This is a genomic window from Cytobacillus sp. S13-E01, assembly GCF_029193815.1.
Taxonomy (GTDB): Bacteria; Bacillota; Bacilli; order Bacillales; family Bacillaceae_L; genus Bacillus_BV.
The window spans coordinates 1-57,671 of sequence record NZ_JARFVC010000010.1 but is presented as its reverse complement, the minus strand read 5'-3'; the positions used below and the strand labels follow the sequence as shown (position 1 = coordinate 57,671).

General features: G+C 36.1%; 57 protein-coding genes, 1 pseudogene and 1 riboswitch. Of the genes and pseudogenes, 15 read left to right on the top strand and 43 right to left on the bottom strand.

Features of this window, described 5'->3' with window-relative positions:
* Positions 1-453 precede the first annotated feature (453 nt).
* From PY093_RS09195 to PY093_RS09180, 4 genes are all read right to left on the bottom strand, one after another.
* Complete coding sequence (locus tag PY093_RS09195) at positions 454-1,968, bottom strand: coproporphyrinogen III oxidase (protein WP_275645595.1); 1,515 nt, start codon at positions 1,966-1,968, stop codon at positions 454-456.
* A 186-nt stretch (positions 1,969-2,154) separates the two neighbouring features.
* A complete protein-coding gene (locus PY093_RS09190; RefSeq protein ID WP_275645634.1) occupies positions 2,155-3,027 on the bottom strand; it encodes a Cof-type HAD-IIB family hydrolase in 873 nt (290 codons plus the stop codon).
* 168 nt (positions 3,028-3,195) lie between these two features.
* Positions 3,196-3,555, bottom strand: a complete 360-nt coding sequence (locus PY093_RS09185; protein WP_275645594.1) for a YlbF/YmcA family competence regulator — start codon at positions 3,553-3,555, stop codon at positions 3,196-3,198.
* Between the two features lie 192 nt (positions 3,556-3,747).
* Positions 3,748-4,884, bottom strand: a complete 1,137-nt coding sequence (locus PY093_RS09180; protein WP_275645593.1) for a DUF445 domain-containing protein — start codon at positions 4,882-4,884, stop codon at positions 3,748-3,750.
* A 766-nt stretch (positions 4,885-5,650) separates the two neighbouring features.
* Between PY093_RS09180 and PY093_RS09175 the strand changes: the two genes are divergently transcribed.
* From PY093_RS09175 to PY093_RS09130, 9 genes are all read left to right on the top strand, one after another.
* Positions 5,651-7,027, top strand: coding sequence for a YheC/YheD family endospore coat-associated protein (locus tag PY093_RS09175; protein WP_275645592.1), 1,377 nt, complete (start codon positions 5,651-5,653; stop codon positions 7,025-7,027).
* A 6-nt stretch (positions 7,028-7,033) separates the two neighbouring features.
* The gene (locus PY093_RS09170) at positions 7,034-8,152 is read left to right on the top strand and encodes a YheC/YheD family endospore coat-associated protein (RefSeq protein WP_275645591.1); all 1,119 of its coding nucleotides are present in this window, start codon (positions 7,034-7,036) and stop codon (positions 8,150-8,152) included.
* A complete protein-coding gene (locus PY093_RS09165; protein ID WP_275645590.1) occupies positions 8,121-9,482 on the top strand; it encodes a YheC/YheD family endospore coat-associated protein in 1,362 nt (453 codons plus the stop codon). Before PY093_RS09170 ends, PY093_RS09165 begins: the two co-directional genes overlap by 32 nt.
* Positions 9,479-10,672 carry a YheC/YheD family endospore coat-associated protein gene (locus PY093_RS09160; protein ID WP_275645589.1) on the top strand — a complete coding sequence of 398 codons (1,194 nt, stop codon included), beginning with the start codon at positions 9,479-9,481 and terminating at the stop codon, positions 10,670-10,672. The genes PY093_RS09165 and PY093_RS09160 overlap by 4 nt, the downstream gene beginning before the upstream one ends.
* A 13-nt stretch (positions 10,673-10,685) precedes the next feature.
* Positions 10,686-10,895: a YheE family protein gene (locus tag PY093_RS09155; protein ID WP_275645633.1), complete on the top strand. Its 210-nt coding sequence runs from the start codon at positions 10,686-10,688 to the stop codon at positions 10,893-10,895.
* Between the two features lie 278 nt (positions 10,896-11,173).
* Complete coding sequence (locus PY093_RS09150) at positions 11,174-11,362, top strand: hypothetical protein (protein WP_275645588.1); 189 nt, start codon at positions 11,174-11,176, stop codon at positions 11,360-11,362.
* Between the two features lie 127 nt (positions 11,363-11,489).
* Positions 11,490-12,407, top strand: a complete 918-nt coding sequence (locus PY093_RS09145; protein WP_275645587.1) for a PucR family transcriptional regulator — start codon at positions 11,490-11,492, stop codon at positions 12,405-12,407.
* Positions 12,408-12,513: 106 nt separating this feature from the next.
* Positions 12,514-13,614 carry an ABC transporter ATP-binding protein gene (locus PY093_RS09140; RefSeq protein WP_275645586.1) on the top strand — a complete coding sequence of 367 codons (1,101 nt, stop codon included), beginning with the start codon at positions 12,514-12,516 and terminating at the stop codon, positions 13,612-13,614.
* A 722-nt stretch (positions 13,615-14,336) separates the two neighbouring features.
* The gene (locus PY093_RS09130) at positions 14,337-14,552 is read left to right on the top strand and encodes an alpha/beta-type small acid-soluble spore protein (protein WP_275645584.1); all 216 of its coding nucleotides are present in this window, start codon (positions 14,337-14,339) and stop codon (positions 14,550-14,552) included.
* Positions 14,553-14,653: 101 nt separating this feature from the next.
* Here the strand turns inward: PY093_RS09130 and fumC are convergent, their stop codons facing one another.
* Positions 14,654-16,042 carry a class II fumarate hydratase gene (gene fumC, locus PY093_RS09125; protein ID WP_275645583.1) on the bottom strand — a complete coding sequence of 463 codons (1,389 nt, stop codon included), beginning with the start codon at positions 16,040-16,042 and terminating at the stop codon, positions 14,654-14,656.
* Between the two features lie 117 nt (positions 16,043-16,159).
* On the opposite strand from fumC, the gene PY093_RS09120 reads away from it, so the two are divergent.
* Together PY093_RS09120 and PY093_RS09115 are read left to right on the top strand one after the other, a co-directional pair.
* On the top strand, positions 16,160-16,306 hold the full coding sequence (locus tag PY093_RS09120) for a hypothetical protein (protein WP_275645582.1): 147 nt from the start codon (positions 16,160-16,162) through the stop codon (positions 16,304-16,306).
* A gap of 119 nt (positions 16,307-16,425) precedes the next feature.
* Complete coding sequence (locus PY093_RS09115; RefSeq protein WP_275645581.1) at positions 16,426-16,812, top strand: hypothetical protein; 387 nt, start codon at positions 16,426-16,428, stop codon at positions 16,810-16,812.
* Between the two features lie 425 nt (positions 16,813-17,237).
* Here PY093_RS09115 and PY093_RS09110 read toward each other — a convergent pair whose 3' ends face one another.
* Positions 17,238-18,506, bottom strand: coding sequence for a hemolysin family protein (locus PY093_RS09110; RefSeq protein WP_275645580.1), 1,269 nt, complete (start codon positions 18,504-18,506; stop codon positions 17,238-17,240).
* A gap of 221 nt (positions 18,507-18,727) precedes the next feature.
* Between PY093_RS09110 and PY093_RS09105 the strand changes: the two genes are divergently transcribed.
* Positions 18,728-19,117 carry a globin domain-containing protein gene (locus PY093_RS09105; RefSeq protein WP_275645579.1) on the top strand — a complete coding sequence of 130 codons (390 nt, stop codon included), beginning with the start codon at positions 18,728-18,730 and terminating at the stop codon, positions 19,115-19,117.
* A 326-nt stretch (positions 19,118-19,443) separates the two neighbouring features.
* Here PY093_RS09105 and PY093_RS09100 read toward each other — a convergent pair whose 3' ends face one another.
* The 21 genes from PY093_RS09100 to PY093_RS08995 form a co-directional block, all read right to left on the bottom strand.
* Positions 19,444-21,465 carry an ABC transporter ATP-binding protein gene (locus PY093_RS09100; RefSeq protein WP_275645578.1) on the bottom strand — a complete coding sequence of 674 codons (2,022 nt, stop codon included), beginning with the start codon at positions 21,463-21,465 and terminating at the stop codon, positions 19,444-19,446.
* Positions 21,462-23,219 carry an ABC transporter ATP-binding protein gene (locus PY093_RS09095; protein WP_275645577.1) on the bottom strand — a complete coding sequence of 586 codons (1,758 nt, stop codon included), beginning with the start codon at positions 23,217-23,219 and terminating at the stop codon, positions 21,462-21,464. Before PY093_RS09095 ends, PY093_RS09100 begins: the two co-directional genes overlap by 4 nt.
* A gap of 796 nt (positions 23,220-24,015) precedes the next feature.
* Positions 24,016-24,651: a thiamine phosphate synthase gene (gene thiE / locus PY093_RS09090; protein ID WP_275645576.1), complete on the bottom strand. Its 636-nt coding sequence runs from the start codon at positions 24,649-24,651 to the stop codon at positions 24,016-24,018.
* Entirely contained in the window at positions 24,648-25,454 is an 807-nt protein-coding gene (gene thiD / locus PY093_RS09085; RefSeq protein WP_275645575.1) for a bifunctional hydroxymethylpyrimidine kinase/phosphomethylpyrimidine kinase, read from the bottom strand. The genes thiE and thiD overlap by 4 nt, the downstream gene beginning before the upstream one ends.
* Positions 25,455-25,487: 33 nt before the next feature.
* Positions 25,488-26,507 carry a thiazole biosynthesis adenylyltransferase ThiF gene (locus tag PY093_RS09080; protein WP_275645574.1) on the bottom strand — a complete coding sequence of 340 codons (1,020 nt, stop codon included), beginning with the start codon at positions 26,505-26,507 and terminating at the stop codon, positions 25,488-25,490.
* Positions 26,504-27,271 carry a thiazole synthase gene (locus PY093_RS09075; protein WP_275645573.1) on the bottom strand — a complete coding sequence of 256 codons (768 nt, stop codon included), beginning with the start codon at positions 27,269-27,271 and terminating at the stop codon, positions 26,504-26,506. The genes PY093_RS09080 and PY093_RS09075 overlap by 4 nt, the downstream gene beginning before the upstream one ends.
* 2 nt (positions 27,272-27,273) lie before the next feature.
* Complete coding sequence (gene thiS / locus PY093_RS09070; RefSeq protein ID WP_275645572.1) at positions 27,274-27,477, bottom strand: sulfur carrier protein ThiS; 204 nt, start codon at positions 27,475-27,477, stop codon at positions 27,274-27,276.
* A gap of 16 nt (positions 27,478-27,493) precedes the next feature.
* Positions 27,494-28,624, bottom strand: coding sequence for a glycine oxidase ThiO (gene thiO / locus PY093_RS09065; protein ID WP_275645571.1), 1,131 nt, complete (start codon positions 28,622-28,624; stop codon positions 27,494-27,496).
* Complete coding sequence (gene tenI / locus PY093_RS09060; protein ID WP_275645570.1) at positions 28,621-29,241, bottom strand: thiazole tautomerase TenI; 621 nt, start codon at positions 29,239-29,241, stop codon at positions 28,621-28,623. Before tenI ends, thiO begins: the two co-directional genes overlap by 4 nt.
* Before the next feature lie 116 nt (positions 29,242-29,357).
* Complete coding sequence (locus PY093_RS09055) at positions 29,358-30,158, bottom strand: energy-coupling factor transporter transmembrane component T family protein (protein ID WP_275645569.1); 801 nt, start codon at positions 30,156-30,158, stop codon at positions 29,358-29,360.
* Positions 30,159-30,195: 37 nt separating this feature from the next.
* Positions 30,196-31,632, bottom strand: a complete 1,437-nt coding sequence (locus tag PY093_RS09050; RefSeq protein ID WP_275645568.1) for an ABC transporter ATP-binding protein — start codon at positions 31,630-31,632, stop codon at positions 30,196-30,198.
* 15 nt (positions 31,633-31,647) lie between these two features.
* Complete coding sequence (locus PY093_RS09045; protein ID WP_275645567.1) at positions 31,648-32,229, bottom strand: ECF transporter S component; 582 nt, start codon at positions 32,227-32,229, stop codon at positions 31,648-31,650.
* A 67-nt stretch (positions 32,230-32,296) separates the two neighbouring features.
* Positions 32,297-33,016 carry a thiaminase II gene (tenA, locus tag PY093_RS09040; RefSeq protein WP_275645566.1) on the bottom strand — a complete coding sequence of 240 codons (720 nt, stop codon included), beginning with the start codon at positions 33,014-33,016 and terminating at the stop codon, positions 32,297-32,299.
* Between the two features lie 158 nt (positions 33,017-33,174).
* A riboswitch (TPP riboswitch) is annotated at positions 33,175-33,282 on the bottom strand.
* Positions 33,283-33,403: 121 nt separating this feature from the next.
* On the bottom strand, positions 33,404-33,718 hold the full coding sequence (locus PY093_RS09035; RefSeq protein WP_275645565.1) for a YbjQ family protein: 315 nt from the start codon (positions 33,716-33,718) through the stop codon (positions 33,404-33,406).
* Complete coding sequence (locus PY093_RS09030) at positions 33,699-33,902, bottom strand: hypothetical protein (protein WP_275645564.1); 204 nt, start codon at positions 33,900-33,902, stop codon at positions 33,699-33,701. Before PY093_RS09030 ends, PY093_RS09035 begins: the two co-directional genes overlap by 20 nt.
* A gap of 196 nt (positions 33,903-34,098) precedes the next feature.
* On the bottom strand, positions 34,099-34,434 hold the full coding sequence (locus PY093_RS09020; RefSeq protein WP_275645562.1) for a YxlC family protein: 336 nt from the start codon (positions 34,432-34,434) through the stop codon (positions 34,099-34,101).
* Entirely contained in the window at positions 34,424-34,948 is a 525-nt protein-coding gene (gene sigY / locus PY093_RS09015; RefSeq protein WP_275645561.1) for an RNA polymerase sigma factor SigY, read from the bottom strand. The genes PY093_RS09020 and sigY overlap by 11 nt, the downstream gene beginning before the upstream one ends.
* 227 nt (positions 34,949-35,175) lie before the next feature.
* A complete protein-coding gene (locus PY093_RS09010) occupies positions 35,176-36,183 on the bottom strand; it encodes a DoxX family membrane protein (RefSeq protein ID WP_275645560.1) in 1,008 nt (335 codons plus the stop codon).
* Positions 36,184-36,455: 272 nt separating this feature from the next.
* Positions 36,456-37,994: a flotillin family protein gene (locus PY093_RS09005; RefSeq protein WP_275645559.1), complete on the bottom strand. Its 1,539-nt coding sequence runs from the start codon at positions 37,992-37,994 to the stop codon at positions 36,456-36,458.
* A gap of 47 nt (positions 37,995-38,041) precedes the next feature.
* Positions 38,042-38,581: an NfeD family protein gene (locus PY093_RS09000; protein ID WP_275645558.1), complete on the bottom strand. Its 540-nt coding sequence runs from the start codon at positions 38,579-38,581 to the stop codon at positions 38,042-38,044.
* 4 nt (positions 38,582-38,585) lie between these two features.
* A complete protein-coding gene (locus PY093_RS08995) occupies positions 38,586-39,269 on the bottom strand; it encodes a PspA/IM30 family protein (protein WP_275645557.1) in 684 nt (227 codons plus the stop codon).
* Positions 39,270-39,601: 332 nt separating this feature from the next.
* Between PY093_RS08995 and hmpA the strand changes: the two genes are divergently transcribed.
* The gene (gene hmpA, locus PY093_RS08990) at positions 39,602-40,828 is read left to right on the top strand and encodes an NO-inducible flavohemoprotein (protein WP_275645556.1); all 1,227 of its coding nucleotides are present in this window, start codon (positions 39,602-39,604) and stop codon (positions 40,826-40,828) included.
* A 119-nt stretch (positions 40,829-40,947) separates the two neighbouring features.
* On the opposite strand, the gene PY093_RS08985 is transcribed toward hmpA, so the two are convergent.
* The 13 genes from PY093_RS08985 to PY093_RS08925 form a co-directional block, all read right to left on the bottom strand.
* Positions 40,948-42,969, bottom strand: a complete 2,022-nt coding sequence (locus tag PY093_RS08985; protein ID WP_275645555.1) for a transglycosylase domain-containing protein — start codon at positions 42,967-42,969, stop codon at positions 40,948-40,950.
* A 1,068-nt stretch (positions 42,970-44,037) separates the two neighbouring features.
* Positions 44,038-44,187, bottom strand: a complete 150-nt coding sequence (locus PY093_RS08980; protein WP_275645554.1) for a hypothetical protein — start codon at positions 44,185-44,187, stop codon at positions 44,038-44,040.
* A 35-nt stretch (positions 44,188-44,222) separates the two neighbouring features.
* Positions 44,223-44,429 (bottom strand): hypothetical protein, encoded by a 207-nt coding sequence (locus PY093_RS08975; RefSeq protein WP_275645553.1) that lies wholly within the window; start codon positions 44,427-44,429, stop codon positions 44,223-44,225.
* A gap of 462 nt (positions 44,430-44,891) precedes the next feature.
* A complete protein-coding gene (locus PY093_RS08970; protein WP_275645552.1) occupies positions 44,892-45,122 on the bottom strand; it encodes a YuzI family membrane protein in 231 nt (76 codons plus the stop codon).
* Between the two features lie 251 nt (positions 45,123-45,373).
* On the bottom strand, positions 45,374-45,739 hold the full coding sequence (gene crcB / locus PY093_RS08965; RefSeq protein ID WP_275645551.1) for a fluoride efflux transporter CrcB: 366 nt from the start codon (positions 45,737-45,739) through the stop codon (positions 45,374-45,376).
* Positions 45,736-46,134, bottom strand: a complete 399-nt coding sequence (gene crcB / locus PY093_RS08960; RefSeq protein WP_275645550.1) for a fluoride efflux transporter CrcB — start codon at positions 46,132-46,134, stop codon at positions 45,736-45,738. The genes crcB (PY093_RS08965) and crcB (PY093_RS08960) overlap by 4 nt, the downstream gene beginning before the upstream one ends.
* Before the next feature lies 1 nt (position 46,135).
* Positions 46,136-46,555: a universal stress protein gene (locus tag PY093_RS08955; RefSeq protein WP_275645549.1), complete on the bottom strand. Its 420-nt coding sequence runs from the start codon at positions 46,553-46,555 to the stop codon at positions 46,136-46,138.
* A gap of 333 nt (positions 46,556-46,888) precedes the next feature.
* A complete protein-coding gene (locus PY093_RS08950; protein ID WP_275645548.1) occupies positions 46,889-47,611 on the bottom strand; it encodes an amino acid ABC transporter ATP-binding protein in 723 nt (240 codons plus the stop codon).
* Positions 47,608-48,264, bottom strand: a complete 657-nt coding sequence (locus PY093_RS08945; RefSeq protein ID WP_275645547.1) for an amino acid ABC transporter permease — start codon at positions 48,262-48,264, stop codon at positions 47,608-47,610. The genes PY093_RS08950 and PY093_RS08945 overlap by 4 nt, the downstream gene beginning before the upstream one ends.
* 332 nt (positions 48,265-48,596) lie before the next feature.
* Entirely contained in the window at positions 48,597-49,406 is an 810-nt protein-coding gene (locus PY093_RS08940; RefSeq protein ID WP_275645546.1) for a basic amino acid ABC transporter substrate-binding protein, read from the bottom strand.
* 410 nt (positions 49,407-49,816) lie between these two features.
* The gene (locus PY093_RS08935; RefSeq protein WP_275645545.1) at positions 49,817-50,155 is read right to left on the bottom strand and encodes an ArsR/SmtB family transcription factor; all 339 of its coding nucleotides are present in this window, start codon (positions 50,153-50,155) and stop codon (positions 49,817-49,819) included.
* A 142-nt stretch (positions 50,156-50,297) separates the two neighbouring features.
* The gene (locus tag PY093_RS08930) at positions 50,298-50,909 is read right to left on the bottom strand and encodes an alpha/beta hydrolase (protein ID WP_275645544.1); all 612 of its coding nucleotides are present in this window, start codon (positions 50,907-50,909) and stop codon (positions 50,298-50,300) included.
* 89 nt (positions 50,910-50,998) lie between these two features.
* The gene (locus PY093_RS08925) at positions 50,999-51,445 is read right to left on the bottom strand and encodes a MarR family winged helix-turn-helix transcriptional regulator (protein ID WP_275645543.1); all 447 of its coding nucleotides are present in this window, start codon (positions 51,443-51,445) and stop codon (positions 50,999-51,001) included.
* A gap of 246 nt (positions 51,446-51,691) precedes the next feature.
* Here PY093_RS08925 and PY093_RS08920 point away from each other — a divergent pair, with 246 nt between their 5' ends.
* Positions 51,692-52,804, top strand: coding sequence for a D-alanyl-D-alanine carboxypeptidase family protein (locus tag PY093_RS08920; RefSeq protein ID WP_275645542.1), 1,113 nt, complete (start codon positions 51,692-51,694; stop codon positions 52,802-52,804).
* 358 nt (positions 52,805-53,162) lie between these two features.
* Positions 53,163-54,323 (top strand): annotated as a pseudogene (locus PY093_RS21410) (IS3 family transposase).
* 281 nt (positions 54,324-54,604) lie between these two features.
* Here PY093_RS21410 and arsC read toward each other — a convergent pair.
* The 3 genes from arsC to PY093_RS08895 are packed head-to-tail and all read right to left on the bottom strand — an operon-like array spanning position 54,605 to position 56,692.
* Positions 54,605-55,024 carry an arsenate reductase (thioredoxin) gene (gene arsC / locus PY093_RS08905; protein ID WP_275645539.1) on the bottom strand — a complete coding sequence of 140 codons (420 nt, stop codon included), beginning with the start codon at positions 55,022-55,024 and terminating at the stop codon, positions 54,605-54,607.
* An 18-nt stretch (positions 55,025-55,042) separates the two neighbouring features.
* Positions 55,043-56,341, bottom strand: coding sequence for an arsenic transporter (locus PY093_RS08900; protein WP_275645538.1), 1,299 nt, complete (start codon positions 56,339-56,341; stop codon positions 55,043-55,045).
* A 12-nt stretch (positions 56,342-56,353) separates the two neighbouring features.
* Positions 56,354-56,692 (bottom strand): ArsR/SmtB family transcription factor, encoded by a 339-nt coding sequence (locus PY093_RS08895; protein WP_275645537.1) that lies wholly within the window; start codon positions 56,690-56,692, stop codon positions 56,354-56,356.
* Between the last annotated feature and the right edge of the window lie 979 nt (positions 56,693-57,671).

The window sequence follows — 57,671 nt, the reverse complement described above, 5'->3', positions numbered from 1 at the left end:
AGAAAAGCGAAAGGCGCCCGCTTATCGGCGACAAGCATAAGACGAGCCGTCAGGAAGGTTGTTCTTTGACCTTCCTGACGGATTGGCTTATGACCTCGAGCCGATGGCGCCCGGAGCTAGACACTAAAACTTGGTACAAATTTTTATACTTTCTTATCTTTTAAGAAAAGCGAAAGGCGCCCGCTTATCGGCGCGTCGATTAAAACCCGCCACGTCCTGTGGCGAACATCGACATCAGCACATCCTGTGCAAGTCAAGCATAAGACGGTTCCTTTAAGAAGGTGGTTTTTCCTTCTTAAAGGAAATGGCTTATGACCTCAGGTCCGATGGCCCCTGGAGCTAGACGTAGATAGACAGAGACACGAGGTTATACACAACCTTACAATTTTATAAATTCCTAAACAATAAAAAAGCAGTGGCATTAGGAACATTACCTAACCACTGCTGATCTTTTTAATTATGAGTTTTAATTTTAAATAGCTCATCTAATATGTTGATTTTTTCTTCCGTATAATGTTTAAAACCCTCATTATAGGATTTTGGGTCTTTCGGGTTTGCAAAACGCGTTATTTTGCCTGTAAATGGATCGACAAATTTACTTGAAGCGCCACAACCTAGGCCAATTATTGATTGCTGTTCTTCCATGATCATGATGTTATAAATACTTTCTTGACTAGGAATAGCGTAACCTACATTTTCTAAGTTGCCTAATATGTTTTTCTGTCGGTACAAGTAATAGGGGGCATACCCATGATTTTGTGTCCATTTTGTCGCACTGTCCATCATTTCACCTATTTCTTCTCTACCGGCAACTTTATATTTCTCCTTATTCTTAGTCATCTCAGATGCTCTTTTAAAGGATAATGTATGAACAGTTATTGATTCTGGCATAAGCTTCTCTGTTTCATTAAGGGTATGATTAAACTCTTCAATCCCCTCACCTGGAAGACCAATGATGAGATCCATATTGATATTATTCATTCCCATTTTTCTTGCTAAATGATACTTTTCGATCGTTTCTTCAACCGTATGGTGACGACCAATAGCTTTAAGTGTTTCTTGAATGTATGATTGCGGATTAATACTAATCCGATCAATATTCCATTTGTTTAACACATCAAGTTTATTAGGAGTAATCGTATCAGGTCTTCCAGCTTCAACTGTAATCTCTCTTATTTTATCTACATCGGGAAAAGATTGATACATTTCTTCATAGAGCATGTCCATTTCTTCAGCTGTAATACTTGTAGGAGTTCCCCCACCATAGTAGACTGTTGTTATTTTCATATCATTTTCTTTTAACCAACGTCCAATTTCTTGTATTTCATAATAAAGACCGCCTAAAAATGAATCTACTGAGCCTTGTCTCCCATTAATCGCATAGGCTGGAAATGTACAATACGCACATTTTGTTGGACAAAATGGAATACCGATATAGATGCTTACTTCATTTTTTAGCTCATACAAGTCGGGAACTACTGCCAATTGACGGTCAACAATTTCTTGCATTAGCTTAATTTTTTCATCAGTGATTAAGTATTCGTCTTTTAACTGTTGATGGGCCACTTCTTTTTGAATACCTGAATGTAGTTTTTTATGAAGTAATTTTGTTGGACGAATCCCTGTTAAGACACCCCATTGCTGTGTAACTCCCGTAAGTTCTTGGAGTACCGTAACATAAACATAGGAAACTGAGTGCTTTATTAATTTAAAACGTTCTTTCTCATTAGAACAATGAGATACATCTTTTTCGTAGGATGCCTCAATTCGCGTTCTTGATGAGGTTTCTTCCAAAACTGCATTTGAAGAAATGGAATCTCCTTCATCATTAAGTGTAATATTTATTATTAAGTCTGGATTCTCTGTTGGTGAGAATTCAAGCTTACTTTCTTCGTAAAAAAGATCTGTAATTAAACTAAGTGGTCGATGAAAACGTTCATCGTTTATTCCGCGGAATAGTATTTGCAATATTATCACCTTTCATATGAGGTTTTAACGCCTCTCGGGTAGTGTCAAATTGAAGACAAGGCATATTTTAGTGTACATAATAATTTTTTTAATATCAACAACTATGAAGATGGTTAGATTTGGAGACATATCTTTTCACACAAAAAAATGACAAGTGACCATCATAATCACTTGTCGATACTACATTTATTTTTCAATCTTTATCGTACGCAAAAAATCAATTCGCTGTTGTTTACGAAAGTGTTCTTTGATCATATAGGCTACACCATTTTGATCGTTAGAACGTGTAACCCAATCTGCAACCTTTTTAACTTCCTTAGGAGAATTCCACATGGCTACCCCTAATCCAGCTGCTTCAATCATTGGCATATCACCTGGAGAATCTCCAATTACCACTGTTTTTGAGAGTGGGATTCCTAATTGTTGACTCAGTATTCGTAAACCAGTTAGCTTAGATACACCTCGCGGGCCAATTTCTAATTTTTGTCTTTGATTATCGACATTTGACACTGTTATGTCTGGAAATGCCTCAGTTAATGTTTGGTATGCGTTATTAAACTCTTTCTCATTTGTAAAAAACGCTTCTAGTTTTGGTGGGGCTACGGGATTATCAAGTAGATAGTCGCCTAACGAATCAACAAACTGCATTGGATAAAAGAGTGGATCACCTGAACCTAGAACTGCTTTAGCTATAATATTCCCAGGCATTTTCATTTTATTTCCAACTGAAAATCTCTCATGTAAAAGCCTAATATTACATTCGAAGTTCTCGAGCACTTGAACAATATTAAACGTCTTTTCCTCTGACAATCTATTTTGATAAATAGGTTGATCAAGAGAGTTTCCAATAAACGCTCCATTATGTGTAATGATATGAGAATCGAGCTTTAATGCTTTTGCAATCTTTTTCGCTGAAGGAAAATTTCTACTTGTTACTAGCGTTACATAAACTTCTTTTTTTCTAACATACTCAATTGCTTCCTTTGTACCACTTTGGATACGTCCATTAGAGCGTAACAAAGTACCATCAACGTTAATTGCTAGCATTCTATATAACATCATGGCGAATCCCCTCCCTCACATATACATATCCTTATGCATATGAATATGTATTTACTAGAAAGAATAGAACATAAATGATACTATCAAACATTATTCGACAAGTACCCGGTACTTGTCGAATCCTCCTCATCGAAAAACCCCACATTCATTGGGGTTTTTCAATGGTTATTTATTTTCTTCCATACTGCCGTATAATTCTTCTAATGGTTTCATGATGATTTTGTTAAGTTCTCCAATTGCCATGCTCATACTTTGCTCCGCTTCCATTAATTTTGCGATTGATTGGTGTTGTTGAACTAGTGCAACCATTTTTTGTGCTTGCTCTACTTCCTCTTGTGAGATTTCTTGACCCATCATTTGTTTTTGTTGAAGATTTAATTGAACATCACGAAAGTTTTCAAACATCTTTTTCGCTGACTCGTCCGCATTCACTTCATCATAAAAACTTTTTAGGTTCTTGTACTCCTCACTTTCACGAATCGCTTTTTCAACATCATATGCTACATCAAATAAATTTACCGCCATTGTTATTTCCTCCTTAATTTAAACGAACAAAAATTAATACCATTCAACTATAACAAACTACATCAAGAAACTTAAGTAATACACTCAACTAACAATATACGTGATATTTCCCTCCTTCATGACTAATGACTACTCCACAGGGCAAGTCTATATAGTTTTACAGGTAAATTTCATAACCTAATTTCTATATTCCTAATTAAAAAAAAGAACAATTACACCTTGAACAATTCCAATCATTCCGCCAAGAAGGGCTCCTAAATAGGTGATCATTTTAAATTCTCGTCTTGAAATTGAAAGGACCATTTCTTCAAGTCGGTCGACGGCAAATGTCTCCACTTGATTTTTTACGATTTCAGCAAGATGCATTCTTTCCATCATAACCTCTACCCTTCCCGCAATAAATTCACCGATTTTGTCAACAGTACGAGGAATCCATTCCTCTAACACTTTTTGTTTATATGGTTCAAGAACTTTATTAACTGACATATTTAAATAGCGGTTCACATCGATGTGCTTACTAGCTTGTTCTTGTAATAGTGTAACAATCACATTACGTCCGATTTTTTCTTCAAGCTCAATTGCCTTCCACTTTTTCACTTTATCCCATTCATTTTCAAGCAATGTAGTAAGTAGATCTTTTGTTCCTTTACTGCTTAAAAATTTCACTATTTCAGGTTGAATTTTGTCAATTAGGCTTTCATTACCTAAGAACATCTGAAGCATGTTTCCTAGCATGCCTCTTGTAGCCAGAAAATCATCAATCATTTTCCGAACCTTTCTTTTGCCTTCATCACTTGAAAAATAGTCGATTCCCTTTGAGGCTATGTATTCGGCTACAAATGGGATTTTATCCTTAACCTTTTCAAGTAAACCAATAGGGGCTACCTCACCTAGTTCCTTATCGCGTAGCTCTTTCATAATTTCTTCATACTTTGCTTCAATAAATTCTTTAATTTTTATGTTCACTTTTTCATCTATCTTTTCAAAACCCATTTTAGTTGTAAACTCAAGTAGTGTCTTTTCAGACGATAAAAGTCGCTTTGCTTCCTCCTGAACCCACTCAACCATCTCAGATTTAAATTTTGGGTCTTGAAACTTAGCTCTAATACTTTCTGGGGTAAGTAAATGATCGACAACCATTCTCCCAAGTTGAATAGCTAATTCCTCTCGTCGCTTTGGAATAAGACCCGGAGTAAACGGTAGTCTTTTTCCACCTATGTAAATTGCCTTATAAGGTCTAAACAACATTTTTATGGCGAGAGAGTTAGTAAACCCTCCAATAACCGCACCAACTATAGCCATAAATAAAATGATACCTAAAACATCCATTCCCGTAACACCATCCAAATTAGATTATTTTGCTCACAGTTTTTCTTCTATTTACATACGATACGATATCAGCATTCGCCTAATAAAGAAAAGCGCAAGGCGCCCGCCTTTCGGCGACAAGCATAAGACGAGCCGGCTGGAAGGTTGTTCTTTACCTTCCGGACGGATTGGCTTATGACCTCGAGCCGATGGCGCCTGGAGCTAGACACTAAAACTAGGTACAAACTTTTATACTTTCTTATCTTTTAAGAAAAGCGCAAGGCGCCCGCCTTTCGGCGACAAGCATAAGACGAGCCGGCTGGAAGGTTGTTCTTTACCTTCCGGACGGATTGGCTTATGACCTCGAGCCGATGGCGCCTGGAGCTAGACACTAAAACTAGGTACAAACTTTTATACTTTCTTATCTTTTAACAAAAGCGCAGGGCGCCCCGCTTAGCGACGTATGGACTGGACTGATCCGCATGAGATAAAGGAAACACGAAGAGCGAAAGCGATTCGATGTTGACTTATCGTAAGGAGGAGAGGGAAGTCCACTAGTCGTTGGGGCGCTGGAGCTGGATGTAGATAGACATAAACACAAAGCTATACACACCCTTACAATTATATAATTCCTTAACATTAAGAAAAGCGGAGGGCACACGGAACTAAGCATCAATACTTTATACTTTTTTAATTAAATAATGCACATGTTCCCGATTCCACCAATTTTTGATTCACACATAAATTATAAAGCTTGTTTAACAAGTCGGCAAATGAGGTTTTTAACATGTCTACAAAATTGCAGCTTGAAATTAGACCACTTCCCGATGAATCACTAGGACGACCCTTCATTATAAAAGTAAGTGATCAAATTATGAAGGCCCTACATTTATCTTCAAATCAAGATCATCAATTAACTTGTAGTAGGTATAGTCACCGGGTTCGAATCGTATCTATAAAAGAGAGTGACTCAATTATGTATTGTAGTAAGACCTTGCTACAATCCTTACATCTGCCAACCGAATTTACATTTACAATCTCACTTACTAAGACCAATCACAATGAATTATCTCTAAACCCTATAGTTTCTGTAATGACTGAAGTCAAAGAGAAAGGAGAAACTGTTTCTTTAGGATCTATTGAAGCATTCTGTGAAGAACTTGCCTACTATTGTGACTCGACTGGCGTCTTCTTTTACGTTTTTTCACTGAATAATTGGGATAAAGAGAATCTTGTAGGATATGTATTTAATAATAACAAATGGATCAAAACACCAGTCCCTTTCCCTCAGGTTGTTCATAATCGGATTCATACACGAAAAAGGGAGCAATCAACTAAGTTTATTGAATTTACCAGAGATCTGAAATCGACTACTACACCCTATTTTAATGATCATTTTCTAAATAAATGGGAAGTTCATGAACTATTAGTAGAGCACAATCATATAACACCCTATATACCCGAAACAATGCTACTAACTTCTCGGAAAGTACTTGAAGAAATGGTAGATAATCATGATTGTGTCTTTTTAAAACCGATTCATGGTAGCCAAGGCCGTAAGATCTTTCGAATCACTAAAAAAGAATCTAATTACCATCTCGATTACACTACATTTACTGGAGATATTGAGCAGACATACGATTCATTTCTTGCACTTTTTCAATCTTTACGTTCAAGGCTAAATCAACAAGGCTTTGTGGCCCAACAGGGTCTACCATTACTATTATATAATTATCGACCCCTTGATTTTCGTTTTCTATGTCATAAGACGATTGATAACAAGTGGGCAATCACCTCTGCTATTGCGCGGGTATCCTCAAAGGAGCAATTTGTTTCGAATTTAGCAAGAGGCGGAGAGTTAATGAAATTATCAACTATTTTGTCAGATACCTTTGATCAAAAAACAAGTAATCATATAAAAAAAATGTTGAAAGAACTAGCGCTTGAGGTAGCAGATATTATTTCACTTTCCTGTGAAGGGTTTTACGGAGAACTTGGCATTGACTTAGCCCTAGATATTAATGGAGTACCCTGGGTAATTGAAGTGAATACAAAGCCATCCAAAGACCAAGACCCTGAACATATCTCATCAAAAGTAAGACCATCAGCAAAGGCAATCATTCAACATTGCCTCTACTTGACTAATTTCTCTAAAAAGGAGTGATTGTTATTGATAACATTCGGATTTATCACGTTACATCCTTCACAAGAAAATAAGTATATAACAGAAATTGCAAAACGAGCAGAATTTTTTAACATAACTGTTTATCGATTCACACCAACATCAATTGATCCTGCTACCGAAAATGTTCATGGAGAGGTCTTCAATTGCAATACAAAGCAATGGGAATCGAAGGTGTTCCCACTTCCAGTCTACTTATATGATCGGTGCTTTTATACGAACGGTGACGAAATCTCTAAACGAAGTCAGCCTATCATGAGTTGGTTAAAAAATCGGCCTTCTTCTATTTTCATCGGACACGGGTTACCTAATAAATGGAATATTTACAAAACTTTAAAGGAAAATGAGACTCTTAGCGCCTATACCCCAGCTACAGTAAAGGCAACTTCTGTGTCTTCCATCATTAATAAGCTAATTAAAGAAAAAAGGATCCTCTTAAAGCCTGAAAGTGGTTCGCAAGGAAAAGGTATTGTTGGGTTAATTGTGGCTAAAGGTGGCGTAGAGGTGCTCACACACAAAGATAAAAGTAGGATTGTAAAAAACTTCTCTTCAAAAAATGAATTTAGTAGATGGCTTGGAAAGCTTATATCCTCTCAATTCTACCTTTGCCAATCATTACTCCCCCTCCAGGATGGCGAAAATAGACCTTTCGACATTCGAATTTTACTTCAAAAAAATGAAACCGGAGAATGGATTGAGCAAGGACGCGGTGTTAGAAAGGGAAAACCAGATTATCTCATTTCGAATGTAAGTGCTGGTGGTGAGGTATTCAAATTTGATTTATGGCTAAAAACTGTCCCACTTTCTAAGCAAACCTTACTTATTGATGGTATTGATACAATTATCCGGCACGTTCCAAAAGTAGTTGAAACACATTTCGGCTCCCTTTTTGAGCTTGGAATTGATATTGGCCTAGGCACTGATGGAGGAGTTTGGATTTTAGATGTTAATTCAAAGCCTGGTAGAAAGGTGGTCCTGCAAACAGATATAAATAAGAATGAGGATCTATATAAATCACCGCTTCGTTATTGTACCTATCTTGAAAAACAGGCTTCGTTAAAAGGGGTTGAAATAAATGAAAGCATTATATCCACTCAAAATAACTGATCAAACCAAAAAAACACTCTATTTACCTAAAACTGCGGTAGAGTCAGATCAAATAAACAAAGTAGCGTTTGGAACTTTTTCAACTGATTGTACTATTTTACAGCATCACCATAACGAGGTCCTCATTAGTGAAGATTTATTTACTGAACTTAAACTACCACATCAAGGATCAACACACCTCATTTTCCATGAGGATACAGTATATCTTGGCCCTTTAGTTGGTATTTTTACGGCTGGATTTACAGACTCACTCTTACGACCAATTGGTGAACGTTCCCTCTTTTTTGCTAAACTCCTAACTATTGAAAAATCAGTTGGGACATTTGCATTCGTGTTTGGCGCCCATCAAATTAATTGGGAACAAGGCATCATCAACGGCTATTTTTTCCATAAAAATGGTTGGAAGAAAGCTGATATTCCTTTTCCGAATGTGGTATATGATCGCCTGCCAAATCGAAAAACTGAAAACCATAAGACATTACAAAAAATCAAACAGAGACTACATGAGGAATATTTAATCCCTTGGTTCAATCCAGGTTTCTTCAATAAATGGGAGATTCATCAATTACTTCAACATGATAAGTCAATTTCAAATTATCTACCAGAAACCCATATTAACCCATCAATAGAACGTATCGAAATCATGCTTTCAAAATACCAACATGTCTATTTAAAACCTGCAAATGGCAGTCTTGGCCTTGGAGTTTATCAACTAATATATTCCCGAGAAGAAGAAGTATATTATTGTAGATATAATGATGAGCAATTTGAAAATCGCCTTCAAAAGTTTTCTTCCTTAGAATCACTTATCAACTATATTTTCAGAAAAAAACGATTAAAGGATTATATTGTCCAGCAAGGTATATCTTTGCTTCGTAGTGACCATAAAACAATCGACTTTAGAGTTCATACAAATAAAGATAGCGATGGCAGATGGAAGGTAAGTGTGATTGCAGGGAAAATTGCTGGTAGAGGCAGTGTAACCACACATCTTAATAATGGTGGAATGGTAAAAACAGTTGATGAAATCTTCTTAACTAAAGAAGAAAGTACAAAAGTATTGGATCAGTTAAAACAAGCTTCTCTTCTTCTAAGTACTGCGATAGATCAGAACGTTAAAGGAAATATTGGAGAAATAGGTTTCGACCTCGGTATCGATAAAAATAATCATGTATGGTTATTTGAAGCAAATTCAAAGCCGGGTCGCTCAATATTCTCACATCCAAAATTAAAACATGATGATTTACTTTCAAGAAAGCTATCCATGGATTATGCCGTACATCTTACTGAAAAAACGATTAAAAAGCCAGAGGATTTGCTTCAGTCATGAAAATCTACTATGATCCTACTGCAAAAAAGTGGTTACAAAACGAGGTCCAACATGTCTTGTTATGGGGTAAAAATAAATGTGAAATTGGCTATTCAGGGAGCATCTCAAATAACTCGCTCCCTTTTCCCATTTCTTTTGATGGCATTTCACTAGGGCCAATTATTGGGATTCTTGCCGGAGAGAGTAATAAAAAGGAACTGATTGGAAATTCCTCTACATTTCGTTTGCTTTCTCTATCTTTGCAGCAATATGGAGCTCTATGTGTAGTTTTTACTCCATCAACTATTGATAAAAAAGGAATGGATGGTTTTCTTTATGTGTCAGCTATTAAAAAATGGATTAAAGTAACTTCACCATTGCCAAATGTCGTGTATAATCGAATTCCCTCAAGACTATTGGAAAAAAAGTCGCTTTATTCCAACACCTTTTCTTTCCTTGATAACAATTCTATACCTTACTTTAACCGTTCATTTTTTTCAAAATGGGAAACGTTTAAAATGCTCATAAAAAACCCATCTCTTTATGATCATATCCCAAAGACAGAACTCCACACTTCATTTTCCAATTTGCAATCTATGCTGCAAACCTATAACGAGATATATTTAAAGCCAAGTGAAGGACATAAAGGAAAAGGAATATATAAAATCATTTTGGAAGCTCCAACAAATATTACATTATTACACACAAAAGAGAGCTTTACGTACGATAATCTTGATCGCCTTTGGGACAAAATAAAAAAACAGATTGAATCTACCCCATATATTATTCAAGAGGCTGTAAAGTCTGATACATTTAATGGCAAAAGATATGATCTGCGTATTCTCGCTCATTATCAAGAAAAAGACTACCATATTAGTGGAATTGGTGTTAGAATGTCTGGCAATCAAGAGGTAACTACACATGTCCCAAATGGAGGTCGTATTATTCCCTTCAAAAAACTAGCTGATCGGGTAGATAAAGCCAAAATAGCTTCTATCGTCAATAGTATTGGGAAACAATTAGAAACCGAGACCGGATCTTTCATTGGAGAATTTTCAGTCGATATAGGAAAATCCGCCATTGATGGTAATTACTATATTTATGAAGTGAATTCAAAGCCGATGGTATTTGATGAACCCGATATTAAAAACAAAGGACTTGAAAATTTGTCCAAACTCCTTATAATGAGGGCAAAGCCTCATAATCATTAAGGAGGAAAACATGATGCTTTCTCACTTCCAATGGAAGCCTTTATTTGAAAATAAACAATTACCTGGCTGGCGGTTTTCTTTTTTCTTTAAAGGTACAGCATATTTTGGAATTTATCATAAGGACGGACATATTGAATGGACATCACAAGTCCCACCTACTGAATCTGAGCAACAATTGAACACTCAGATACATGAGCTAATGCTTTTCCATGTATACGAGTAAGTTTATCCTCCACGCTTAAAAAGCAGTAAAAACCCCACCTCAAAACTTAGGGAATTTGAGGAAGTTTAGGCGGGGGATCAAACTGTCCCAAGCGCGGTCCGCCGGCGCACAGGACGTGCATGCTTACCTAGCGTTAAAAGTTCAACTAGCAATTAGTGGGGAATGAAGAAACCCTCACTATTTGAAGTTTCACTTTATAATTTTTTTAGCTACGCTATAATGAAAATGTCCTTTCCTTCACACACTACTTAGTAGACCAAATGAAGGAGGGCATTTTAATGACCAAGCGTAAAGTTTCAAAAGACTTACTTTATGAAGGTAAGGATGAGGTATTGATGGATGTTGACAGGTTTATAAATGAAGGAATGGCAGGTGGCACTGTTCATCGAAAACACGGATCTACCAATATTGAAGAAGCTCGTGACTTTGAGACAGAAGAACCTCCTGCAAATATGGAAAATGGGTAAGTTAAATTATTGTAGAGTGAGGCAACTTTGCCTCACTCTTTTTTAGTTACTTGTACTCTAATATGGGTAAGATCCCAGGTTTATTTGTTATAATTAAAATAGAATAATATTTGAAGGGATATAAACGATGCTTGAAAAACTTAAGAGACACTATAAGGATGCTTTAATAGTTGCAGACACAGCTTTTGACGACAATTATCTATGGTTTTCATCAGATAGCCGTACCCTGTTCGGAATAAGAAAGAACGCTATATCAGAAAAAGAGGCACAGCTTCTTGGAACGCTTTTTGAGACTGATGATTATCCGCCTAATTTAATGACAGAAGAACAAACCCGGTGGTATCAATATTTATACTCAGGCGATAGTAATCGCAATGTGCCGCGCTCTAATTTTTCAAGATGTAGATTCATTCATTTTTTTACAAGTAAAGCCATTTCTGACAAACAGAATTTCCAACTAGCTACTGAATCCCTATTCCCTTCCGAGGTCATTGTTGTTTGGGAAAATACACATAGTGGTATTATTATTGAAAAAATGAATGATCAGTATATGACAGAAATAACAAATTTAGAAGATGTTGTTGATATATTTACAAGTGACTTTTACCTCGATGTTAACATGTTAACTGGTCAAATATATTCACTAGATAGTGATGTTAAATCGCAATTTGAATTTGAAAGACTGTGCTTTAAAACAGCAATGAAATATATCCACAAACAAAAGGTATTCTCTATCCAAGATGTAATTCCCCTGTTTTTATTGGAGAATGTAGACCCAATAAAGAGACAAAAAATTTCCAATGTTTTACTTCCAAATCTACAAGATGACCTCGACCAACTTAAGACTATAAAAGTATTTTTAGAAAGCAACTTAAATGTTTCATCGGCAGCTAAGAAGCTTTACATGCACCGAAATAGTCTACAGTATCGAATAGATAAATTTATAGAACAAACAGGAATTGATATAAAACATTTTCATGGTGCGGTTACTGTATTTCTAGCAATTTTAGTTATCGAACATTTCAATGAACCTCCGGATTCGTAGACATGCACAACCAAATCTGCTTTATTTGTGCATAATGACGTTTACCGTAAATGGCCAACTAGGCTACACTATGTATAAGTAAACGTTTACATTAGGGGGAATAGTAATGGCAGAATTGAAACTTGAAAATATTTATAAAGTTTATGATAACAAGGTTACAGCTGTTGAAGATTTTAACCTTCATATCCAAGACAAAGAATTTATCGTTTTTGTTGGACCATCAGGCTGTGGTAAATCAACTACACTTCGTATGATTGCTGGCCTTGAAGAAATTTCAAAAGGCGATTTTTATATTGACGAAAAGCGTGTTAATGATGTAGCTCCAAAAGACCGTGATATCGCAATGGTTTTCCAGAACTATGCACTTTATCCACATATGAATGTATACGACAATATGGCTTTCGGTCTAAAGCTTCGTAAGTTTTCTAAAGATGAGATTGACCGTCGTGTTAAAGACGCAGCTCGTATTCTAGGACTTGAGGAATACTTAGATCGTAAACCTAAAGCATTATCAGGTGGACAACGTCAACGTGTTGCCTTAGGACGGGCTATTGTTCGTGATGCAAAAGTATTCTTAATGGATGAACCATTATCAAATCTTGATGCAAAGCTTCGTGTACAAATGCGCGCTGAAATTTCGAAGCTGCATCACCGTTTACAAACTACTACTATTTACGTAACACATGACCAAACAGAAGCTATGACAATGGCTACTCGATTAGTTGTTATGAAAGACGGTATTATTCAGCAAGTTGGGGCTCCAAAGGATGTTTATGATAATCCTGAAAATGTCTTCGTAGCTGGATTTATCGGTTCACCTGCAATGAACTTTTTTACAGGGTCATTAAAAGAGGATACTTTTATTATCGGAGATGTTTCAGTTAAAGTGCCAGAAGGAAAAATGAAAATTTTACGTGATAAAGGTTATGCAAATAAAGAAGTCATTCTTGGTATGCGTCCTGAAGATATTCACGATGAGCCTGTTTTCATTGAAGCATCTCAAGGTTCTAAAATCACGGCTAATATTGAAGTGGCTGAATTAATGGGAGCAGAGTCCATGCTTTATTCTCAAGTATCTGGCCAAGAATTTATTGCACGTGTTGATTCACGTACAGATGTTAAACCGGGTCAACAGCTTGTGCTAGCCCTTGATATGAACAAAGCTCATTTCTTTGATGTTGAAACTGAAAGCAGAATTCGTCCATAATATAACAAAAGCGCAAGGCGCGCCCGGAGCTAGACACTAAAACTAAGTTCGATTCTTAATTACCTATAAAGTAGAAAAGTCGCCTTCCGGCGACTTTTTTTATTCTTTAATAAGTTTAACTTCCTCCGTCCCACATGATGTACAGTAAAATAAATGGGCACATTCATGTTGGCTAAAAGTTATTGGATAGCCATCGATCTTCTTCATATCATCAATTTCCATGTAAGCACTATAGTCATCGAAATAATCAATTATCCGGCCTGAATCTTCAAGTTCATTTCTGCAATTTATACACTTAAAAGGTTTATTGATCCCGAATCCATTACAGAGTGGGCAAATATACATTGTAATCCATCCTTGTTTTTTAATTTTTAACTGTACCAATAGCTTTTGACCAAATTAGGTTGTTATGTACCAAAGTTAATAGGAATAAATTCCCTCTTATTTTTTTACATAGAACAATAAAAATTCACCATACTATTTAGTAAACAAGCAGCACACAAAAGCAACAAGCAAGAAACAAGTATCTCTAAAAAAAGTTTTAAAAAAAACAGTATAAAAAATGAAAAATGAAACATTATAAATAGTACAGCAAACAAAACAAAAACAAACTTACATCGATGGGTTAAGCCCAAAAGAGGCAATGAAATTACTTCATTTGCTGGTGCAACCCCAGCTAACCCAACCAAAACCAAAAAAATTTTCGAGGAGATGAATTACACATGGCAAACCAATCATCAGGAAGCAATTCGTCAAATCAATTACTAGTAGCAGGAGCACAACAAGCAATTGACCAAATGAAATTTGAGATTGCATCAGAATTTGGTGTAAACCTTGGTGCTGACACTACATCTCGTGCTAACGGTTCAGTTGGAGGAGAGATTACTAAGCGTTTAGTATCTTTAGCTCAACAACAAATGGGCGGTTTCAACCAATAATAATTAAAACTTCATAATATGGATTTAGGCCCCAAGCTTACAGCTTGGGGCCTTTCTTATACCAAGTTTTAGTATCTAGCACCGGGCGACCTGCGCTTTTCTTATTCTTGTGGGTTGATCATTTTGGACGGGTCTATCAACAAGTCAAATTGTTCCTCTGTTAATACCCCATTTCGAACAGCTGCCTCTTTAAGCGTTAACTTTTCCTTGTAAGCGAATTTAGCAATGACAGCAGCCTTTTCATAGCCAATATGTGGATTTAGTGCAGTTACTAACATTAGGGAATTTGTAAGGTTCTTTTCGATAACTTCTTTATTTAAAGCGATTCCCTTTACGCACCTCTCATTAAAAGAATCAATCCCATCAGAAAGTAATCGGATAGATTGTAAGAAATTATAAATAATAACCGGTTTATAGACATTTAGCTGAAAATTTCCTTGGCTTGCTGCAAACCCGATTGTTGCATCATTACCAAATACTTGGCAGGCAATCATTGTTAATGCTTCACTTTGGGTAGGATTCACTTTACCAGGCATGATTGAACTTCCTGGTTCATTTGCTGGAATTGTAATTTCTCCAATTCCTGCCCTAGGACCACTTGCTAACCATCTAACATCATTTGCAATCTTCATTAAGTCTGCCGCAAGTGCTTTTATTGCGCCATGTGAATGGACTATTACATCATGGCTAGTTAGCGCATGAAACTTATTAGAAGCACTCACAAACGGATAATCTGTCATTTTTGAAAGCTGTTCACACACTACTTTCCCGAACATTGGATGGGCATTAATCCCTGTACCCACAGCTGTTCCTCCAATAGCAAGTTCCTTCAAATAATTAGAACTTTCCCTTATCATTTTTCCCGATTTTGCAATCATTTCCACCCAACCACTGAACTCTTGGCCAACGGTTAATGGAGTGGCATCCTGTAAGTGTGTCCGACCTATTTTTATCACCTTATTAAACGCGGCTTGCTTTTCTTCAAGGATTATTTTTAGTGAACCCAATGATGGTAATAGCCTAGTTTCTATTGCTTTGACTGCTGCAACATGCATGGCTGTAGGAAAGGTATCATTTGAACTTTGTGACATATTGACATCGTCATTTGGATGAACAGTTAGATTGTACCCTTTTTCTTTTGCAATTTGATTTGCTCTATAGGCAATTACTTCATTCACATTCATATTTGTTTGTGTCCCACTACCTGTCTGCCAAACAACGAGTGGAAAGTGATCATCTAGACTTCCTGAAAGTATCTCATCTGCTGCCTCAACAATTACTTCACTTTGCACATCACTTAATTTTTCTAGCTGATTATTTGTTATAGCTGCACACTTTTTTATTAAGGCTAAGGACTGAATGACCTCAATCGGCATCGTTTCAATGCCTATAGCGAAGTTTTCCTTGCTTCGTTGCGTTTGTGCCCCCCAGTACTTTTCGATAGGTACATGGACTATACCAATAGAATCCTTTTCTTCTCGATAACTCACGATTAGCACCCTCTTAAATTTATTTTGGTTACTAAATTCTTTTTGATTTAGTGAAATCAAATGTATCAGACAAACTTAACTCACCATATATTATTGTAAAAGGAATGGGGTTTTTACATGATGCTCGATTCAATTGACTGGAAACTAGTTTCTTTTATCTCTTATACCCTTTTTCATGAATATATAGTCCATATTCGTTTTCCACAAATTTACTATATGGAACAAGCTAAGCAGAGTGCATTACAAGAGTACGATGAGAAATAGAAATAAACCAAACATGTAACATTTTATGACTGTTGGTTACTATATATAGTAATATAGGTGTAAAAAGTGAAAGCTTTAGCTTTTTACACTTAATAATGTATATGGGAGAGTAGCCTTCAATGAATGTGAATGACTTATTAGCAAAAGTAGTGGATACGCTTAAAACAACTGTAGGACAAACATCTCACGTAGTTAAAGAAAATGTAGAATACCTTCTCCAAAAACCAACGGTATCATTAGAGGATCTAGCAGCCTTTGTTGCAACACACCCAGATGTGACTTATAAAACAAAGAAGCTTCTAGACTTGAGGTTTAATTTTTATGAGTTAGTGATACATGACCTGTCATTTCATCTTGAAACAAAGGGTGAAAGTGGTGAGCATATCTTAGAACTTTATGTTGCAGCACCCCATCAAAAGGTATTTGAATATCATTCGTTTAAAAATAGACAACCTACAGATAAACCGATTCGATTACCAAACACATTGAACCAAATAGTACATTAATTAAAATTAGTACCAACCTACATGCAAAGAACAAAAGCGCAAGGCGCGCCCGCTTATCGGTGACAAGCATAAGACGAGCCCTGACTGAAGGCGTTTTTTGCCTTCGGGAAGGGATTGGCTTATACCATAGAGCCGATGGCGCCCGGAGCTAGACGTAGATAGACAGAGACACGAAGTTATACACAACCTTACAATTTTATAATTTCCTAAACAATAAGAAAAGCGCAAGGCGCGCCCGCCTTTCGGTGACAAGCATAAGACGAGCCCTGACTGAAGGCGTTTTTTGCCTTCGGGAAGGGCTTGGCTTATACCATAGAGCCGATGGCGCCCGGAGCTAGACACTAAAACTAGGTATAAACTTTTATACTTCCTTATCTTTAAATGAAAACGAGTGTAAACCATACCGGTTTCACACTCGTTTTCTTCTATTCAGCAGTCTCTCCTACAGAGCCATTAATATTAACCATCACTTTGCGAATGCGGCGGTTCTCAACCTCAGTCACGGTTAGAGTAAGATTTACATAATCAAATTGCTCGCCATTTGACGGTACTCTTTCAATTGATTCAAATATCCAGCCACCTAATGTATGATACGTACTTTCAGGCTCTTCAACATTCATGATTTTCACAAATTCATCTAATGGAATTTCGGCATTAAATTCATAGTTGTTGTCATCAATTTTATTGAAGATTTTTATCTTTTCATCATGTTCATCCCAGATTTCACCAACGATTTCCTCAAGTATATCTTCCAAAGTAATAAGTCCGGATGTACCTCCAAATTCATCAACAACAATTGCCATATGTGTTTTACTTTTTTGAAGTTCTGGTAATAGCATGGAAATTTTCATTGATTCGACAACAAAAAACGGGTCTCTTACTAACTCACGAATAATGATCTCTTTCTTTTGAACAAGGTGACTTAAAAACTCCCTCTCTGATAAAACGCCAATGATATTATCAATATTGTCCTCATAGACTGGAACCCTTGAATACCTTTCCTCTAAAAACATTGCCAGTACGTCATCTATAGGTTGAGAAACTTCGATTGCACTCATATCTATTCTCGGTGTTAAAATCTCACCAACCAAAATATCATTGAAGTCTAAAGAACGGTGCACAAGTTCTTTCTCTTTATTATCAATAACACCTTCTTCTTCGCTAAGGTCGATCATCACTTTGATTTCTTCTTCAGTAACAGAAGGTGATTCATTCGTACTTTTAATGAGTTTTGACGCCATATTTTTTAATAGTACAAATAAGTATGTAATCGGTGTAAAGATTCTCATTAACAGCAATAATACACCAGAAATTTGTAAAGTAAATGATTCTGCGTTTTCCTTTGCAAATGACTTTGGGAGTACTTCCCCAAAAATCAATATTAAGATCGTCATTACAACTGTACTAACAACTAATCCTGTATTACCTCCGAATAAATCTGTTGCAACTTTAGCTGAAATCGATGCCGCTGCTATATTAACAATGTTATTTCCTACTAAGATTGTCGATAATGCCTTATCAAAGTTATCACTTATATATAATGCCTTTTTACTTCCACGTCGATTTTCATCTACATAATTTTTAAGTCTTATTCTGTTTACACTTGAAAAAGCTGTTTCTGAAGAAGAGAAAAATGCAGATAAAAATATCAAAACAACTAATAATATAATGGTATTCAGTGGCAATTCGGCCAAGAATGTTCACTCTCCTATAAATTATATAAAAATATGTTATATCCCCTATTATGTAACAACCATTAGAAAAAAGCAGGTTAAGAATATAATAGCAAACATTAACGGAAATGGAAACTTAGTACCTATTGTACCACATCCATGGCACTGTGATTCTAATCACATCTTCTTTATCTATTTATTGATATAGTTTCAAATATAATTAGGAATGGAGTGACCCTAGCATGACGAATTTTACGATGGAATCACTTTACAAACGTATTGGTGGGGCTGAGACACTAGAGAGACTTGTAAATGCTTTTTATCCAAAGGTATATGCTGATTCAGTGCTTAGTCCTTTATTCGAAGGTAATATTGAGGACATTAAGAGAAAACAAACATTATTCCTTACACAATTTTTAGGGGGTCCAGCTTTATATAGTAACGAATTTGGCCCACCAGCAATGCGTGAACGACATTTACCATTTGAAATTACACCAACCCGTGCAAGTGCGTGGCTACACTGTATGAAAGAGGCTTTTGAAGAAATAGGCTTAAAGGATACTGCTGCTGCTATCCAATTTTATGACAGATTAAAACAGGTCGCAACCATTATGATAAATGCTGAAGATTGATTTTAAAGCAACTTCTTTTTTAAAGATATATATATAAATAAGCCACCAAATTTGGTAGCCATTTTTTTATGAATCTAACACGGCATAGCCAATGAACAATAGTAAAACTAATGCAGATGCAATGTTAAATGTAATCGAAAGCTCCTCCATCGCTCATACCTCCTATAATCAATTTCTAAATAAAGATTATCACTAATCTTATTGATAAAATTGAATGGTTTTTGGACAATTGTTGACATTGGAGTGAACTTCTTATGAATTTTTAAAGTGACCGTCCAACTTGAACAGTCACTTTTATATTATTTGGTTGGTAGCATGTTAACGTTTTAAACTGCTAGGTTTTTATTTTTTCCCTGTTGTAGCTGATACATTTGAAAATATTTCCCACTAGTTCTCATCAAATCGTCATGGTTTCCTCGTTCAACAATTCGACCACGATCAAGAACTAGTATTTGATCTGCATTTCGTATGGTTGATAAGCGGTGTGCGATGATAAACGTTGTTCTACCTTTCTTTAAGACTTCTAACGCTTTTTGAATAATCGCTTCGGTCTCTGTATCAATGCTTGCGGTTGCTTCATCTAGTATTAAGATTGCCGGATCAAACGCAAGTGCGCGTGCAAATGAAATCAACTGACGTTGACCTGATGAAAGTGTACTACCTTTTTCTATAACCGGCTCATCAAATCCTTTTGGAAGACTTTTTAATAGTTGATCTGCCCCTACATCTTTAAGTGCCTTTTCAACCTTTTCGCGTGTAATTGAAGGATCATCTAAACTGACATTGGATGCGATTGTACCAGTGAAAAGGAATGGATCTTGTAGAACAATTCCCATATGCTTCCTTAACATTTGCTTCGGTAATTCATTAACATCCTGTCCGTCAATCAAAATTTTCCCTTCCTTGATATCATAAAAGCGGAACAACAAATTCATAATCGAGCTTTTACCTGAACCAGTATGCCCTACTAATGCGACAGTTTCTCCCTGGTTTGCTTTAAAAGATATATCTTTTAATACATAATCGCCTTCTTTATAACCAAAGTTAACATGACTAAATTCAACATTTCCTTTATATCTAGGATATTCTGTTGCAGAAGTTACATCTACTCCATCTGTATCAAGAAGGTTGAAAACACGTTCAGCTGCTACTAAAGACTGCTCTAGTATCGCTAGCTGGTTAACGATACCGGTTATTGGTTGAAACAATCGATTTAAATAATCAACAAATGCGTAAAGTACACCAATTGATACGACGGTTCCGATACCAAGTGACGCCCCACCGAAATACCAAATTAACGCAACAAATGACATATTACGTAAGACCCCTACTAAATTGTGGGAGGTTAACGCATTTAAATTTAATAGTTTATTTTGATAGGAAAAATGTTCATCGTTTAATGCTTCAAATTCCATTTTAGACTGATTCTGACGACGGAAAGCCTGTATGATCGTCATTCCTTGAATTGATTCATTTATCGTTCCATTAATATCACTTAACCTCGAACGGATTTTATGGTTGTATTGGGAAGCGTATTTTCTGTACACTTTAATCCAAATAAACAGAATTGGAATCAGCACCATGCAGATAAGCGCTAATTTAAGATCTAGTAGCAATAGAGCTATAAATATCCCTGTTATATAGATAATCCCTGTGAAAAAGTTTGCTAGCACTGATACATAGAGATCCCTAATTGCCTCTGTATCATTTGTAATTCTAGAAACAACCTTTCCTGCTGGAAGGTTATCAAAGTAATTAATTGGTAAACGTTGTACCTGTGCAAACACATCTTTTCTCATTTTTTGAATAATTCGGTTTGAAGAAGTTTGCAGGTAGTAACGTTGGCCATAATGAAAAATTGATGAAACCACTAGTAAACCAAAGTAAATCGCAATTAAGTTTATAAGCTTAGGAATTTGCGGGCTATAAAAAGAAAATAGCTCAGCTTTAGTCAGTTTGTCTGCTTCATATAGGTTCTCATTATCATTTCGAGAAATTTTCACAAAACCGTTTTCCATGGATCTTTGACCATCAAATTCAATAGCCTGATTGACAAAGTAATAAGAGCGATTTACTTGAAGTACTCTTACTTCCTTGCCTTTTTCTTCACCTGCTACGAAGTTATCAGATCGTTTATACCAACTTTTGTTATAGTTGACTGCCCCATCACTTTCCTTCGTTTCATACCAAGTTCTTTCAATACCAAGAATGTGATCATCAATCATTTTTTTAGCTATAAATGGTCCTGTAAGTTCTGCAGCGACTGCGATAGTCAACATTATTAAAGCAAAAATGATTGTCTTCTTATAAAGGAGTGCATAATTAACTAGGCGTTTTCCTACGTTCATGCTGACACCCCACCTTCATCTAAATTCTCAATTTGCTGTCGGTCAAATTGTTCTTTGTACCAGCCATTTCGTTTGACTAGTTGTTCGTGTGTGCCTTCTTCGACAATTCGACCATCATCAAGTACGACAATCCAATCTGCATGTTCAACTGCAGAAAGTCTATGAGTTGTAATAATCGTCGTTTTATCAGCACGTTCTTTACGGATATTATTAAGAATCTTTGTTTCCGTTTTTGCATCAACTGCTGATAGTGAATCATCTAATATTAATATCTCAGGATCAACTGTTAATGCGCGAGCAATTGAAATACGTTGTTTTTGACCACCAGATAATGCAAAACCTTTTTCCCCAACCAGTGTGTCCAAACCTTCAGGTAGCATTGTTAAATCCTTTTTGAAAGCAGCAAGCTCAATTGCCTTTGCTAATTCTTCGTGTGACGCATCCTTTTTTCCAAATAGGATGTTTTCTCTTACTGTTCGAGAAAACAATATATGGTCTTGCGGAACATAACCTACCCATTGATTGATTTCCTCAATTGCAATTCGATCTAAAGGGACTCCTGAGACAAGAATTCCCCCCTGACCCAATGGGTATTCACGTAATAGCTGTTTTACAAGCGTTGTTTTCCCACTTCCTGTTTTCCCTACCACTCCAAGTGTTTGACCACGTTTTATTGAAAAAGAAACATGGTTTAAATTTGTCACTGTTGAGGATGGGTATTGGAAGATAACATTATCAAACTCAATTTTTTCTGGGATTCCTACTTGCATTGTCTCTTCATGGTTCGTTACATCAGCCTCATATGCAAGCGTTTCATTTACTCGATCAAGTGAGGCATTCCCGCGCTGCATAATGTTAATGAGCTCTCCAATCGCAAACATTGGCCAAATCATCATCCCTAAATATACGTTGAAAGATACCAGTTCACCTAAGGTTATGACATTTCGAAACACTAGATATGCACCGTAGCCTAACCCGATTAAATAGCTCATTCCAACAAGAATTTTAATCGTCGGTTCAAATAACGCATCAATTTTTGCGACCTTCACGTTTTTCTGATAGACATCTTCTGTGATAGTGTTAAATCGTTGTTGATCAGCCTTTTCCTGAACGTAAGCACGGACTACCCTAACTCCAGCAACTGATTCTAATACTTGGTCATTCATTGTTCCAAAAGCGTCTTGTGCTTTTGTGAAACGTTGGTGAATCTTTTTTCCGTAGATGCTCATAGCAATTGCAATTAAGGGTAATGGAAGCAATGCTGCAAATGTTAATTTCCAGCTTATTAAAATTCCCATTGTAAATAAAATCGTTAGCATAAATATGCTAGAGTCAACTAATGTTAAAATCCCGAAACCGGCTGTCATTGATATTGCCTTTAAATCATTTGTTGCACGGGCCATTAAGTCACCCGTTCTATTTTTTTCATAAAAAGTTGGTGTCATTTTTAATAAATGTCTCATGAAGCGTCCACGTAGAATGCGTTCTACAAGATACGCTCCGCCAAAAAGCTTATACATCCAGGTATAAGTAATACCGTAGATGATCACTGCTAATATTGTTAAAAAGACAATATATTGTAGCAATTGTTCCTTTGTTAAACTTCCTGTATGAATTCGGTCAATTGCAACCCCAATTAATTTAGGTGGAATGATTTCTAATAGACCCACAAAAATTAATAATAAAATGGCAACCGTATATCGCTTCCAATATAATTTAAAAAACCAAGATAATTTTCCTAAAACTGATAACATCGCTGTCAGCTCCTCTCATGATTGTCAGTAAAACATTACTAACCACTGTCTAGATTTCCTACATACTTCATTCCCATTGCACCTACTAGGTTCATGACAAATTCCTCCTTCAGATTTGGATATTTATTTGTAAACACCAAATTGGTGTAGTACACGGGGTAAAGCGACATAAAAAAAAGCATACCGCAACAAGTGCGATATGCTTTCGGTAAAATAGAGAACTAGAATATACCAATACACAGTAGTATAAATGGATTTCACAATTTTCCTCTATAATTTACGATTACATAAAAAGAGCACACGTCACCTATTGTGACCTGCACTCCTTTTAACAACTAGTTTTAAAGAATGGTCTTAAAAAGAACAGGTCACGAAATTATTAAATTGTGGTTGCTGATATAGTCCAGTGATTACAATTTCCATTTCGCAACCCTCCTTTTCCATTTATTGTATAAGTTTTCCTTTGTAAGTTTACCATTGTGTATTTAATTTTGTCAATTACTACTTTTTCGAAAAATTCACTCTGGTTTTGTTAAGTAAATTTATTAGAAAAGTATTACTCGCCGACTAGACGAGTATTTCGTTAATTCAGACGAGAATTTAAAATATTTGTAAAAAAAGCATCTAGACTAATACCCAATACCTTTTTAACCCAACTTTCGACCAAAACCCGTAGAAATCCCGCCACACTGGGATTTCTCGTCTTATGCCATAGTGCCCATGGCGCCTGGAGCTAGACACTAAAACTAGGTACAAACTTTTATACTTTCTTACATTTTAAAGAAAGAGCTGAAAATCAGCTCTTTTTTACCTCCATAAGTATCTTCCCCGTACTATATCTAGGAGAGACAGCCTGACTAATGGCCGATATTACTGCGACTCCGTCGGCTCCGGCTTTTCGAACGTCTTCAACTCTTTCTGCTGTGATGCCACCTATCCCGACAATGGGAATCGTTAGCCCTGCTTTGCGAATTTCTTCTATTACTTCTGGGCCTTTCACTTCTCTAATATCCGTTTTAGTTGTAGTAGCATATATTGGACCTACACCAAGATAGTCAGCCCCACCTGCCATTGCAGCAAACGCTTCTACTACATTATGCGCTGATACTCCAAGGAGTTTTTTACCGATTTTCTCACGTACTAAATCTAATGGCTCATCTTCCTGGCCAATATGGACTCCATCTGCACCTATTTCTAGTGCTAGCTCTATATCATCATTCACGATAAAAGGGATCTGATGCTCTCTACAAATACTTAATAAGTCCCTTGCTAATGTTTGTTTCTCGGAATCTACTAAACAACCAGTACCTTTTTCGCGAAATTGAAAAAGTGTAATGCCTCCTTCAATCGCTTCTCGTAGTACATGTCGTGGATCTCTATGACAGTTTTGACTTCCCATTACCAAGTACAATGTTAGTAATTCCCTTTTCATACTAAAGCTCCTCTTTTTCTATAGGCCCAATGATTTGTAGGTCCATGCCCCGCACCAATCCCAAGCTCATCCCAAATAGCAGCTTGAATATAAGCCTTAGCAATCCACACTGCATCATACACAGAGTTTCCTTTTGCTAACTCAGCTGTAATGACTGCCGCAAAGGTACAACCAGTCCCATGAGTGTGTTTTGTGTGAGCGCGTTGGCTATGAAATTCTTGAAATTTTTCTCCATCATATAATAAATCAGTTACTACCTCTAAGTCATCATGTCCACCTTTTATAACTACATGCTTCGCACCTATTTCATAAATGAGTTGTGCTGCTTTCTTTCGATCCTCAAAAGTAGTAATTTTCATGCCTGTGATTACTTCTGCCTCCGGGATGTTCGGTGTTATAACATATGCAAGTGGGATTAAATATTGTTTTAAGGCGTCAACTGCCTCCTCCTGTAAAAGAGCCGCACCGCCTTTTGCGATCATCACAGGATCAACGACTATCTTTTCCCAGTTTGCTTGTTTCATTTCCGTTGAAACGACTTGGATTAATGCACTACTAAATAACATTCCTGTTTTAACAGCATCTGGACTCAAATCAGTGGCAATCGATCTAATTTGTTCTACAACTGCTTCAATCGACATCGGATATACACCCTGCACACCTAGTGTGTTTTGAGCCGTAACTGCTGTTATTGCCGTCATCCCAAATACATCTAGTTCTTGAAAGGTCTTTAAGTCAGCTTGTATCCCTGCGCCACCACCGCTGTCAGAACCAGCAATTGTCAGTGCTTTATAGACTACCATTTCCACACCTCTTTTATGGGTCTACCCCCATTATTAACCTAAGTATCGATGGTATAACGTTTTTGCTTCTGCAATATCCTTTGTTCCGTGAACTAAGGCCCGACCATCTTTAAAAATAACTAAACGATGGTTATCGATTGTAAATGAAACCAAATATGGGTTCCGCTCAACTTTACCACCTTGTGTTGAAAGTAATTCAGCAAGCTTTTCTAAATCACGTTCCATCCGTTGGGCTGGACGTATTTGTACAGACTCTCTTCCACATAAAACTGCTGTCTTTGTTTGGGTTTCAAACGAAAGAAATGGATATGTTTGCTCAGTACCACATGATAAACAGGCTGATTTCTTAACTTTTTCAACATTTATCGCTGTATGTTGATTTTTCCATAAATCAAAGGATACTAGTTTTTTTCGAAGTGCAAAAAAATCTTCCACTAAGATTTTTAATGCTTCAGTTACTTGATAAGCTGTAACCATTTGAACTGCAGGACTAATGATACCCGCTGTGTCGCAGGTTAATCCACCAATTGGAACGGTTTCTAACAAACAATTTAGACATGGTGTTTCGCCTGGTAAAATAGTGTATGAAATACCGTAACTACCGACACAAGCTCCATAAATCCATGGTATGTTATATTTTTGGGAAATATCATTAATTAGCATCCGCGTGTCAAAATTATCGGTTGCATCCATGATCAAGTCCACGCCGACAATAAGCCGTTCTATTTCTTGAATAGAAACATCCATAACATGTGCATGTATTTCTACATCTGAGTTAACTCTTTTTAACCGTTTCTGTGCAGCAACTGCTTTTGGGATTCGATTTATCGCATCTTCCTCACAATATAACTGTTGTCGCCCAAGATTGCTCCATTCAACATAATCTCTATCAACAATCGTAAGTTTTCCAATTCCAGCACGTACCAGTGCCTCGGCGCTACCCGTTCCAAGGGCACCTGCACCTATTACAAGTACATGTTTATTTCGTATTTTTTGTTGGCCTACTATGCCAATTGAAGGGAAAATCTCTTGTCGTGAATATCTATCATTCAACTAATACTCATTCCTTCCATCGGACTACTAGCTGTTGCATATTGTTTTTTCGGAATCCGACCTGCTTCATAGCCAAACCTACCAGCTTCAATCGCTAGCTTCATGGCTTTTGCCATTTTAACTGGGTCATTTGCTCCTGAAACAGCAGTGTTTAATAATACTCCATCAGCGCCTAGTTCCATTGCAATTGCTGCATCTGAAGGTGTCCCAATTCCTGCATCAACAATGACAGGTACAGTCGATTGTTCGATAATGAATCGTAGGTTTAATGGATTTATAATTCCTTGTCCAGAGCCAATTGGGGATGCTCCTGGCATAATAGCATGACAGCCTAAGTCTTCTAAGCGTTTTGCTAATAATACATCATCTGACGTATAAGGTAAAACGATAAAGCCTTCTTTTAATAACTCTTCGGATGCCTTTAATGTTTCGACTGGATCTGGTAGCAATGTCTTTTGACATCCAATGACTTCTACTTTAATCATGTCACAAAGTCCAGATGCTTTTGCAAGCTTTGCAATACGGACAGCCTCTTCTGCTGTTTTTGCACCCGCTGTGTTAGGTAATAAGGTATAATTACTAAGGTCTAACTTTTCTAAAAAGTTTGGTTGGGTAGCTTCAAAAATATTCATTCGTCTAACTGCAAATGTAAGAATTTCCGTTTCTGAAACTCCAACTGCTTCTTTTTGAATTTCAAAGTTCGGATATTTTCCTGTACCTAGTAAAAGTCGTGAGTTAAATTCATATTTTCCTATTTTCAACATAATCATCCGCCTCCTACAAAATGAACAATTTCAATACGGTCTCCATCAGACAACCTTGTATCTTGATGTATCCCTTTTTCTAAAATCGTTTGATTCCATTCAACAATGACAACCTTTTGGTCAAGATCAAAATGCGTTAATAGCTTTGAAACATCGTCAATCCTACCTGGTACTTCAATTTGATCACCATTTATAATAAGCATCATTTTTTCCCACTCCTCTTTAAACAATTGTTTTAAGGGTACGTTCGATTTGAAAGGCCTCTACGAATTTCTCATCAATTGGCCTCCTTTCAACAAAATCAGCAAGTAATTCGCCTGTAATTGGTGCGAGTAAAATACCATTTCTGAAATGTCCTGTTGCTATAAATAACCCACGGATATAGGGGTGCTCACCTAAATAAGGGAGACCATCACCTGTTTGTGGCCGAATACCCGCCCAAGCCTTCTCCCATTCCGCTTCAACAATCGAAGGAACAAGCCTTTTCGCTTTCTCCATAAGAGTCGAAATACCATCAATTGTAACTTTTTTATTAAAGGTATACGGTTTTACAGTTGCTCCAACAATTAAACGCCCACCTTGTTTAGGAACAAGATAGCAACCATGGGAAAAAATCGGGCTACTTATTATCGGATGATGTGCAGTTACAGAAAAGCATTCTCCTTTTACAGGGTATACTTCAATTTCTACTCCGGAGTTTTGTAACAATCGTTTACTCCAAGCACCAGTGCTAACAATTACATTTTCACTAGCAAAAGTACCTTCATTTGTTGCTACTCCTGTTATTACACCGTTTTCATCATTAATTTTGTAAACATCAACAAATTCCCTAATTTCAGCACCTAATACTGCCGCAGATTTTGCATATGCTTGTGTCAGTTTTGGGGCTGACACCTGGCCATCCATCTGTACATACATGGCACCTAACACATCATTTGATAGAGCAGGCTCTTTCAGTCTAAGATCACTACCTGATAACCACTCGGCATCTTCGCCAAGCCGGTTCTGGATCTGGATTATTTTCTTTAACTCATCCTCTTCTTCAAGCGTTGATGCCACCTTGTACATGCCTTTATTTATAAGTTCTATATCAATACCACTATGTTTCTTTAATTCTGTTGCAAGGCTCCCAAACATCATCCTGCTTTTTCGTGCTAACTGAAAAAGTGGACCATCTTCATCAAGTTCAGTTTGGGCAGCAATCATTCCAGCCGCTGCACTTGAAGCTTGACTGGCAAGACGTTCTTTTTCTAATAAAATTACCTTTTTCCCACGTTTAGCAAGGTTGTATGTAATTGCACTTCCATTTACACCACCACCTATAATGATAGCATCATATCTTTCAAGCTTCATATACAGTCACCTTCCCTTCCTAATTTGTAAGAGTAATCTTTGACCGCTTTTAAAGGATTAGGGGCCAATAACACACCTGATAAAATAGCAATTCCCCTTGCCCCAGCATCGATTACTTGCTTCACATGCTCTGGTTTTATTCCACCAATTGCAATTACAGGTAATGTCGTGGAATCGGCGATTTGTTTTAAACCTTCAATTCCTCTGGGAGCAATACCTGGTTTGGATTGCGTAGTAAAGATATGACCATAAAAACAGTAATCTGCTCCGTGTAGCTTACCGAGCATTGCTTCTTCTATTGAGTGAACTGATAAACCGATCTGTAAGCCAGGAAACATAGATTTAACGGTCTTTATATCCAAACTATGATGTGCAAGTTGAACCCCTGAAACCTTTGTAGCATAAGCAACATCCACTCTGTCATTTAATATAATTTTAGACAAAGGAATATTTTTTTCTGTAAGTAACATCACAGTTTCATATAGTTCCTTGGCTGTTTTCATTTTTTCACGTATATGAATGTAATCCACATAATGATGAATAGTGACAATGATGTCTACAAATTCCTTCATCGTTTGCTGTCCAGTTGAAATAATATGGAGTTCTTTACGATGCATATCGACTCTCCTTATCTTTTAAAACAAAAAACCACACTTCCTAAACCCTTTTCGACATGTTCCACGAAGGTGTCGAATTTTTTCATTCGACATGTTCGTGGAAGGTGTCGAATTTTTTAGGTATAACGTATGTCTGTAACAGGTAAATATGGTATGTGAATTGAAGTATAGTAGCCTAGTATTAGTAAAATTACAAAATAAAGTATGAAGATGAAATCATATTTGGAGTACCCTATATGATAATAATACGTTCTTTTGGTAGCATCTGAAAATCCTTTGGCTTCCATGGCAACAGCGATTCGATGTGCTCGTCTAATACTTTGAGACAGTAATGGTATAGTGTATGCTTTTATTTTAGTAAAAATGGCTGATATACCATTACTACTATCTCCCCCACGAACCTTCAGCGCATTCCGGATTGTTTGAAATTCTTCAAACATAATCGGTATGAGCCGAACCCCTGCCATAAAGCTATATGCATATTTTGGTTTTAATTTTAGCTGCTGCATTAATGAATAAAATAAATAAACTGGTCTGGTTGTTAAGGCAAATGTTAATCCAAGTGCTGCAAAAGTGAGCGCTCGAAAACCAATATGGATCCCTCTGTAAAAGCTTTCCTGTGAAATATTAATAAGTCCCCACTTAAACCAAGTAGTATCACCTTTTCCAAATAAAATCATCGATGATGCTGTTGAAACAAATACCATCAAAAAGGGTAGTGAAAAAAGCAGAACCCGCTTTAGTGGATGTCCGGTGAAGCAACAATAAAGAATAAAAGCAGCGATTGTGACATTCACCATAAAGTTAATGTTATGAATGAAAAGAGCGATTAGTAATAGAAAAACCATAACGAGGAGCTTTACACTTGGGTTTATTTTATGTAGCCATGTTTCCTCATAAGAAAATTCAAGTTGCAACAAAGACCCTCCTCTCTATAAAATCACAAATTGTTTTTTAAAGAGATTCACTCAGATTGCTATCGGCAACTAGCTTTCCAGCTTCGATCCGCCATATTCTAGTCGCAAAATGAGTAGCGATGTTCTTATCATGGGTGACCATCATGATTGTAGTTCCTTTTTTACGATAATCCTCAATTAATTCAAGTAAAGTGAACGTGTTTTTTGAATCTTGCCCAAATGTTGGCTCATCTAATAGCATAATTTCCTGTTCATTGACAATCGAGGCTGCCACACTTAATCTCCGTTTTTGTCCCATAGATAGTTGATATGGATGCTGTTTACGATGATTTTCAAGTTGAAACAATCTTAACAGTTCTTCTACTTTATCGTTGATTACTTTTTCATCGAGTTTTTCGATTCGTAAAGAATAGGCTATCTCTTCGAACACAGTATTCGTGACAAATTGAAACTCTGGATTTTGAAAAACGAACGTCATATACTGAGTAATTTTTTTAATATTTTTGATGTTCGTTCCACCTAATTCATATTGTCCAGAGGTTTTGATGAATTGTATTAAAGAGTGTAGTAAGGTACTTTTTCCTGCTCCATTTTCCCCTAGAATGACAATCCATTCCCCCGCCTTGACTGTAGCTTTAGCTACGTGAATCTGTTCTTCCTTCTTCCGATAACCCTTAAACTCCTCTAATCTTATTACTTCATCTTTATATTGCTTAGGTACTACTATTTCATTTGTTCTTTCATTAACATAATCATCCCATACACCTGGATACCAGATTCCATGTTCTTTCATTTCCTTTTTATAGCTTATGAAAATATCATCCTTTGGCCCATCAGCAATAATTTCTCCATTTGAATTAAAGAGAATAATTCTATCAACAAAATCTATAACATGATCAATTTTATGTTCAACAATTATAACGGTCTTCTCGTTACCTACCTGTTTAATTGTGTCCCAAATATCCTTTGTTCCTTCTGGATCAAGCATCGCAGTTGGCTCATCTAAAAAAAGAACCTCAGGATTAAGAGCTAACACAGAAGCAATAGCTAAGCGCTGCTTCATTCCACCTGATAGGGTGTTAATGGAAGTATGTGTTGATGAAAGGTCTAAGCCTACTTGATGCAGAAGTTCCTCCATTTTATTACCCATTTTAGCTCTAGGAATTTGAAGATTTTCTAACACAAAGGCAATTTCTTCATCCACAAACGGCATACAAAACTGTGTATCTGGATCTTGAAATACATAGCCCCAAGAGGATGGAATCTCGATACTTTCTGCCTTCATCGGTACATCAATAGAATTAGGTATTAAGCCTGTTAATACTTGTAGAAGTGTTGACTTTCCACATCCAGATGGTCCAAGTAAAAGCACTTTTTCACCTTTATAAAATGCCGAGGATAAATCCTTAAACAACAAGGATTCTCCTCCAGTAAATTTTAATCTTAGCTTTTGAACATGAGCAATTTTCTTCATTTCATAGCATCCCATCTATTGATCTAGTGCATCAAAATCCTTTTGCGTTGCTGGACGAACTAGGTTAGTAACACCCGTTGCTTCTAATGCCTTCACTAGATAGTAAGCAAGTACACCTGTTAGGAGAATTGATCCTACAAAGCGAGCAACCAAGAATAACGTTAAGTTCCACGCAGTTAGGTCACCAATTTCACCATAAGCAAAATCCATAATAATTGATCCCGCTGCTGCACCAATAGCTGCTAAACAAGTAACCATGATGTTAAAACGCTTGTAACGGAATGCTAGAAAGACTACCTCAGCAAATAAACCTTGCACAATACCATACAGTAAAACAGTTAAACCAAATTCAGAACCCATTAAAAATTCACCAGACGCCGCTGCAGTTTCAGCAAGAAGTGCCACACCTGGCTTTCTAATGATTAAAAATGCAACAGTTGCCGCAATAAACCACATCCCATAAATCAACTGATCAGCGTGCAGCCCTAGTGGCTTAACTGCCGCATAAAGCGGCCCCCACAACTTATACACAATCCCAAACGCAATCGCAATGACAACCGTTACTAAAATATCAGTAAGCTTTAACCCTTTACTCATGATTATAAGACTCCTTTCTTTTTCGACACGTTCGTGGAAGGTGTCGATTTTTCTCCATTCGACACGTTCATGGAAGGTGTCGATTTTTCTCCATTCGACACGTTCCATGAACGTGTCGAATGTTTTGCACAGGCCAGTCCTCGAGGCGATAGGCCATTTCCCAGAATGAGTATTCATATTGACTGCTAATGATAAAGTGCTCTTTCATGCGGTTACGGTCATTTTCTGTGACTGTTTCGGCAATTTGATTTAAGCGGTCAATTTGTTCTTCAACTAGTGTTCGAAACCAATCTCCGCCGTATGCGGCTATCCATTCTTGATAAATTGGTTCCTCTGGTGTAGCGTCTTGAATCCGTTCACCAATTTCATAATACAACCAATAACAAGGTAATAATGCCGCAATAATATCTCCTAAATGACCTGTGTAAGCTGCACGATATAGGTGTGATGTATAAGCATAAGCAGTCGGTGCTGGTTCAAAGTTCTGTCTTTCCTCTTCAGTTATACCAAGACGTTTTGAAAAGTTCTTATGTAGTGATAATTCTGCCTCGTACGTACCCTGGGCATGAACAGCCAAACGATTTGTAATATGTAAATCTGTAGCCTTTGCTGCTCCTAATGCTTGGATTTTTGCAAAGTGAGAAAGATAATACGCATCCTGTATAACGTAGTATCGAAATGATTCTAATGATAATGTTCCGTCTGCAATTCCTGTTACAAATGGGTGGCTAAAACTTGCATCCCAAATATGGCCAGCTTCTTCTCTAATCAATTTTGAAAATGTCATCTTACTTCCCCCGTTTCATTTTTTTGATTCGACAAGTACCTGGTACATGTCGAATTTAGTTGGGAAGTACCTGCACTTCCCTAAAAAACACAAAAAACCACTTACTTTATCAACGTAAAGTAAGTGGTTGTAGTAGAAAACATTGAAAGATAGGATAGTTCTCTTTTACTCCACTTCCCTACGCTGGTACAAACCAGATCAGGTTCTAAGAGTCTTAAAGTTCTACTTTAATCTCAGCCTTTTATAAGGCACCCCTAGTGGACAAACGAATATTCGATTAAAAACCTATTTCTGCTCCTATACTAACATGTTTCTTAAAATTGTCAAACCTTTTTTCGGAAAAAATAAAACAATAGGGCCTGGTACAACTATTGTTTGTTTAGTCTTTTACTCAACCGTCACCGCTGTTCCATATGCAATAATTTCCGATGCATTTGCCATAACACTTGATGTTTCTAAACGCATTGTAATGATAGCATTAGCCCCTTTATTTTTAGCATCTTCTACCATTCTTCCAATTGCTATTTTTCGTGCTTCCTCCATCATGTCTGTATAGTCTTTGATTTCGCCACCTACAATTGTTTTTAAGCCTGCTAGCAAGTCCTTCCCAATATGCTTGGATTGAACAGTGCTTCCTCTAACAAATCCCTTTAATTCTTTAATTTCCTTCCCCGGAACAAAGTCAGTAGTTACTATAATCATTTTCTTCTTCCTCCTTTTTTTCTTTTAAACGTTCTTTCACTAATGTTAAAAATAGGGCAATGATAGCAATTCCATACACAATATAAAAATAAACTGCTACAGTTATATTAATAAATAGAAAGACTATACCTAGTAATTGTCCAATTGATCCTGTATAAATCAATAAGTATTTTAATCTATCCATATTACAACCTACTTCCTACGAAAAGCCTTCCTAACAAAAATCAAGTAAAACAAGGTCGGCATTGGAGCTTGAATAAGGCCCACTATCCCCCATAACCAATAATTATGACCTCTTTTTCTTGCATCTAAAAATAGCCATGTGCTTTGTATAACCAGGATAATAGCTACAAAAAATAACAGGATTAGCTCTTCAGATGTCATGTTGCTATCACCCTTTTCCTATGTTGTAAATACACACCCATTGGCAACCCTATAGTAACCGCTAATTGCACGATAAGAAAAATTATAGGTGCTTGCAATACTGTAATGATTAATAGACTTACTACTGAAATGGCGACGATGAAAAAAATTACCAGCTCCTTCATTAACTTCTTTCGTGCAATTACTTTTTCTTTACTAATCATAATTTCAAACCAGTGTAGATTTGGTGTGTTTGTTTGATAAGTACGATCTACCTTTTCCAAACCTATTTTTATTTCATTAATGATGCCCAGATTATCATGTTCTGTATGTTGTTTGTTGTTATTCATCATCTTTCAACTCCTCCCTTACAGCCTTAATTCCATTATGAATACGAGATTTCACAGTACCTAGAGCAATCCCAAGCATGTCAGCGATTTCGACATATGAGTACCCATAATAATGTTTTAAAACAATTGGAATACGAATTTCATCTGAAAGCTTACCCAGTGCAGTTAATACATCATTCCATTCTTCATTATTACTTTCAAAATGCCATTTCAGCTTACGTATTGCCTGTTCATCAACCTGCCAATTATGCTCACGCTTCTTTTTACGATGGTCATCTAGATATAAATTCGTTGCAATTGTGATTAGCCAAGAAGAAAATTTCGATGTTCCATTATATAGCTTAATCTTTTCTATACATTTAACCATTGTTTCTTGGGCCAGATCTTCTGCAATTTCAGGCTTCATTGTAACTTTGATTAAATATTTCACTAGGAATGAATAGTGCTTTTCAAAAAGCATTGCAAAGGCTAAGGAGTCACCTCGCTTTGCATTTCTTATTAGATCTTTTTCGTCCATATAATGGCTCTCCCCATTAAATATTTTGTCTATTTTTTTAAAAGATAAGATAGAGTCAAGTTTTCGGGTGTCCTGCGCTTTTAAAACTATAGATAATACGAAAGAAATGATAAAAAAGTTCACTCGAATTTGTAAATAATCAACACAAGTTTTACCTATAGTAATTCAGTAGCTTCTCTTTACAAGCTAAAAGACAGCCTCCAACTAGGAAAGCCGTCTTAAGTTTATTACGCGAACCGGTAATAGATAAGGACGAATGTCGCTAAAACAAAGATAAAATTCAAAAATACGAAAACCATTTGGTCTACTACTGTTTTATGGATCCGTATCGGTGGGTTGTAAAATGATACACCTTCAATTATGAAAATGATTAATACAATATGGATCATAAAATGTCCAATGATTTCTGTTGATCCAAATAATAAAGTAGTTGAAATAAATATTAATGTAAGCACAACAGATAATATTCTATTTAAAACACCTACAACAAGTAAATAACCTACCACAAATTCGATAAATGCAGCTAGTACAATGAAAGACTCTGGTGCAAACCCAAATGTAGGTACACCATGATTTTGAATAATATCAACACTCATGGTAGGGTATACCCACTTTTCAACAGCTACCCAGCAAAGAGAAAGTCCAGTACCTAGGTATAAAAATGGAAAACCCCAGTTTTCAAACTTCGTTTTACCAATGAGCAAAACACCAATAATCGCTAAATAAAATCCATAATCTAACATATGAAAAAGTCCTACATTTGACAAGATGTATAGGAACAAGGCAAGTAGTACCACAGCGCCGGTCTTAGTAGCGTAGTCGTTAGGGATAAATAAAAAGACAATCGACACCCAGACTAAAATCGTCTCCCAGCTATTCTCAAGCAAAAACTCAGGCGCAAAAATCGTTCCTGAAAGTACTTGAATCATAAGTGTTAAGGCTGTTCCATACTTTAATAAATAGCGTGAGTACTTGCGATAATTATCTAATTTCATATCTATTTTCCCTACATATGGAAAATCCATAAGCTTTGGCAGTAGTTGCGGTAATACAGCTAGTATAGAAGCTGCTAGAAAGGCAACAACAAGAAAAAAAGGCGATAGTATATTTTCAATCGATTCTTTTTTAGGCTCCACACCAGTAAACCATTTTACATGTGCTTCTGTAATAAATGGCGATAGCATGATTCCAATTGAAATTGAAATTGCAATAACAATTAACCAAGTTTTCTTCATGATGTATCTCCTACAGTTCAATTTACCCTTATGTTTTACTGTTTAGTTTAAACTATTCGAATGTTAAACGGATTAATCTAAAAAACGCTTATAACTAAGCGTCTCATCTAATACGGTCTAAACCTTCATCACACTATGTTGTATCTGTGATTTTTTCTATCTGTTTACCTGTAGCTTATACTAAAAATAAACACGCATCAGTTAAAGTTCTCGACGCGTGTTTTTGATTTATTAAACAGGCCCTTTGTGAGGCCCTATGAATAATGATTTAGTTACATATTTTCTTCGTTACCTGGTGAAACTTTTTTACTTCCTGTGATTTCTTGTGTAAGTGTATCTATACTACTTTTAACGTTGCCTTTTCCAGAGAAATTTTCAATTAACTCTTTTACATCAATACCTGATGATGCTTTTAATGATTCTTGTAATGTTGCCATCAGGTCTGTAGCATATCCTGTCACTTTATTAGCCCCACCGTTTGAACCATTGCCGCCTGTGTCTACAACTGTAATTTTATCAATATTAGCAAGTGGACTAGCTACTTCTTTTGCATAGGCAGGAAGCATCTGTAGGATCATATCAAGGATTGCAGCCTGACCATACTGTTCAAACGCCTCCGCAATTTTTTGTTTCGCTTCCGCTTCAGCTAGACCTTTAAGACGGATAACGTCTGCTTCAGTTTCCCCTTGCGCACGCTGAGCATCTGCTATCGCAAGTCCATCAATACGGACTTTTTCAGCTTCTGCTTTTGCCATTGCTTCAATGCGGTATTTGTTTGCATCTGCTTCAGCATACTGTTTTGCTTTATCAGCAGCTGCTGCTTGTTCAACTGCATAACGATCCGCATCTGCTTTCTTTTTAACCTCTGAGTCATATTGCTTTTCACGACGTAAAATTTCTTTTTCCTCAAGTTCGATTTGTTTCTGCCTTTCAATAATTTGCACTTGCATTTGTTGTTCTGTAACTTCTTGTTTTGATCTTGCTTCTTCTAGATGGTATGCCTGATCTGCGCGTGCTTTGGCACTGTCTTGTTCGCGGCGATATTCTGCCATTTTTAATTGATTAAGTTTTTCAGCTTCCGCTATCTCTGTCGCACGCTCTAATTCCGCTTTCTTGGCATCCTTTGCAGCTTCAGCACGCTTAATCCGAGTTTCTTTATCTGCCTCAGCTGTTGCGATATCGGCATCACGTTTTACTTGGGCGATACGAGGCTTTCCTAATGAATCTAAGTATCCATTTTTATCTCGAACATCTTTGATTGTAAATGAAACAATCACTAATCCCATTTTCGCTAAATCCTGAGAAGCAACACGTTGAACCTCTTGCGAGAATTTTTCACGATTTTTATAAATCTCCTCAACTGTCATTGAACCGAGGATTGAACGGAGATGACCTTCTAGAACCTCTCTTGCTTCATTTTCACGGTCTTGCTTTGATTTCCCTAGGAACTGCTCAGCAGCTGTAGCAATTTGGTTAATGGTACCACCGATTTTAATAATCGCAGTACCGTCTGCCATTACTGGGACGCCTTGTTCTGTATAGACCTCTGGCGTTGAAACATCTAGTTTACTAGATAATAGACTTAGTGGTGCTGCCTGTTGAAAGACTGGCAGTATAAAGGTACCACCACCACGGACGATTTTAATTCTGTTTCCTGATTCATCGACATGGACGTTTTTCCCACCTAAATAGCTTCCTGTGACAATCAAAGCTTCATCTGGCCCGGCAGTACGATACTTAGTTATAAAAACCCCAATTAGAACTAGTAGTAAAAAGACTGCTATACCTACAATAATAAAAATGGATGACATGGTTCTCCTCCTCGTATATTTACTAATTTTTCCTCTATACACTTACCTTAATCAAAGTTATCGTGTGGAATGACATACAAAACACCATTTTTTCCATCAATATCAATGACTAAAACCTTAGTATCATATGGAATTGGTTTATCGTCAAAGCTTTTTGCAGACATGGCAATTGTCCCGCTATTCCCTTCTATGACAACCTCTCCAAAGCCGTCTTCTGGAATAGATATGATAACTTTGCCGATTCTTCCTTTTAAATCATCATCTTTAAGAGCTATCGATTCTTCGGCTGAAGCTAATGGAATAAGCACAAAAACATTAAGTATAGTTACTAGAATTAATGCGAAAACGATTGATAGTAAAAAGATAATGAAACTATTTATTGGTGATAATTTTTCAAATAAATATCCAGTAGCACTAACGATCGTAATAAATGCTAAAATTAATGTTGGATTAAACATCCCATCAGGACTTGCATCAAATAGCCCATCTAAAATATCCCCAAAAAGGATATAGAGAAGTGTCAAAGCACCTCCTATTATTAATCCAAATATATATAGATCCTGTAATGAATAACCGAAAATCTCCATGACATTATTCCTTAGATTTATTTTCTTGTACTCTTGCTTTAAGTTCTTCTAACTCTCTATCTACCTGTGTATTAGTATCAAGCTTTGATAATTCATCCTCTAATGTGAAAGTTGAGATACGCATATCCTCACTAGTGTCTGCCTCGGCCTCAAATCGAAGAATTTTCTCTTCCATTCTTTCAAACCCTTTTTTCGAACCTTCACTGTTTAAAGACGATAATGTATGGTTTGCTTTCGTTCGTGCTTTAGCAGAATTGGCTCTGGTTTTCAGTGATTGTTTTTTCAACTCCAATTCACGATACTCGACCTTCATCTCTTTTAGTTTTGACTTCATATCCTCAACATTTTTTACCGTCTCACTATGCAATGACTTTAATTGTATTAGTTCCTCTGACACTTTTCTTTTGTCTACTAGAGCCTTTTTAGCTAGTTCCTCATTACTAGTTTCTAGTGCTTGCATCGCTTGTTGTTCTCTTTTAGTAACTAATCCTTCTGTATCTGCAACTTTTTTATTTAATAGCTTTTCATCCGCCATTACCTTTGCTGTTGCTGCCTCTATTTCTCCTATGTCTCGTTCCATTTCACGTAAATATTGATCAAGCATTTTTTCTGGGTCTTCTGCTTTATCAATCATCGCATGCATTTCAGAACTAACTACAGTCTTTACCCTTTTGAAAAACTCAAACATCGGTCATTCCTCCTTATGAATTGGATTATGTCCTAAATGATCAACTTTTACCATTATATGTCTTTTAATAAACCATATAACGATTTATTGTGATCTACACTACTATGTACGAATAATCGACAAAAAGGTTTCAAAATTATTGGATTATGTTTAAATTTTCCTTTTATTCAAACGATTTGAAGGTATCAACTAATTGAACTTTTTGTGAACGTTGTCTAAGGTGTGATTTAAATCACTACTTTTACAAACTTTTTTTCCTATAATCACAGGGGTAATGGAAATATCCTTGATTTTATCTGGGATATCATCAATGAATAGGAGTGAGTTACAATATGCTATCTACACAGTCGATCGAAACAATAAAATCAACTATACCAGTTTTAGAAGTTCATGGTGAAGAAATAACTAAGCATTTTTATGAAATGTTGTTTTCTAATCATCCTGAGTTATTAAATATTTTTAACCATGCGAATCAAAAACAAGGCAGACAACAAAAAGCATTAGCCAATACTGTTTATGCAGCTGCAAAATATATTGATAACCTTGAGGCAATTATTCCAGTTGTAAAACAAATTGCCCATAAACATCGTAGTTTAGGAATCAAAGCTGAACATTACCCAATTGTCGGGAAACATTTACTTTTAGCAATAAAAGATATACTTGGTGATGCTGCAACAGATGAAATTTTATCTGCTTGGGAAGAGGCTTACGGGGTTATCGCTGATGCCTTTATTAGCATCGAAGCAGAAATGTATGATGAAGCAAAAACACAGCATGGGGGCTGGGATGGCTTTAGAGAATTTACCATAGCTAAAAAGGTAGAAGAAAGTAATGTAATCACTTCTTTCTATTTAACACCTAGTGATGGCAAATCTATCGCAGATTTCTTACCAGGACAATATATAAGCTTACAATTTACAATTCCAGGTGAAGAAAACACACATATTCGCCAATATAGTTTATCTGACTCACCAGGTAAAGACTATTACCGTATCACTGTAAAACAAGAGGAAAGCGGAAATGAAACTATTCCAGATGGAAAAGTATCTACTTACCTACATGAAGGGGTTCAAGAAGGTGATATTATAATGGTAAGTGCACCTGCAGGAGACTTCATTTTAGATATGGATCATTCAAAACCGGTTGTATTAATAAGTGGAGGCGTTGGTATAACACCAATGCTAAGTATGCTAAATACTATTGTAGAAAAACAACCAAATCGACAGACAATATTCATCCATGCTGCTATTAATAGTAAGTTTCATGCTATGAGAGAATATATTCATGGTTTAGCAAAAGAAAATCAGAATATCCATTCTCATGTGTGCTACCAATCTCCAACCGATGATGATCGAAAACTAGACCTTTTTGATAAAGAAGGCTATGTTGACATAGATTGGCTAAAGTCTATTTTAAAAGTTGAACAAGAAGCAGACTATTACTTCTGTGGACCTGTTCCGTTTATGAAAGCAATTTATTCTATCCTTACACAATTAAATATCGCTGAGGAAAATATTCATTATGAGTTTTTCGGCCCACAAGGAAGTCTTGTCGACTGACTCTATCAAGAAAAGCGCAGGGCGCCCGGAGCTAGGTACCAAAACTAGGTAATTTTTTTCCTTTCTTACCTTAAGTAAAGGTGCTGTTCAAACAGCACCTTTTACTTTGTGATTCTTAGTTAATCATCATCACGCTTTTTATCTTTTCCCTTGCCATTTCCACGCTCTCTACCCTGTTTCCCTTTTTCCTTTTCTTTTCGATTATTATTTTCCTTTTTCTCAGTATTTTTTTCAATTGTCCTTTGAATAGGTTGAGGCTTTTGATAGACAGGAAGGTTAAATGAACTACTCGGTGTGTTTTCTAGAGCAGCATTCATAATTTCTTTAAAAATAACCGAAGCTGTAGCTCCGCTTGTTGTTGTGAGATAATGGTCTTTATCCGTTTTGTCATAGCCTAGCCAAATTGCTCCAACAACGTTAGGAGTATATCCAACAAACCATTGGTCTTTTACCCCATTTATTCCGCTGATCGGCACTTGTGTTGACCCTGTTTTTCCAGCCAACTCTCTCCCATTTAATTTCGCATTTTTCCCAGTGCCTTCGTCAACGACTCCTTTAAGCATATAAGTCATCCGCTGGGCAACTTCAGGACTTGTGACCTGAATAGGCTCTTCTTCCCATACTGCAAGTCGATTGCCTTTTGTATCAATAATCTTTGTTATAGCATGTGCTTCATTTCTCACACCATTATTCGGGAAGGTAGAATATGCTTCAGCCATTTGCAATGGCGAGACACCATTTTGTAATCCACCAAGGGCTAAGGCTAAACTTTGATCTTCCTCTGATAATGGGATTCCAAACCTCTCAACTGCATTAACTCCATTTTTTAACCCTATTTTTTGAAGTGTCCATACAGCTGGAATATTATAAGAATATTTAACAGCATCATACATGGTAACTGTTCCTTTATAGCTGTTGCTATAATTACTTGGTTGATAGCCATTAAAACTCATTGGTAAATCTGGAAGCTCTTCAAACACACTAAACCCACTTTCAAGAGCAGGTGTATATGCAGCTAAAGGCTTCATTGTTGATCCTGGCTGTCTTTCTAATTGTGTAGCATAGTTAAACCCTCTGAAAACATGTTTCCCACGGCCACCAACAATCGCACTAATTCCACCTGTTTTTGGATTTAAAAGTACAAATCCACTTTGAATCAACTGATCCTTTGCGCTTTTGGGGAATAAACTTTCATTTTGATATACCTTTTCAACTGTCCCTTGCATTTGCTGGTCTAACTCCGTATAAATGTGCAATCCACCTGAAAGAATTTCATTTTGGGTTAACCCATATTTTTCAATAGCCTCTTCAATAATATGGTCAACATAATACGGATATTGACCTTCATAGGGATCAAGCTGTTTTCCTTGTAATACGATTTCCTGAGCCTTTGCTTGATTCATTTCCTCTTCTGTAATAAATTCATTATTTTTCATTAGTTGTAGAACTAGGTCTCTTCTCTCAATCGACTCTTCATAATTTTTTAATGGTGATAGCCTTGAAGGCGCCTTAACTAATCCTGCTAAAATGGCTGCTTCACTTACAGTAAGATCCCAAACCGCTTTACCAAAATAAGTTTCCGCTGCATTACGAATGCCCCAAGCACCTTCTCCAAAATAAATTTGGTTTAAATACATTTCGATTATTTCATTTTTAGAATATTCTCTTTCAATCTTTTGCGCCAAAAAGAACTCTTCAATTTTTCTTCCTAGTGTTTGATCAGGAGTTAAAAAAACATTTTTTGTAAGCTGCTGGGTAATCGTGCTTCCACCTTCAACGACTCGACCAGCTTTTATATTTTCAAGTAAAGCACGAAATATGCCAATATAATCTACACCAGGGTGTTCGTAGAAACGATGATCCTCAACTGCTAATACAGCTAAAATGACATGATCTGGAATCTTCTCAAATTCAATTCCTTTAATTTTCGAATTTGTTAACGTACTAGCCACTTCACCTTGACTATCATAAATGATTGTAGGCTGTGGCAAAACATTTTTTAAGCCACTTATATCTCTTGTGTTGATATAGGTATTCACAGTAAAAATGACAGTCAAAATACCAATTAACAAACCGAAAAGGATTATTTTTTTTAAGCTTATATATTTCCACCATACATTCTTTTCACGTTTTTTTTTCATACGTAATCCTCCAAAAAGAGTCTCTAAGCTGCAAAATATAGACAGTATATATATATTCGAACGACGCACTCCTTTTATGGGGATATAGAGAAATTAGATTAATTACTATGCAAATTTTTTTGAAGGACATTGTGATAAAATTGGTATAAATAAGAAAAGCACAGGGCGCCCGCCTTTCGGTGACAAGCATAAGACGAGCCCTGACTAAAGGCGTTTTTTGCCTTCGGGAAGAGACTAGCTTATACCATAGGTCCGATGGCGCCCGGAGCTAGACGTAGATAGACAAAGACACGAAGTTATACACAACCTTACAATTTTATAAATTCCTAAACAATGAAAAAGGCGTGCAATCTGACAACAGATTTGACACCTCTTTGACACCCATAAATAAAAATAAAGAACGAACCCACAAGGACCAAGAGATGAGGAAATCAGCATGGTTTAATAAATAAGCGGAGAAATTTCTCTTAATTACGAAATAGCACTTAAAATAGCTTAAATAGACGGAAGAATTCCGACTATTTACACAAAAAACGTCAAAATGGATCATTTTGCATTGCTTAAGCGGAAAACCTCCGCTTATATACCCCGAACCAAGCCTTATTACGCAGTTTAACCGGAAAATCTCCTCTTATTTTAACTATCACTGGGTACTAAATATAGGATGAGTTCTGATGTATTTAGAAATTTCATAAAATTGACATATCAATTGACATTTAATTTTGAGTGTCCAATAAGCATTGTCCTTTAAATTTATTTTGTCATTAGTGGTTTTATTTTACTATAAGAGGTATTATAAATCCCTATATAAAAGGAAATGGCATACATCGATTCATATGCCATTTCTAATGTCAATTTTCCGTTATGCACCTCAAAACGGAACGGTTTATTCTTTTGCGACAGCGTTATTCTTTTCCTTAATCATGCCAAAAACCTTGTGTTCATGCGGACTTTCTTGTTTTTTGTTCCGATTAAAATAAGGGATAAATCGTATTGTTGCTAGGTGCGAAACCCAAGTTATTATTATCCAAGCACTTTTTTTGAATGAAAAGTATTTAGTTTACTTCATTAGCAGCATGTATTTTCTTGTTCAATTTCTGTTACAGAACAACACGAAGCAGATTGACTAACTTCAACTTCTTTAATTTCGCCATTACAGCAATCTGTTTTTTTAATGTCAACTATACAACACTCTTTGTTTGAACCCTTTGTATACATATTCAAATACCTCCTCTAAGGGCTTATAATTAAATCTAGTAAGATTGGCAGCAACTAAAGCATTTCGTGGTTGTTTGTGCTTTCTTAGGTAAACTGGACATTCTGATAATTTTTAACAACCCTTCTTTAAAATATGATCCGTTAACCTCTTTCATATTAGTAAACTTCCAAGCTTCATTTGCTTTTAATTCAATCTCTGCTTGTTTTTGCTTTGACATTATTTCCGCCTGATAATATAACATTTAGACAACTCCCTATTTGTTAGTTATTAAATCAAAAAAAATTGATTTATAAAGTAAAAATATAGATGATATGGATGTATGAAGCTATTTATTTTTCATTTAATCAATTTTTCTTGATCTAAGATTATTATATATCCATATTATTAAATCAAAAAAAATTGATAAATTTTAACTATTTTCCTGAACTATAAACAAACGCCTGTTTATTTTTTAAATACCTTGATATGATTGACCCAATCGCCAATAATCAAACGTTTGTTTAAAACTTCATGGCATAAGAAAAGCGAAAGTCGCGCCCGCCTATCGGCGACAAGCATATGACAAGCCCTGACTGAATGCGTTTTTTGCCTTCGGGAAGGGATTGAATTATGACCTCAGGTCCGATGGCTCCCGGAGCTAGACACTAAAACTAGGTACAAACTTTTATACTTTCTTATCTTTAAACAAACTACCACTTTGGTGCTACTTATATAAGTTCTTCTTTTGTCGCGGATTTGGAAAATAATACACAAATACGATTAATACCAACCCAAATAAAAATAGATAAAGAGGAAATCCATGTGTGAGCATTATGAAAAATTCTTGAATGTTAAATTGTTGACTATGGAAATTATATGTATTGAGCTGGAAGATGATTTGAATTACCCCAACTACCTTTAAGTTAATGGCGATAAAGATAACGAATAGCTTCAAAAAGACATTCTCCATTATGAATCGAACCTTCCAAAAAAGATTTGTTAGTAATAATATATGCTAGTCCTTGTAAGCTAGTACGATATTGGAAAAGTATCCTATTATTCCTTCTTATACGTTATGTGGTGTTTCTCTGTCTATACGATTCACCTTTTTTCCCTCCAAACACAATCGTTTTGTTTTATTTTGTACAAAAAACAGATTATCTATGTAATTATCATCTAGCAAAATTTATTAACTCCTAATTGGTATCACACTAAAAAATTTATTGAAAAACCTATATATGCTGCAAGTAACCCTAATAAAATTGACAAACTTACATATAGAATCGCTTTCTTTTTAAATCCTGCATTAAGAAGCATAATTGTTTCATAACCAAAAGTTGAAAATGTTGTAAATGCACCCATAAACCCAATACCAAATAAATACCATGCCCATTCTGAAAGTTGGTTTGATAAATAATTTCCTGCTAGTAGGCCTAGCAAAAAGGATCCAATCAGGTTTATTGTAAATGTACCTAAAGGGAATTTCCCTTGATAATTTTGATTTACAACTAGTCCTATATAAAAGCGAGCAATAGCCCCAAGGCTTCCGCCAATACCAATAAGTGCTATCATACATCCTCACCTTTTTCACTTATTTGCTTCAAAGCTAGCTTAAAACCAATCAGAGACGCAACTAGACCCAATCCTACATTTAAAGCAATATTGGTAATAGCAAATAAATAGTGATTTTCAGCTAACATAAACAACGTTTCTACTGAAAAGGTTGAAAAGGTCGTAAACGATCCAGTAAAACCTGTTCCGATCAATGGTACCAAGGTAGATTTACGTTTGAAGCTTCCATTTGCAAACGGTAAAAACCACCCCAAAAATAAACAGCCTGCGATATTTACGAAAAGGGTACCTGCTGGAAATCCATTTTCAGTTATTAGCCATTCCCCTAAACTAAATCTAGTAATAGAACCAAAAAAACCACCAATAAGAAGTAAAGTCACTATTTTAAAGTTCATTTTATTTATCAATCATGACTGGACAATCTACCCGTTTTGCCACTTTATGACTAACACTACCCAGTATCATTACTTGCAAGCGTCCCAGTCCTCTACTACCTATTATCACGAGGTTATATTTATTTTCGTTAGCATGTTGAACGATCGTCGGGCCAGGTTCCCCTTTGACAATCTTAACTTCATACTTACTATTGTTCTTCTTAAAAATCTCTTCAGTTGACCAAAGTTTTTTGTATCGATTTTCTCTAATTGCTTCAATGCTACCTTCTGATAATACATCTGCTTTAGATGTCGAACTATCAACAACATATAGGATTGTAACCATCGCTTCTGTTTGCACTTTTGCAATAAACGCTGCTTTTTCTGCTGCACGTAGTGCATTTTTTGACCCATCAGAGGCTAGTAATATTTTATTAAACATCTAATCACTCCTACTAAAAGTACCATTACCTTTATCATATACAATAATTGTATTTGAACCAATAGATTCTTATATATACAAATCTAACATTTGGATATATAAGAAAAGCGCAGGGCGCCCGCCTATCGGCGACAAGCATAAGACAAGCCGGCTGGAAGGTTGTTCTTTACCTTCCGGACGGATTGGCTTATGACCTCGAGTCGATGGCGCCCGGAGCTAGACACTAAAACTTGGTACAAATTTTTATACTTTCTTATCTTTTAAGAAAAAAAGATGCCTGTACACTCAAGCATCTTTACTATCTAATTATCTATTAAATTCGGGTATAGTACCTTAAAGCACTTTACTTAAAAAGGATTTTGTTCGTTCATGCTGTGTATTTTCAAATAATTCTTTAGGTTCATTCTCTTCAACAATATAGCCGCCATCCATGAATATTACCCTGTCTCCTACTTCACGAGCAAAGCCCATTTCATGTGTAACTACAACCATGGTCATACCATCTTTGGCTAATTGCTTCATTACTTCAAGAACCTCTCCAACCATTTCAGGGTCTAGTGCAGAGGTAGGTTCATCAAATAGCATAATTTTAGGCTCCATTGCTAAAGCGCGCGCAATAGCTACACGTTGTTTTTGTCCCCCTGAAAGTGAATCTGGATACGCGTCCGCCTTTTCTGCTAAACCAACTTTACGAAGTAGTTCTAATCCTAGTTTTCTAGCTTCATCTTCCCTTAGCTTTTTTACTTTCATCGGGGATAACATTATATTTTCAATGACAGTTTTATGTGGAAATAAATTAAATTGCTGAAAAACCATTCCTACATCTGTCCGAATTTTATTAATATCTGTCTTTTTATCTGTGATATCAATTCCTTCAATATACACCTTTCCATCCGTAATTGACTCCAACAGATTTAAGCACCTTAAAAAGGTTGACTTCCCTGAACCTGATGGACCTATAACAACAACTACTTCTTGAGGTTTTATTGTCACATTAATATCCTTTAATACTTCGTTTTCACCAAACGTTTTCTTTAAGTTCTCGACAGTAATCATTCTGTTGCCAACCTTCTCTCAAGACGATTTAGGAAAAAGCTTAAAGTTAGAGTTAATACTAAGTAAAGGAGGGCTGCTGTTAAATAGGGCTCCCACACCTTATAATATTGACCTTGCATCGCTCTTCCCCAATACATTAATTCTGGAGCAGCAATAAAGGCGGCAAGTGAAGATTCCTTTATTAGGACAATAAATTCATTTCCAAGTGGTGGGATCATTCGTTTTGTTGCTTGTGGTAAAATAATATATCTCATTGCCTGGAGGTGGTTCATTCCTAATGAACGAGCAGCCTCCATCTGTCCCTTATCTATCGAGAGTATCCCAGCTCTAAATATTTCTGCAATATATGCTGCTGCATTCAAGGAAAGGGCTATAATAGCAGCGGCAATTGCATTTGTTTGTCCTATAATTGCAGGAACGAGACCAAAATGAATTAATAATATCTGTACGATAAATGGCGTTCCACGAAAAAATGTAATATACGCTACAAATGGAAATGCAACCAGTTTATTCTTAACCATTTTGCCTAAGCCAATTGCCAGTCCTAGTAAAGTACCAATCAAAATTCCTGCAAGCGATAATCCAATTGTTAAGAGTGTTCCTTTCAGAAAGAAAGGCCCATATTCATATATTAAGTCAAAGCGAAAATCCATACTCTCTTTCCCTCTCCTTTATGATCATAGATGCCCATTATGTTGAAGCCTATTTTTAGTTTAACTTTTTAAGTTAAAAATTGCGTAACATACACTATAATGTTACGCAATTTTATAAATTTATCCCGCATTAACGGGCAGTAAGAACCCACTTTTAAAACTTAGAGAATTCGAAGAAGTTTCAGTGGGAATCTTACTGCCCGTAAACACCCGACGATGATCACGTTGTGCAAGTAAGGCGTAGCGCAAAAGACGTGCGCGCCCCTGGCGTTATAAGTTCAACTAACGCTAAAGTGGGGATGAAAGAAAACCCCAACTGAGGGAAGTTTCCTTTATTGTTGACTTTTTAAGTTATCTATGTCTGGGTCTGAGCCAAACCAATCGTTATAAATTTCTGCATATTTACCATTTTCAAATACTTTGTTTATAGCTTCATCAAATTCAGCTTTTAATTCGCTGCCCTTTGGAAACATTAATCCATAGTATTCTGCTTCAAAACTACCTGTATCTTCAACTACTATTAATTTTTCGCTAGGGTTGTTTTTTACATATTCCTCAATAACAGTATTGTCAGCTACTACTGCATCAGCTCCACCAGCTAGTAATTCCATAATTGCGAGGTTATTATTCTCGAATTTTTTTATGTTACTGTTATTTGTCCCAAATAGAGACTCTATTGCGTCTGCACCTGTCGTACCATTCTGTACTGCAACTATTTTACCTTCAAGGTCTGCAGCACTCTTAATATCACTGTTTTCCGGTACTAAAATTTTGTTTGTTGAAAGGAAATACGGTACTGAAAAATCATATGTTTGTTTACGATCATCATTGATTGTAATAGCTGAAATACCAAAATCAGCGATTTCATCTTCGACTTCTACAAATACTGGATCCCAGCCGACATTCACGATATTAATTTCATATCCCGCCTCTTTAGCAACTGCTTCAATAAAATCAACATCAAATCCAACTAATTCACCTTTGTCCAAATATTCAAATGGTGCATAAGCAGCGTCTGTTACAACCTTTAATGTTTTCTTTTCTGTAGTATCACCAGTTTGGTCATCAGTTTGATCACTAGTTCCACACGCTGTGATAATTAACATGGCTAAAAATAAAAATAATGTCAATAGTTTTTTCAAAGATATTCCCCCTAATGTTTCTTATTATTAATTCTAATATTTCTGACAATTAATTATAACCTTGTATTCTCCAGATTTAAAGTAATTCGTTTAAGATAATTAAATCCAAAAAATTTCCGATTAATTTCGACATTATTTATTATATAGTAAATAGACTTATAATTCAAATACAAGAAGAATAAAATTTTTAATGTAGTTATTCGTTAATGCGTTAAAAGAATGTAGAAAGGCACAGGGCGCCCGCCTATCGGCGACAAGCATAAGACTAGCCGGCTGGAAGGTTGTTCTTTACCTTCCGGACGGATGGTTTATACCATAGAGTCGATTGCGCCCGGAGCAAGACACGAAAACTAGGTACAAACTTTTATACTTTTAAAAAAAAGCCTTCGCTCCCTTAGGTGGCATTTAATTTAACAATAGGATTTACTACTTGCATCTGGTCTGAATAAACAACATAGTTCTTCAGATAACAGATGGTTTACTTCTCTTTCATTTAACTCATAATAGCTCCAAGTACCTTTTGTAACCTTTATTAACAGGTCGGCATCGAATAAAATCCTTAAATGGTATGATAGCTTTGATTGGGGCATGTCAACAATATCCGAGAGATCGCACACACAGACACTGCCACGTTTTACTATTTCATTCATAATCCTAAGCCGCTTTTTATCAGCTAGAGCTTTAAACTTTAATTCGTACTTTGCAAATGTTTTTTCAAAAGAAACATCGGTTAGTTCGATTTCCTTCATCTTTATCACCCTTCAAAATTCCATCATTACTTCTATTTTATCAAATTTAATTGATGAGGCAACATTGGATTTTGATTTATCATTAATTTATGTCCAACACGTAAGGGACGGTAAAACCCCTACTGATTGAAGTTTCCCTTTATTAATTTGTATAATTATCTTTATACCAATCAGCCGCAGCCTCTACTTCTGAGCGAGATAATTGATGCCCATTATTTTCCCAATGAATTGAAGCCTTTGCTCCAGCATGTTCTAACAGCAATTGCAAATCCGTTGATTCTTCAGCAGGACAAATTGGGTCATTCTTTCCTGCAGTAATAAAGACAGGTGTTCCATTATGTTGAGGCAATTCAATCCCTCTCCTAGGGACCATAGGGTGATGAAGAACAGCACCTGCAAGGGCATCACTGTAATGGAATAACAAGCTACCAGCAATATTTGCACCATTAGAATATCCGATAGCAACTACATTGTCTCTGTCAAACCCATGTTCTTTAGCTGCATTATCTAAAAACTCTTTTAGCTCTTTTGTACGAAAAATAAGATCTTCTTCATCAAATATCCCCTCTGCTAATCTGCGAAAAAATCGAGGCATGCCATTTTCTGAAACATTTCCTCTCACACTCAGTACAGAAGCTGTCCCATCAATCAATCCCGCTAATGGTAATAAATCTTGTTCATTTCCACCCGTACCATGAAGCAACAATAACGTTGGTTTCCTCAAGTCTTGTCCTTTTTGAAAAATATGTTTCATTATGTTCTCCTCCTTTTTTTGGTTGTGGTTAAAATATAAGCCCAAAAATTGGCTGTTTTCTCTAAATCGAGATCTTCGTCTAAAAAAAATTATTTTTTTTCTTGTAAGCCTAGCTTCTTTAGAAGCTCAATCATTACCTTCTTTTCTTCTAATTCTAAACCAGAAAAAATTTGGTGTACTTCCTGTTCATGCTTTGGGAAAATTTCCTTCATTAGTTCTTTACCTGCATTAGTTAATGAAGCATAGATGACACGACGGTCTTTTGGACAGGATACACGTTCTAATAGTTTTTTCTTTTCTAATTTATCTACAACATACGTGATGCTCCCACTTGCTAATAAAACCTTCTTACCTATATGCTGTATCGGTTGATCACCTTTATGGAATAGCAATTCAAGGACAGCAAACTCAGTAGGATTTAATCCATAGGTTTTTATATCTTTTTCAATTAAGTCGGCAATTGTACGATTAGCCCGGGAAAGTACAATAAATAATTTTAATGATAAACCTGAATCATTATCTTTTTGTAACTCCATTTTAACCAATCCTTTATTCTTTTTATCTCGAATTCGAGATAATTTTATTATAATATAAAATATATTGTCAACGCAATCCTTAAAAATATTCTTTTGCAAATTCCTCTCTGATTTGGTCTTTGTTCACTTACCATCTAATCCATCATCCACTTTTCTCTCATAATAAATCCATAAAGATTTTTGAATAGCAAAGTAGCATTTTGAGAAATAATAATCATTGGATAAATATTTGGGAAGGGAGATAAAATGAAACTTTCAAAACCTATAACAATCGTCTGTATTTTATTAATAATTATGTCTTTACTTCCTACTAAGGGACATGCTATAGCAGCGAATGGTGCGATCCTTATGGAACAGCATTCAGGGAGAGTTCTATATGAAAAGAACGCACATACACCGATGCGAATTGCCAGTATAACTAAAATAATGACTGCCATTCTTGCAGTTGAATCGGGAAAATTAGATGATTTTGTAAAGGTTAGTCATAAAGCAGCACATACTGAAGGTTCCTCACTCTATCTTCAACCAAATGAAAAAGTGAAGCTACTCGATTTAACGTATGGATTAATGCTTCGATCAGGAAATGATTCAGCAGTGGCAATCGCTGAACATGTTGGCGGAAGCTTACCTAAATTTGTACAGATGATGAATGATAAAGCTAAGGAATTAGGTATGAAGCAAACCGTGTTCGCCAATCCTCATGGGTTAGACGATCATGAAAACCATTATTCATCTGCATACGATATGGCTTTACTAACCAAGTATGCAATGAAAAATGATACATTCGCCAAAATTTTTGGGACTAAAGAGTACACTTACACTTCCCACGACGGAGTAACTAAATCATGGATTAATAAAAACCGGTTACTAACACAGTTTTATGAATATTGTACAGGTGGAAAAACCGGCTACACAAAAAGAGCAAAGCGAACACTTGTTACAACAGCTACTAAAGATGACCTCGATTTAATTGCAGTTACCATAAATGATCGAAATGACTGGAATGACCATATGACACTTTATAATCGTGCATTTGATCAATATGATTCGGTTGAGATAGTTTTAAAAAATAAACTCGCCAAGATTAATGACCAATATTACAAAGGTAAAATCTTAACGAGAGATAGTTTTCAGTATCCAATGACTGATGAGGAAAAAAAGCATATCTCATTAAAAATCAACCTTAAAGACCCACTAACATTAGACGATAATTATAATATTAAAAACCCAATAGGCCATATAAATATATTTGTTAAGGATTTATCTATTGGTGAAGTACCTTTATATTTAACAGATTTACCGAAGGAAGAAGACACTGATAAAGGATTCTGGCAGAAGTTAAAGAAAAAATTCAGCTAATTTAAAATAAGAAAAGCACAGGGCGCTCGCCTATCGGCGACAAGCATAAGACGAGCCCTGACTGAAGGCATTCTTTGCCTTCGGGAAGGGCTTGGCTTATACCATAGAGCCGATGGCGCCCGGAGCTAGACATTAAAACTAGGTTCTAATTTTTCTTTCTTATCTTTTAAGAAAAGCGCAGGGCACCCGGAGCTAGAAACTAAGACTAGGTATAAATTTTTATACTTTTTTATCCTTTAAAAAAACCCTTAGTGACATATTATTGTAACTGGACTAACCTAAAATAGTGAGACAATATAAAACACCTCCATAATGGCAATACTTGAAATAAGTAGACATTAATCGGAGGTGTTTTTGCGTGGGCAAAAAAAATGTGTATACGAAAGAGATTAAATGGGCGGTTGTAAAAGATAAGCTTGAAGGCAAATTAACTACAAAAGAAATTATGGAGAAACACAATATTAAAAATGTATCTCAAATTAAAACATGGATGAAATTGTACAAGAATGGAGAAATGTATCGATTTGATCAGCCAATCGGTAAACAATATACTTTTGGGCATGGACCCGAATCCTTAAGCAAGGATGAGCGAATTAATAATCAACTAACTCACCTGAAAATGGAGAATGAAATCTTAAAAAAGTATTTGGCGATGAGAAAGGAGTCGATAAAAGGATAGTAGTACAATTGGTAGAAAAATTTCGTAAAAAATACACTGTTACTTCCATTTTAAAAGTTTTAGAGATCCCACGTGCTAGCTATTATCGTTGGACTAAAGGGTTTGGGGAATATCGGAATGAACATGAAGATTTGATTATTGAAATCTGCAAGGCTACCAAATATAGAAATGGTCATCGGAAAATCAGAGCTATTTTAAAGAGAGATCATCATATTCATCTTAATAGGAACACAGTTCAAAACATTATGCAGAAGCATCATTTGCAGTGTAAGGTGAAACCAAAACGTAAGTGGAAATCGCAAGGAGAAAGTGAAGTCATTGCACTTGCACCTAATATCCTAAATCGTGATTTTAGTGCAAGTAAGCCAAATGAGAAGTGGGTAACGGATATTACGTTTATCCAGTATGGCAGCGAAACATTATATCTGTCTACGATTATGGATTTGTATAATAACGAAATTGTAGATTATAAGATTTATAATCATCAACAAACACCATTAGTCATTGATACGCTGCAGGATGCTTTGGATAAACGGAATCAGCCAGAAGGAGTTATTATTCACTCTGATCAGGGAAGTGTGTATACTTCGTATACTTTTCAAAATTATGTAAAAGAACATCATTTAATAAGTAGTATGTCTAGAAGGGGAAATTGTTGGGATAATGCAGTAATCGAATCATTTCATTCAAAGGGAATTCCAATATTGTAAGTTTAATACTCTGTCTAATTTAGAAGTTGTTTCTAGGGTAAATGCATTTATGAATCATTACAATGAGGAAAGAATTCAAGAAAAATTGGGCTTTCTAACACCAAAAGAATTTGGAGCTATGGCAGCTTAAAGTGATATAGCAAACGTAAATAAATGTTCAAAGACGTGCACTTTATTTGGAGATGCGGGCATGATAGCCTAATATGGCTAAGCCAGAGTCTATTAAGACATCTGGCTTCCTGGCTAAAGAATCTATGCCCGCAGAGGCTCCAAGTAAAGTGACAAGGTGCCTGATCTAGTTTCCAGTAAAGAACCAATTATCAAATTAGTGAAAAAGTGTTAAATTTAATATGGTTAGGTGTTTTATATGTGTCTCATTTGGCTAGGTCAGTTCAAACTAAGGGTTTTTTGTTATTTTCCAGTTTCAGCAAAATTCTTAATTCTGTCACCAATCTCACCGCGGACACGCTGGAAGAAAGCCCATTTTTCTTCTTCAGTTCCCTCAGCCTTAGCTGGGTCATCAAAGCCCCAATGTTCACGTTTAACATGTGGTGGTGTCAGCGGACATTTATCGGCTGCATCACCACATAAAGTAACAACTAAATCAGCATTATTTAAGATTTCTGGATCAATAATATTAGAGGTTTGATTTGAAATGTCAATCCCGGCTTCCTTCATTGCTTTTACAGCATTCGGGTTTAAGCCATGTGCTTCAATTCCAGCACTATACACATTCCAGTCATCACCTAAATGTTTCTTCGCCCAACCTTCTGCCATTTGGCTTCTGCAGGAATTTCCTGTACATAAAAAGTAAATTGTTTTTTTAGACATAATAGTTTCTCTCCTTGTTTAGTAAAGTATTGTCAACCATATATATAAACCAACTAATGTAATGAACAAGGTTGGAATGGTTAATATAATTCCCGTTTTAAAATACGTTCCCCACGAGATCTGTACACCTTTAAGGGACAACACATGTAACCAAAGTAATGTGGCAAGAGAACCGATCGGTGTGATTTTAGGACCTAGATCAGAACCAATGATATTTGCATAAATAAGTGCTTCTCTAATCACACCACTTGTATTAGTCGCATCAATTGCCAAAGCATCAATCATAACAGTTGGCATGTTATTCATGACAGATGACAAGATTGCAGCGATAAAACCCATTCCTATTGTGGCTGCAAATAAACCTTGATCTGCTGTAATTTGAATAAGATCTGCTAATACATTGGTTAATCCAACATTTCGTAACCCGTACACAACTACATACATACCAATTGAGAAAAATACTATTGCCCATGGCGCTCCTTTAATAACTGTGCCTGTATTAACTGCAGGACTTCTTCTTGCCATGATAAGAAAGAAAATGGTGATAATCCCAGCAATTATAGAAACGGGCACTCCAATAAATTCACTTGCGAAATAACCTATAAGTAGTATTCCTAACACGACCCAAGATAACCGAAACATCTTTTCATCCTTGATGGCTTCTACTGGTTCTTTTAATTGTGACAGGTCATATTTCTTCGGTATGCTTTTTCGGAAATAAAGATATAAAACTAAAATACTTGCTCCTAAAGCAAAGAAGTTTGGAACAATCATTCTAGAAGCATATTCTAAAAAACCAATTCCAAAAAAGTCTGCTGACACGATATTTACTAGGTTACTTACAACCAAAGGCAGTGATGTGGTATCAGCTATAAATCCGCTAGCAATGATAAATGGAAATACCATCTTTTCATTAAAATTAAGATTACGAACCATTGCTAGTACTATCGGAGTTAAAATAAGTGCTGCTCCGTCATTTGCGAATAGTGATGCCACTAATGCACCTAAGATAGAAACATAAATGAACATTCGGGTTCCATTTCCTCTAGCTGATCTTGCCATATGCAGGGCAGACCATTCAAAGAAACCAATTTCATCTAAAATCAGAGAAATAATAATAATGGCGATAAAGGTGAGTGTAGCATTCCAGACGATTGAGGTCACATCGATAACGTCCCCAAAATCTACTACTCCAACAAGTAGTGCTATAATAGCGCCACCACATGCGGACCATCCTATAGATAGCCCTTTAGGCTGCCATATGATCAAGACAAGTGTAGCTAAAAAGATCAATGCTGCTAATAGAATTTCTGTCAATGTTCTAACCCCCTATGAATCACAAGAGATTCGTAATCCTTGTGCTTCTAGTTCATGTAGTTTAAAATCCTGATTTGGAAGATGCTGAAGTATATCTTGAAAGAATGGATAATATTTACTTTCTTTATTTAACGAGTAAATAATCCATTGCCCTCTTCTAGTTTCCTGTACTATACCTGCGTCCTTTAGCTTACGAAGGTGTTGACTTATAGCAGGCTGACTCGTTTTAAAAATCTCAACAAATTCACAAACACAGCAATCATTTGTATCTAACATTTTAATCATTGTCAACCTGGTCTTATCACCTAATAGCTTTAATATGGCTGCTGCCTTTTCTACCTCAATTTGCATGTAAGCACCTCCTTACGCCCTTTTGCCTATTAATATATAATGATATGCTTATATGAGTCAATTAAAAAGATCTTTTTTAGTATGTATAATTTCGTCAATACTATTCTTTACTATAATTACCTGATAATAAAAAACGACCGATATATTAGTAAAGGATTCCGTTTTGAGGTGCACATCCTATAAATGACAAGAACAAAAGCGCAAGGCGCCCGCTTATCGGCGACAAGCATAAGACAATCCGTCGGGAAGGTTGTTCTTTAACCTTCCCGACGGATTGACTTATACCATAGAGCCGATGGCGCCTGGAGCTGGACGTAGATAGACAGAGACACGAAGTTATACACAACCTTACAATTTTATAATTTCCTAAACAATGAAAAAGGCGTGCAATCTGACAACAGATTTGACACCTCTTTGACACCCATAAATAAAAAGAAAGAGTGAACCCTCAAGGACCTAGAGATGAGGGAATCAGCATGGTTTAATAAATAAGCGGAGAAATTTCTCTTAATTACGAAATAGCACTTAAAATAGCTTAAATAGACGGAAGGATTCCGACTATTTACACAAAAAACGTCAAAAAGGATCATTTTGCATTGCTTAAGCGGAAAACCTCCGCTTATATACCCCGAACCAAGCCTTATTACGTAATTTAACCGGAAAATCTCCTCTTATTTTAACGATCCCTGGGTATTAATTTAGGAGTTTACTTCTGATGTATATGGAAATGTGTAAGAATGGACATCCCAATTGACACTTAATTTTGAGTTGTCCAATAAGCATTGTCCTTTTGATTTATTTTGTCATTAGTGGTTTTATTTTACTATAAGAGGTATTATAAATCCCTATATAAATCGAGTAGAGTGAACGAATCAGAAGATTGATTCGTTCGACCCTCTCACACCACCGTACGTACGGACCCGTATACGGCGGTTCAATAATTTGAGTGTACAAACTGGTATTTTGCGGATATATCCAT

Bases quoted from the DNA above. Each gene is read 5' to 3' on its own strand.
- PY093_RS09180 (WP_275645593.1), bottom strand. From the start codon at position 4,884: ATGGATGTTTTAGGTATCATTTTATTTATGGCTATAGTTGGTGCGGTT.
- PY093_RS08995 (WP_275645557.1), bottom strand. From the start codon at position 39,269: ATGTTTGAGTTTTTCAAAAGGGTAAAGACTGTAGTTAGTTCTGAAATG.
- PY093_RS09155 (WP_275645633.1), top strand. From the start codon at position 10,686: ATGCTTTCTCACTTCCAATGGAAGCCTTTATTTGAAAATAAACAATTA.
- PY093_RS09030 (WP_275645564.1), bottom strand. From the start codon at position 33,902: ATGGATAGATTAAAATACTTATTGATTTATACAGGATCAATTGGACAA.
- PY093_RS09140 (WP_275645586.1), top strand. From the start codon at position 12,514: ATGGCAGAATTGAAACTTGAAAATATTTATAAAGTTTATGATAACAAG.
- thiO (WP_275645571.1), bottom strand. From the start codon at position 28,624: ATGAAGCTTGAAAGATATGATGCTATCATTATAGGTGGTGGTGTAAAT.
- PY093_RS08950 (WP_275645548.1), bottom strand. From the start codon at position 47,611: ATGATTACTGTCGAGAACTTAAAGAAAACGTTTGGTGAAAACGAAGTA.
- PY093_RS08930 (WP_275645544.1), bottom strand. From the start codon at position 50,909: ATGAAACATATTTTTCAAAAAGGACAAGACTTGAGGAAACCAACGTTA.
- PY093_RS08895 (WP_275645537.1), bottom strand. From the start codon at position 56,692: ATGCAAATTGAGGTAGAAAAGGCAGCAGCCATATTAAAGCTATTAGGT.
- thiS (WP_275645572.1), bottom strand. From the start codon at position 27,477: ATGATGCTTATTATAAATGGTGATCAAATTGAAGTACCAGGTAGGATT.
- tenI (WP_275645570.1), bottom strand. From the start codon at position 29,241: ATGCATCGTAAAGAACTCCATATTATTTCAACTGGACAGCAAACGATG.
- PY093_RS09145 (WP_275645587.1), top strand. From the start codon at position 11,490: ATGCTTGAAAAACTTAAGAGACACTATAAGGATGCTTTAATAGTTGCA.
- PY093_RS09010 (WP_275645560.1), bottom strand. From the start codon at position 36,183: ATGAAGAAAACTTGGTTAATTGTTATTGCAATTTCAATTTCAATTGGA.
- PY093_RS09050 (WP_275645568.1), bottom strand. From the start codon at position 31,632: ATGAAGAAAATTGCTCATGTTCAAAAGCTAAGATTAAAATTTACTGGA.
- PY093_RS09150 (WP_275645588.1), top strand. From the start codon at position 11,174: ATGACCAAGCGTAAAGTTTCAAAAGACTTACTTTATGAAGGTAAGGAT.
- crcB (WP_275645551.1), bottom strand. From the start codon at position 45,739: ATGATAGCACTTATTGGTATTGGCGGAAGCCTTGGGGCTATTGCTCGC.
- crcB (WP_275645550.1), bottom strand. From the start codon at position 46,134: ATGAACTTTAAAATAGTGACTTTACTTCTTATTGGTGGTTTTTTTGGT.
- PY093_RS09105 (WP_275645579.1), top strand. From the start codon at position 18,728: ATGACGAATTTTACGATGGAATCACTTTACAAACGTATTGGTGGGGCT.
- PY093_RS08985 (WP_275645555.1), bottom strand. From the start codon at position 42,969: ATGAAAAAAAAACGTGAAAAGAATGTATGGTGGAAATATATAAGCTTA.
- PY093_RS09075 (WP_275645573.1), bottom strand. From the start codon at position 27,271: ATGTTGAAAATAGGAAAATATGAATTTAACTCACGACTTTTACTAGGT.
- PY093_RS09115 (WP_275645581.1), top strand. From the start codon at position 16,426: ATGAATGTGAATGACTTATTAGCAAAAGTAGTGGATACGCTTAAAACA.
- PY093_RS08955 (WP_275645549.1), bottom strand. From the start codon at position 46,555: ATGTTTAATAAAATATTACTAGCCTCTGATGGGTCAAAAAATGCACTA.
- tenA (WP_275645566.1), bottom strand. From the start codon at position 33,016: ATGACATTTTCAAAATTGATTAGAGAAGAAGCTGGCCATATTTGGGAT.
- PY093_RS09185 (WP_275645594.1), bottom strand. From the start codon at position 3,555: ATGGCGGTAAATTTATTTGATGTAGCATATGATGTTGAAAAAGCGATT.
- PY093_RS08980 (WP_275645554.1), bottom strand. From the start codon at position 44,187: ATGTATACAAAGGGTTCAAACAAAGAGTGTTGTATAGTTGACATTAAA.
- PY093_RS09035 (WP_275645565.1), bottom strand. From the start codon at position 33,718: ATGATTATAGTAACTACTGACTTTGTTCCGGGGAAGGAAATTAAAGAA.
- PY093_RS08975 (WP_275645553.1), bottom strand. From the start codon at position 44,429: ATGTTATATTATCAGGCGGAAATAATGTCAAAGCAAAAACAAGCAGAG.
- PY093_RS09120 (WP_275645582.1), top strand. From the start codon at position 16,160: ATGATGCTCGATTCAATTGACTGGAAACTAGTTTCTTTTATCTCTTAT.
- PY093_RS09130 (WP_275645584.1), top strand. From the start codon at position 14,337: ATGGCAAACCAATCATCAGGAAGCAATTCGTCAAATCAATTACTAGTA.
- PY093_RS09095 (WP_275645577.1), bottom strand. From the start codon at position 23,219: ATGTTATCAGTTTTAGGAAAATTATCTTGGTTTTTTAAATTATATTGG.
- thiD (WP_275645575.1), bottom strand. From the start codon at position 25,454: ATGGTAGTCTATAAAGCACTGACAATTGCTGGTTCTGACAGCGGTGGT.
- PY093_RS09175 (WP_275645592.1), top strand. From the start codon at position 5,651: ATGTCTACAAAATTGCAGCTTGAAATTAGACCACTTCCCGATGAATCA.
- PY093_RS08925 (WP_275645543.1), bottom strand. From the start codon at position 51,445: ATGGAGTTACAAAAAGATAATGATTCAGGTTTATCATTAAAATTATTT.
- PY093_RS09100 (WP_275645578.1), bottom strand. From the start codon at position 21,465: ATGAACGTAGGAAAACGCCTAGTTAATTATGCACTCCTTTATAAGAAG.
- PY093_RS08945 (WP_275645547.1), bottom strand. From the start codon at position 48,264: ATGGATTTTCGCTTTGACTTAATATATGAATATGGGCCTTTCTTTCTG.
- PY093_RS09000 (WP_275645558.1), bottom strand. From the start codon at position 38,581: ATGGAGATTTTCGGTTATTCATTACAGGATCTATATATATTTGGATTA.
- PY093_RS08935 (WP_275645545.1), bottom strand. From the start codon at position 50,155: ATGAAGGAAATCGAACTAACCGATGTTTCTTTTGAAAAAACATTTGCA.
- PY093_RS09160 (WP_275645589.1), top strand. From the start codon at position 9,479: ATGAAAATCTACTATGATCCTACTGCAAAAAAGTGGTTACAAAACGAG.
- arsC (WP_275645539.1), bottom strand. From the start codon at position 55,024: ATGTCTAAAAAAACAATTTACTTTTTATGTACAGGAAATTCCTGCAGA.
- hmpA (WP_275645556.1), top strand. From the start codon at position 39,602: ATGCTATCTACACAGTCGATCGAAACAATAAAATCAACTATACCAGTT.
- thiE (WP_275645576.1), bottom strand. From the start codon at position 24,651: ATGAAAAGGGAATTACTAACATTGTACTTGGTAATGGGAAGTCAAAAC.
- PY093_RS09020 (WP_275645562.1), bottom strand. From the start codon at position 34,434: ATGATGAATAACAACAAACAACATACAGAACATGATAATCTGGGCATC.
- PY093_RS08920 (WP_275645542.1), top strand. From the start codon at position 51,692: ATGAAACTTTCAAAACCTATAACAATCGTCTGTATTTTATTAATAATT.
- sigY (WP_275645561.1), bottom strand. From the start codon at position 34,948: ATGGACGAAAAAGATCTAATAAGAAATGCAAAGCGAGGTGACTCCTTA.
- PY093_RS09045 (WP_275645567.1), bottom strand. From the start codon at position 32,229: ATGAGTAAAGGGTTAAAGCTTACTGATATTTTAGTAACGGTTGTCATT.
- PY093_RS09190 (WP_275645634.1), bottom strand. From the start codon at position 3,027: ATGTTATATAGAATGCTAGCAATTAACGTTGATGGTACTTTGTTACGC.
- PY093_RS09005 (WP_275645559.1), bottom strand. From the start codon at position 37,994: ATGTCATCCATTTTTATTATTGTAGGTATAGCAGTCTTTTTACTACTA.
- PY093_RS09165 (WP_275645590.1), top strand. From the start codon at position 8,121: ATGAAAGCATTATATCCACTCAAAATAACTGATCAAACCAAAAAAACA.